We start from the raw sequence: 55,449 nt of genomic DNA, 5'->3' as shown, positions 1-55,449 counted from the left end.
TTCTTGCCGCATCCCACTTGCCGAGGCGATACCCGCCGGGGGTAAGGTGCCGGGCATGGTGACCAACGGACGGAGCGCGTGGGGCGGACGGCTGCTGCTGTTCGCCGCGCTCCTGTTCGGCATCTTCACGATGCACACGCTGGGACACCCCGCCGAGGAGCACGGAACCGGTCACGGGGACACCGGGACGGCCGTGAGCGCCCCCGCCGTGGCAGGCACGGCAGGCACGGCAGGCATGACGGGCGTGGCGGACATGACGGACGTGCCGGACACGGCAGGTACCGCCCACGCGATGACGGCGGCCCCGTCGCCCGAGCACGGCACGGCCGGAACTGCCGCCTCCGCACCCCAGGACCCCTCGCACGGCATGGACCCCATGTCCGTCTGCCTCGCCGTGCTCGGCGCCTGGGGCGTCGCCCTGCTCGGGGCGTGGCTGGTGGTCCGTCGCGCGGCCGCCCGGGACCTCGCGCGGTTCCTGCGCGGGGCCCTGCTGCGGGCCCTGTGGCCCCAGCCCCCGCCGCCCAGAACGGTTCTCGCCCGGCTGTCGGTACTGCGGATCTAGGAGCGGAGTCCCCTCAAGGGACGCCTTCTCGCTCCGGCGCGCGCGCACGCGTGCCCGCACTCGCCTTCACCGACACCACCACACGAGGACTTCTCCCATGGGTACCTACACCACGCGCCGCACCCTGCTCGGCGCCGCCGTCGCCGCCGCAGGCACCGGATTCCTGGCAGCCTGCTCGTCCGGTTCCTCCGGATCGGGCATGGACGGAATGGAAGGCATGGACCACTCCGGCGCCAGGCCCGGAGCCGGCACCGGCAGCGGCGGCCCCGCCCCGCAGGGCTTCATCGCGCCGTACGACAAGGAGGTCGCCGCCGCCGAGAAGGCCCGCGGCGCCACCGGACCGGTCCGCGACGTGAAGCTGACCGCGACCCCCGCCACCCTGGACCTCGGCGGCGGTACGACCGTCAAGTCCTGGGCGTACGGGGACGCGCTGCCCGGCAAGGAGGTACGGGTGACGGCGGGCGACACCCTCGCCCTGACCCTCGCCAACCACCTTCCCGCCGCGACCTCCCTGCACTGGCACGGTCTGGCCCTGCGCAACGACATGGACGGCGTGCCCGGTCTGACGCAGCAGGAGATCAAGCCGGGTGCGGAGTTCGCCTACCGGTTCGCGGTGCCGCACCCCGGTACGTACTGGTTCCACCCGCACTCGGGCGTGCAGCAGGACCGGGGGCTGTACGCGCCGCTGATCGTGGAGGACCCCAAGGAGCCGCTGAAGTACGACAAGGAGTGGGTCGTCGTCCTGGACGACTGGGTCGACGGCGTCGACGGGTCCACCCCGGAGGCGGTGCTGGCCGAACTCAGCAAGGGCATGGGCGGCATGGACCACGGCGGCGGCGACATGGGCGGGATGGACCACGGCGGCGACACGGGCTCCGGCGCCGCGGGCGGAAGCGGTGGCCACGAGGGCCACTCGATGCCCGCACCCGCACAGTCCTCCGCCAAGCCCGCCCCCAAACCCTCCGGGCCCTCGCGCATGATGATGGGCACCAAGAGCGACATCCTGGGCCCCGACACGGGCGACGTCGCCTACCCGCATTACCTCGTCAACGGCCGCACCCCCGAGGCCCCTTCGACGTACAGCGCCAAGCCCGGCGACCGGATCCGCATCCGGATCATCAACGCGGGCGGCGACACCGCCTTCCGCGTCGCGCTCGGCGGCCACCGCATGACGGTCACCCACACGGACGGCTTCCCGGTCCGGCACGCCACGACGGACGCGCTGCTGCTGGGCATGGGCGAGCGGTACGACGTCCTGGTCACCGCCAAGGACGGGGTCTTTCCGCTGACCGCGCTCGCCGAGGGCAAGAAGGCGGCGGCCATGGCGCTGCTGCGCACCGGTGGCGGTGCCGCGCCCGCCGCCTCCGTACGGCCGAAGGAACTGACCGGGAAGGTGCTGACGGCGGACAGGCTGTCGGCGGACGAGTCCGTCGCACTGCCGGCCCGCGAGCCGGACCGGACGGTGAGGATCCGGCTGACCGGCGGGATGGCGAAGTACGACTGGGCCTTCGACAGGAAGCCGTACTCGGCCGGCCAGCGGCACCCGGTGAAGGCGGGCGAGCGGGTCAGGCTCGACTTCACCAACGCGACGACGATGTGGCACCCGCTGCATCTGCACGGCCATACCTTCGCCCTGGCCAACAGCAAGAACGGCCCCCGCAAGGACACCGCGGTCATCCTGCCCAACGGGCGCCTGACGGTGGACTTCGACGCCGACAACCCGGGGCTGTGGATGATCCACTGCCACAACGTCTACCACTCGGAGGCCGGGATGATGACGGTGCTGGGCTACCGCCGCTGAGCCGACCGACAAGGTGGGTACGGGAGTTGCCGCCGCGCGGCGCTCCCGCACCCTCGGCGCACGGCGTGGGGAATTCGTGATCTTCCGGTAAAGGGCCTGTTAGTGTCGTCGAACTTGGATTCGATCACGCTCCGAGCGCCCCACCCCAGAACCCCGCCCGAGGATTCCGCATGTCCGCACCCACCCCTCCCGCAGACCAGAACCACTCCCCCGGCCAGGGGAAGAACCCGTGGGCCGCCCCGCCCCAGGAGGGGCACCAGGTCCCGGAACCGCCGACCGCGCCCATGGGCCCGCCCGATATGGGCCCGCCCACCATGGGCCCGCCGCCCGGCTACGGCTATCCCTACGGGTACGCGCCCCCACTGGGCCCGCTGGACCAGCCGCCCCGCAACGGCATGGGCATCGCCTCCCTGACCCTCGGCATCCTCGGCGTACTGCTGGGCGCGCTGGTCTTCCTCTTCTGGCTGACCTGGCTCCCGTCGCTGCTGGCCGTGGTCTTCGGCTTCGTCGCCCTCGGGCACGTCAAGAAGGGCACTGCCAGCAACCGGGTCATGGCCCTGTTCGGAATGGCCCTGGGCGGGCTCGGCATCATGATCGCGATAGGCACCGGCATCTTCGCCGTCACCGCGATCAAGGAAGGCGTCAAGGAGCTCGACCGCCAGGTGCAGGAGGCGGAGGCGTCCGAGAGCCGTTCGGCCGAGGCCAGGGACAAGGAGCTCTCGGCCGTGGACGAGGAGCGTGCGCGGGCCGAGGCGTCCGCGTCCGCCGAGGCGGCCGCCGAGGCCGAAGCCGCGAAGCCCAAGGCCTTCGGCACCACCTTCACCTACCCGGACGGCGTCTCGATCAAGATCGGGAAGCCGGTGCCGTACACCGCGAGTGACACCGCCGCGGGGCACACCGAGGGCTACCGGTCGTACACGGTGGAGATCACGCTGACGAACGGCTCCAAGGAGAAGTTCGACTCCCTGTACGCGATCCCGCACTTCAAGGACGCCGACGGCGCGGAGGTCGAGAAGGTCTTCGACGGGCGCGTGCCCACCTCGTTCCGAGGGGCCCTGCACCCGGGGAAGAGCAAGACCGGCACCTACGCCTTCGACCTGCCGCCGGAGGCCGCGGGGGCGGCGTCGGTGGAGATGTCCCCGGCCGTCGGCTACGACGACGCCGTCTGGTCCGGCCCGACCAAGTAACCCCCGGACCCCGGCCAGGAAGCCTCCGGACACCGGGGCGCGGCACGCCCGCCAGGACATCGCGTCAAGTAGACGATTAGAGTGGCGGGCGTGCCTCAACTACGTCTCGCTCTGAACCAGATCGACTCGACCGTCGGCGATCTCGCGGGCAACGCCCGGAGAATCGTCCACTGGACCCGGCACGCCGCCGAGCAGGGCGCGCATCTGATCGCGTTCCCCGAGATGGCGCTGACCGGGTACCCCGTGGAGGACCTGGCCCTGCGGTCGTCCTTCGTCGAGGCCTCCCGCGAAGCCGTGCGCGCGCTGGCGGCGCAGCTCGACGAGGAGGGCTTCGGGGACATCCCGGTCGTGGTCGGCTACCTCGACCGGGCCGCCGAGGCGCAACCGCGCTACGGCCAGCCTGCCGGGGCCCCGCAGGACGCCGCCGCCGTACTGCACCGGGGCAGGGTGGCGCTGTCCTTCGCCAAGCACCACCTCCCCAACTACGGCGTCTTCGACGAGTTCCGGTACTTCGTGCCGGGCGACTCGATGCCGGTGGTCCGGGTGCACGGGGTGGACGTCGCCCTCGCCATCTGCGAGGACCTCTGGCAGGACGGCGGCCGGGTGCCCGCAGCCCGCACCGCGCACGCCGGGCTGCTGCTCTCCATCAACGCCTCGCCGTACGAGGTCCACAAGGACGACAGCCGCCTCGACCTGGTGCGCAGGCGCGCGCGGGAGGCCGGCTGCACCACCGCGTACGTGGCGATGATCGGCGGCCAGGACGAGCTGGTCTACGACGGCGACTCGATCGTCTGCGACAAGGACGGCGAAGTGATCGCCCGCGCCCCGCAGTTCTCCGAGGGCAGCATGCTGCTCGACCTGGACCTGCCCGCCGCGAGCGACGACCCGGTGACCGGGACCGTCGACGACGGCCTGCACATCGACCGGGTGGTGCTGAGCGCCGACCCGCTGCCCGCGTACGACGCCGAACTGGCCGGGGGTTACTCGGAGCGGCTGGAGGACACCGAGGAGGTGTACACGGCGCTGGTGGTCGGGCTGCGCGCGTACCTCGCGAAGAACGGTTTCACCTCCGTACTGATCGGGCTGTCCGGCGGCATCGACTCCGCACTGGTCGCCGCCGTCGCCTGCGACGCGGTCGGCGCGCAGAACGTGTACGGCGTGTCCATGCCGTCGAAGTACAGCTCGGAGCACTCCAAGGACGACGCCGCCGAACTGGCCCGCCGTACCGGACTGAACTACCGCACCGTCGCCATCGGCCCGATGTTCGACGCGTACATGGACTCCCTGGCCCTGACCGGTCTCGCCGAGGAGAACCTCCAGTCCCGGCTGCGCGGCACCACCCTGATGGCGCTCTCCAACCAGGAGGGCCACCTGGTCCTCGCCCCGGGCAACAAGTCCGAGCTGGCGGTGGGCTATTCGACCCTCTACGGCGACTCGGTCGGCGCGTACGGTCCCATCAAGGACGTCTACAAGTCGTGGATCTTCGAGCTGGCCCGCTGGCGCAACAAGGCGGCCGAGGAGCGCGGGCAGACCCCGCCGATCCCGGAGAACTCGATCTCCAAGCCGCCCAGCGCCGAACTGCGCCCCGGCCAGGTCGACACGGACTCGCTGCCCGACTACGACGTCCTCGACAAGATCCTGGAGAGGTACGTCGACCGGGACCAGGGCCTGGAAGCGATCGTGGCGGCGGGCTTCGAGCGCGAGCTGGTGGCGAGGACGCTGCGGATGGTGGACACGGCGGAGTACAAGCGCCGCCAGTACCCGCCGGGCACGAAGATCTCCCCGAAGGGGTTCGGCAAGGACCGCAGGCTGCCGATCACCAACCGGTGGCGGGAGTCGGGCTGAGGTGCCCGGCCCCCGCCGGGGTGAGAACTTCACGCGTGCGCCAGGGCCAGGACTTCAGGCGTGCGCCGGACCTAGAACTTCACGCGTGCCGCGATCGGCAGGTGGTCGCTGGCCGTCTCCGGCAGGGTCCACGAGGACATCGGCTCGACGCCCTTGACCATGATCTGGTCGATGCGGGCCATCGGGAACGCGGCGGGCCAGCTGAAGCCGAAACCGTCGCCCGCGGCGCCCTGGGTGGAGCGCATCTGGGCGGTGATGCCGTTGAGGGCGCGGTCGTTCATGGTGCCGTTGAGGTCGCCGAGCAGCACGATGCGGCGCAGCGGTTCGCGGGCGATGGCCTCGCCCAGGGCGTCGGCGCTGGCATCGCGCTGACCTGCGGTGAAGCCCGACTTGAGCTTGACCCGGACGGACGGCATATGGGCCACGTAGACGGCCACCTCGCCCTTGGGGGTGGTCACCGTGGAGCGCATGGCGCGGGCCCAGCCGAGCTGGATGTCGACCTGGTGGCTGTCCGTCATCGGGTACTTGCTCCACAGGCCGACGGTGCCCTCGATGGCGTGGTACTTGTACGTCTTGCCCATGGCCTGCTGGTACGCGCCCACCCGGTCGCCCCTGATCTCCTCCAGGGCCACCACGTCGGCGCCGGAGTCCGCGAGGACGCGGACGGTGCCCTCGGGGTCGTTGTTCTCGGCGTTGACGTTGTGGGTGGCGACGGTGAGGTCGCCGCCGGGGGCCGACTTGTCGGAGTAGAGCCCGGCGAAGAGGTTGAGCCAGACGGCGGCCGGGAGGATCAGCGCGACCAGGGCGAGGGCCGAGCGGCGCAGCAGGGCGAGCACCAGCAGCAGCGGGATCGCCAGGCCGAACCAGGGCAGGAACGTCTCGGTGAGGCTGCCGAGGTTGCCGATGGTGTTGGGGATCTGGGCGTGGAAGATCATCACCAGCGCGACCAGCACGGCGATGACGGCGAGGAAGATGCCGCGCCGCCAGATCCGGGGGTCGCCGCGCCAGCCGGCCGTCATCCGGCCGAGACGCGATCCGGAACCCGAACCCGAACCCGGACCTGAACGCGAACCGGAGCCTGAACCTGAACCCCAACCGGAGCCTGCGGCGGTCGCGCCCGTGGCTCCGGGGCCGGTCCTGGAGGGTTCCGCCTCCGGGCCGTCGTTCCCGGTGTCCGGCCTGTACGCCTGCGCCATACCGCTGTCCTCACTTGCCTTGCTCGCTCACCGCCCGCCCCGCCCCTTGACCCTAGGCGATGACCGGTGTCCATCTCCGCCGCCATCCACAACGGCCGTACGGGGGTGAGGACGGCCGTGCCCGGTGGCGGGTTCCTGGTCAGCCCCCTGCCCCGCCCTCTGTGACGAAACGCGCACAAAAGGGCAGGTGGGGAGGGTGTCGTGTCGTCCCACTACCGGACTGGCGCCGGGGATGCCACCATGGATGCGGTCCGGAGACGCCGTAAGGGCGCTTCGAGATGACGAAGGAGCCGTTTCAGCCATGACGCTTCAGGCTGCCCAGAACGCTGCCCAGAACCCGGATTCCGCCGGGTCACCCACTGCCGCCCCGGTCGCGGCACCCACCGCTTCGGCACCCGCCACGCCGGCACCCGCCGCTCCGGCGCCCGCCGCCGGGAGCCGGGACCCGAAGTCACTCTACGGGGGTACCGGCACCCGCCGGATCACCGTTCACCAGATCGCCGCCGCCAAGGAGCGCGGCGAGAAGTGGCCTATGCTCACCGCGTACGACGCGATGACGGCCTCCGTGTTCGACGAGGCCGGGGTTCCGGTGCTGCTCGTCGGGGACTCCATGGGCAACTGCCACCTCGGCTACGAGACCACCGTGCCGGTCACCATGGACGAGATGGCCGTGCTGTCGGCCGCCGTCGTCCGAGGGACCCAGCGCGCCATGGTCGTCGCGGACCTGCCGTTCGGCTCGTACCAGGAGGGCCCCGTACAGGCCCTGCGCAACGCCACCCGGCTGATCAAGGAGTCGGGCGTCGGCGCGGTCAAGCTGGAGGGCGGCGAGCGCTCGCTGCCGCAGACCGAACTGCTGGTCTCCTCCGGCATCCCCGTGATGTCGCACCTGGGGCTGACCCCGCAGTCGGTGAACACGCTCGGCTACCGGGTGCAGGGGCGCGGCGACGAGGCCGCGCACCAGCTGCTGCGGGACGCCAAGGCCGCCGAGAACGCGGGCGCCTTCGCAGTGGTCCTGGAGCTGGTCCCGGCGGAGCTGGCGGCCGAGGTCACCCGCAGCCTGTCCATCCCGACCATCGGCATCGGCGCGGGCCCCGACACGGACGCGCAGGTCCTCGTCTACACCGACATGGTGGGGCTGACCGGCGGCAAGGTGCCGCGCTTCACCAAGCAGTACGCGAACCTGCGGCAGACCCTCGGGGACGCGGCGCGGGCGTTCGCGGACGAGGTCTCGGGCGGAACGTTCCCGCGCGAGGAGCACACCTTCCACTAGAGCCACTGCCCGCACGAAACGACGGCCCGCCGGCCTCCCCCACCGGCGGGCCGTCGTTGCTCTGTCATCGGTGCTCGTCATCGGCGGTCTGTCGGTGATCTGTCGGTGGGCCGCCGTCGCTGGATCCGCGCTGTAGGCGGATTGTCAGTGGCGGCTGCTCCAATGGTGGACATGACGCGACACGACAAGAAACCGGGCGGCTCCGGTACCCCCGCCATCCAGGTACGAGGCCTGGTCAAGCACTACGGAGAGACCAAGGCGCTGGACGGCGTGGACCTGGACGTCCGCGAGGGCACGGTCCTCGGCGTCCTGGGGCCCAACGGCGCGGGCAAGACCACGCTGGTGCGCTGCCTCTCCACCCTGATCCAGCCGGACTCCGGCACGGCGACCGTCGCCGGATACGACGTGGTCCGCCAGCCGAGGCAGCTGCGCCGCACGATAGGCCTGACCGGGCAGTACGCCTCGGTCGACGAGAAGCTCTCCGGCTGGGAGAACCTCTACATGATCGGGCGGCTGCTCGATCTGCCCCGCAAGGACGCCCGCAAGCGCGCGGACGACCTCCTGGAGCGGTTCTCGCTGACCGAGGCGGCGAAGAAGGCCGCCGCGACGTACTCCGGCGGCATGCGGCGCCGGCTCGACCTGGCGGCGTCCATGATCGGGCAGCCCGCCGTGCTCTACCTGGACGAGCCGACGACCGGCCTCGACCCGCGCACCCGCAACGAGGTGTGGGCGGAGGTGCAGCGGATGGTCGGCGAGGGCGTCACCGTGCTGCTCACCACGCAGTACATGGAGGAGGCCGAGCAGCTGGCCAGCGAGCTGACCGTGATCGACCGGGGCAAGGTCGTCGCGGAGGGCAAGGTCGACGAGCTCAAGGCCAAGGTCGGCGGGCGCACCCTGCAGATCCGCCCCTCCGACCCGGCCCAGCTGAACGCGATGGCGGGCACCCTGGCCGAGGCGGGCCTGGACGGCATCGCGGGCGCGCAGACCCGCGTCGACGAGGGCCTGCTGTACGTACCGATCCTCAGCGACGAGCAACTGACGGCCGTGATCGGCCTGTTGGGCTCGCGCGGGTTCGCCATCGCCGACATCGGCACCCATCTGCCCAGCCTGGACGAGGTGTTCCTGGCGATCACGGGCGAGAAGAGCAGCGAGGCGGACAACGCTCCCCCGCCGCAGGAGCAGATCCAGGACGAGGTCCGGGACCAGGTCCAGGACAAGGAAGAGGTAGCGGCATGAGTACGGCCACCCTGACCAAGCCGGAACCGGACCAGCGGCAGGTCCGCCCGGCGGCCGTCACCGACGAGGGCCGCATCGGCCTGCGCGCCAATCTGCGTCACATCAGCGCGCTCGCCCGGCGCAACGCGCTGCAGATCAAGCGGGACCCGGAGTCGTTGTTCGACGTCCTGTTCATGCCGATCATCTTCACCCTGCTGTTCACGTTCGTCTTCGGCGGTGCGATCTCCGGCCAGGGCAACCAGGACCAGTACGTCAGTTATCTGGTGCCCGGCCTGATGGCCATGATGGGCATGAACGTGTCGATGGCGGTCGGCACCGGTGTCAACGAGGACTTCCAGAAGGGAGTCATGGACCGGTTCCGGACGATGCCCATCGCCCGGTCCTCGGTGCTCATCGCGAAGATAGTCGTCGAGATCGGCCGGATGATGATCGCCTTCGCGATCCTGCTGACCGTCGGTCTCATCCTGGGCATGTCCATCACCACGTCGCCGCTGCACGTCCTCGCGGCGGTCGGTCTGTCGCTGTTCTTCGGCGCCGCACTGATGTGGATCTTCATCCTGATCGGTCTGACCGTCAAGACGGCACAGGCGGTGCAGGGCATGGCGATGATCGTGCTGATGCCGCTCCAGTTCGGCTCCTCGATCTTCACGCCGACGAAGACGATGCCGGGCTGGCTGCAGACCTTCACCGACTACAACCCGCTGTCCAACCTGGCGGACGCGGTGCGCGGGCTGTTCCTGGGCGGCCCGATCGCACAGGACGTGTGGATGGTGCTGGCCTGGTCCGTGGTGATCACCCTGGTGACGGCGCCGCTGGCGATCTCCAAGTTCCGCAGGAAGACCTGACCGGCGCTCAGGGGTGTTCCGCCCCGACGTCACCGTCGTCATCACTCCGGTACTGACCGCGTCGCGTCCGCACGAGGGCGGTGGCCTCCTCCAAGGAGAGGCCACCGCCTTCCGCGTACGCCGCCTCGTAGGCGGTGTCGCCCAGTGTTTCGCGGGCCAGACCGGCCGCGAAGTCCCGGCTCTCGGCCTCCTGGTCATTGACGAAGTAACCCGCGGGGAGGTGTTCGTGGTAGGTCCCGAGCAGCCGGGCCGCGTCCGCCGCCAGGGAGTCGTCCGTCGCGGCACCGGCCGTGGCGAGCCCTGCCAGCGAACCCGCCACGGTCATCAGATGCACGGCCGTCATCTGCGGGGCGATCATCCTGGACAGCGTGTCCTCGGCCAGGGCCAGGGCGCGGGCGCCCGTGGAGAGCCCCTCCTCGTACGCGCCCTCCAGGTTGGCCACCCAGGCGAGCAGGCCGAGCGAGATCCCCTCGAAGATCCTCAGGTTGCCGTTGTCGAAGCCCTCGCGCAGCAGCCTGAACTGCTCACGGGCCTCGGCCGGCCGGCCGGAGCGGGCCAGCCGGATACCGAGGAACAGCCGGGTGGGCGGCCCGGCTTCGGAGCCCAGGTGATCGGGGTCCGCCAGGCCCGCCCGCAGCAGGGCCTCGCCCTCGTCGCCCCGCCCTGCCTCGATGAGCGCACCGGCGAGCCGGGTCCGCAGCAACAGGACGTGCGGCTTCGCGTCGAGTGCCTCCGCGTGGGTGATCGCCTCCTCGTAAGCCTCGATGGCCCGGGCGAAGTCCCCGAACCGCTCGTGCGCCTCGCCCAGCGACGACAGGGCCTCGGCCGCTCCCCAGGCGTCGCCGATCCGCAGGAAGATCTCCAGGCTCTCCTCGCCGTCCCGGCGGGCGTCGCCGGCCCAGGCGGTGCGGTTGGCGAAGATCTTGGCCCGCATCTCCAGCGCGCAGGCCAGGTCCCACTCGTACCCGAAACCGCGGCAGGCGTCGACGCTCCGGTTGATCACCTCGCGCAGTTCCTCGTCGTCCTCGCCGGTCATCAGCAGTGCCAGGATCCAGAACGAGCCGGGGGCGCGGCAGGCCTGCGGCAGCTCGGGGCTGTAGGTGGCAACGACCCGGCGCAGCCAGTCCTTGGCCTCCGGGGTGTACCAGGCGTCCTTGTGGTGGTCCATGGTGACCACGTGCAGGATCCGGATGCCGCGCCTGGCTTCCTGGAGCACCTCGGGGCGCATCGGCGGGGGTGCGTCGGTGCAGCCCTCGAAGACGGCGGGGGCGCGCTCGACGGGGTCGACGAGGAACGGGTCCTCGCTCAGTTCCATGGTGACGGAGGTCCAGTGCCTGGCCTCGGTGAGCCGGTCGCGGACCTGCCAGTACCAGGCGAGGGAGTGCACCAGGCAGAGCGCCTCGTGCTCGTCCTTGGCGGCGACGGCGCGGCGCAGGGCGGCCCGCAGGTTCTCGTACTCGCGCTGGAAGCGGCCGACCCAGTGGAGCTGTGCCGGGCTGTGCAGCAACGGGTGCCCGGTGCGGGCGAGTTCGCGGAAGTGGACGAGGTGGCGGCGCTCCGCCTCGGTGCGGGCGCCGGACTCGGCGAGGCGTTCGGCCGCGTACTCCGAGACGGTTTCCAGCAGGTGGTAGCGCATCTCGCCGCCGCCGCCCGCGGCGTCTTCGGCGGGTGCGGCGACGACCAGGGACTTGTCGACGAGCGAGCCGAGCAGGTCGAGGGCGGCGGGTCCGCAGACGGCTTCGGCGGCGGCCAGGTCGCAGCCGCCCTGGAAGACGGAGAGTGCGGCCAGGGCCTGCCGTTCGTCCTGCTCCAGCAGTTCCCACGACCAGTCGACGACCGCGCGGAGCGTCTGCTGTCGGGGCAGTACGGTCCTGGCGCCCGCGGTCAGCAGCTTGAACCGGTCGTCCAGCCGGTCGGCGATCTGCCGGGGGGTGAGCATCCGCAGCCGGGCGGCGGCGAGTTCGATGGCGAGCGGCAGTCCGTCGAGGCGGCGGCAGATCTCGGCGGCGGCGGCCGGGTCGTCGTCGGTACGGAAGCCCGGCCGGGCGGCGGCGCCGCGCTCGGCGAACAGCCGCAGCGCGACGGGCGGCGGCAGCGGTTCCACCGGGCGCACCAACTCCCCCGGTACGCCCAGGGGTTCGCGGCTGGTGGCGAGGATCGTCAGCCCGGGGCAGTGCGCGAGGAGGTGCTCGGCGAGGTGGGCGGCGGCGGCCACCAGGTGCTCGCAGTTGTCGAGCAGGATCAGTACGCGGCGGCGGGCCAGGTACTCGGTGAGGCGGGCGAGGGGGTCGCCCGCGGTCCGGTCGGCGGCGCGCAGTTCCTCCGCGCCCGCGCCGCGCAGGAAGGTCTCCTGGGCGCCGAGTGCGGTGAGGACCGCCTCGGGGACGGTCTCCGGGTCGTCCACCGGGGCGAGTTCCACCATCCAGATGCCGTCGGCCCACGGCCCGGGGCCGACGCCCGCCGTCGTGGTGCCCGCCGTCCTGGTGCCCGCAGTCCTGGTGCCCGCCGTCCTGGCGGCCTCGGCGGCCTCCTGCGAGAGCCGCGTCTTGCCCGCGCCGCCGGGCCCGAGCAGCGTCACGAGCCTGGCCTGTGCGAGGTCGCCGCCGATGACGCCGATGTCCGTCTCGCGGCCGACGAAGGAGGTGAGCCGGGCGCGGAGGTTGCCGGTGGGCGGGGCGGGCGGGGCCGACGCGGGTGCGGCCGGTGGCGTCGGGGCTGCGTCCGGGGTCAGCAACTGGGCGTACAGGGCGCGGAGTTCGGCGGAGGGGTCGGTGCCGAGGCGGTCGGAGAGCTCGGTGCGCACCGTCTCGTACGCGGCCAGGGCCTCGGCGGTGCGGCCGGTGGCGTGCAGGGCGCGCAGCCGCAGTGCCTGGAGGGGTTCGTCCAGGGGGTGCTCGGCGCAGAGCGCGGTCAGTTCCGGCAGTGCCTCGGCGGCGGCGCCGAGGGCGAGCGAGGCGCTCAGCCGGGCGCGGCGCGCGTCGAGCAGGCGGGCGTCCCAGCGGGCCGAGTCGGCGGTGCGGGACGGCAGGTCGGCCAGGGCAGGACCGCCGCCGGCCCGCCAGAGGGCGAGTGCGTCGTCGAGCAGGGCCACGGCCTTGGTCGGATCGCCCTCGGCGGCGGCACGCAGGCCCTCGGTGGTGAGGGACTCGAAGCGGTGCAGGTCGATGTCGTCGGGGTCCGCGTCCAGTACGTAGCCGCCCGCAGCGGAGGTGACGGTGTCGCGGCCGATGCTCCTGCGCAGCCGGGCGATGAGCGCCTGGACGGCGCCGGGGGTGTCGGCGGGGGCGGTGTCGGAGTCGCCCCACAGGTCGTCGGCGAGCACCGCGACGGAGACGGGCCTGCCGGGGCGCAGGGCGAGCGCGGTCAGGAGTGCGCGCAGGCGGGGGCCGCCGAGGGGGACGGGGGTGCCGTCGTCGCGGAGGGCTCGGGCGGGGCCGAGGATCTGGTAGCGCACCGGGCCATTGTCCCTGGCCCGCCGGAAAGGGCACGAACGCCCCGGCCCGCCCCGGGAAGGGGCCCGCGGCCGGGGCCGGGGAACCTCACGGGTGGGGTCGGGCGTTGGGTGGGGTGTCGGGGGGTACGGTCGGCTGCGCGGCCGGGCCCGGCAGCATGTGTCACACCGTCCCAGGAGTCGCCCCCATGACCACCGCCATCAGCCGCCGGGACCGCCGCATCAGCCCGGTCTTCCTCGGCATCGTCGCCGTCATGGCGGTCACGGGCTGGGCCGTCTGGACGGACTTCGCCGCCTCCCCGGGGATCGCGGTCTTCCTCTTCGTGACCGCGGCCTGGGTGGTGTCCCTCTGCCTGCACGAGTACGCGCACGCCCGCACCGCCCTGCACAGCGGCGACATCAGCATCGGGGCCAAGGGCTATCTGACGCTCAATCCGCTCAAGTACACGCACGCGCTGCTCAGCATCGTGCTGCCGATCATCTTCGTGATCATGGGCGGCATCGGTCTTCCCGGCGGCGCCGTCTTCATCGAGCGGGGCCGCATCCAGGGGCGCTGGAAGCACAGCCTGATCTCGGCGGCCGGACCGCTCACCAACGTGGCGTTCGCGGTCATCTGCACCGCACCGTTCTGGCTGGACGCGCTGGACGGCGTCCCGCCCGCCTTCCGGTACGCGCTGGCGTTCCTGGCGCTGCTCCAGGTGTCGGCGGCGATCCTGAACTTCCTGCCCGTGCCCGGCCTCGACGGCTACGGGGTGATCGAGCCCTGGCTCTCGTACGGGATCCGCAGGCAGATCGAGCCGTACGCGCCCTTCGGGCTGCTGTTCGTGTTCGCCCTGCTGTGGGTGCCGAGCGTGAACCGGGTGTTCTTCGACGTGATCTACGCGATCACCGGCGGGCTCGGGGTGGACGAGCTGGAGAGCTACTGCGGGCGCAACCTGTTCCAGTTCTGGCAGGAGACGACGCCGCTCTGCGAGGCGGCCCGCTAGGGCGCGGCCCGGGGAATGGGCCCGCGCCGCTAGGCGGTCTGTGCTGCCGCCGCCTTCTCGGCCTTCGCCTTGCGCAGGTAGAACCAGGCCATGTTCGACGAGACACCGCCCAGCAGGATCCACACGATCCCCAGCAGGTTGCCCGCGACGAAGGAGACCACCGCCGCGGCGACCGACAGGGCGCAGACGACCAGGGCGTAGAGAGCGAGGCGGGGCATGGGGGACGGCTCCTGTCCGAGTGATCCGAGTGAGTGGGGACCTGCCCGTCCAGTGTCCCCCATGCCCGGATCGCCTTATACGTCGGTCACGCGCAGACCCGCGTGCGCCTTGTAGCGGCGGTTCACCGAGATCAGGTTGGCGACGAGGGACTCCACCTGGTGGGCGTTGCGCAGCCGGCCCGCGAAGACGCCGCGCATGCCGGGGATGCGGGCGGCCAGCGCCTGTACGAGGTCGGTGTCCGCACGCACCTCGCCGAGCACCATCACATCGGTGTCGATCTCCTCGACCGCCGGGTCCTGGAGAGTGACGGCGGAGAGGTGGTGGAAGGCGGCGGTGACGCGCGAGTCCGGGAGGAGCGCCTCGGCCTGCTGGGCGGCGCTGCCCTCCTCCGGCTTCAGGGCGTACGCGCCCTTCTTGTCGAAGCCGAGCGGGTTCACGCAGTCGATGACGAGCTTGCCCGCGAGCTCCTCGCGGAGCGATTCGAGGGTCTTGGCGTGGCCCTCCCACGGCACGGCGACGATGACGATGTCGCTGCGGCGCGCGCACTCGGCGTTGTCCGCGCCCTCGACGCCGAGGCCGAGCTCCTCGGCGGCCGTCTGCGCGCGCTCGGCGGCGCGCGAGCCGATGATCACCTTCTGGCCTGCCCTGGCCAGCCGGTACGCGAGGCCGCGGCCCTGGTCGCCCGTACCGCCGAGGACGCCGACGACGAGGCCCGAGACGTCGGGCAGGTCCCAGGGGTCCTTGGCGGGCTTGGCGGCCGGCTTGGGGGCGGAACTGTTGTCTGTGGTGGAAGTCATGGGCCGACCCTACTTCCCGGTAGTCCCCTCGTCCGGGTGAGCCCGGGGCCGTCCCGGGGACGCGGCGGGCCCGCGCCCGGCAGGCTTTCGCCCCATGGATGCCGTGAGAGTCGCACTGCTGCGGGAGGTCCTGGCCGGTACGGAGTGGCTGGGCGCGACGCGCAGGTTCGCCGGGGTGCTGCGAGCGTCGGTGGTGCCGCAGGGCAGCGGGCTGCTGCTGGTGGGGACGCGGCGGTACGAGCCGTGGCACCTGGCGGCGCACCTGATGGACGAGGCGGCCTGGTCGGGACTGCCCGCCCTGGCGCCGACGCTGGTGCGGCACGAGGTGCGCGGGGACGATCCGGCACATCTGTCGGTGGGGCTCGGGCGGCTGGCGGCGGCCGGGCGCGGGGAGACGCTGCTGGTGGTGGCGCCGGGCGAGGGGGACGCGGATGAGGGGCTGCTGGAGCGGGTGAGCGACGTACGGCGGGCCGGGGCCACGGTGCTGGCGCTGTCCGGGGACGCGGACGGGCGGGGCGAACTGGGCTCGCTGGCGCATGAGTTGCTGACGGCGCCGGAGGGCGGGGCGGTGGACCTGGACACGGTCCAGCACCTGGTGAGTGCGGCGGCCGGGGAGAACGTGCTGCCGGGGCCGCGCGGCGGGCGCCGGTTCCGGGACCGGCTGTCCCGGCTGGCGGACCGGCTGACGGCGCCGCCGCCGGAGCGGTGGTAGGGGAGGCAGTAGGGGCGGCTAGGGCCGGGGACGGCTGTCGCTGCTGGTGAGGCTGGCGAGGCTGGTTCCGGCGGCTTCGGCGATAACAAGTTGCACAGCCCACCCAGTCCCCCGCAGCATGACCCTTCGTGCCCCCCAAATCCGCCGGATTCTCCCTGGCATCCGTACTCCCCGATCTCTCCCCCTGGCGCTCATCGGCCGATTTCCGGCTGCTCTGGGTGCAGGGTCTCGTCGCGTTCTTCGGCAGCTCGATGGCGCTCATCGCGCTGCCGCTGCAGATCGCCAAGCTCACCGACTCGCCTCTCGCCGTCGGGGCGATCGGGGCCGTCGAGCTGGTTCCGCTGATCGTCTTCGGGCTGTACGGCGGGGCGCTCGCCGACTCGGCGGACCGCAAGCGGATCATCCTGCTCACCGAGGCGGGGCTCGGCGTGCTCGCCGTCGTACTGCTGGTGAACTCGCTCCTGCCGCAGCCCCTGCTGTGGCCGTTGTACGTGGTCGCCGCCGGGGTCGCCGCCCTCGCGGGGCTCCAGCGTCCGGCGCTGGACTCGCTGATGGCGCGGATCGTTCCGCACGACCAGCTCACCGCTGCCGCCGCGCTGAACGCCTTGCGCTGGCAGGTCGGCGCGATCGCGGGGCCCGCCCTCGCCGGTCTGGTCGTCGCGACGGCGGGCGCGGCGACGGCGTACACGGTCACCGTTCTCGGCTTCGCCGCCTCCGTGGTGATGTGTACGCGGCTCTCTCCCGCGCCGCCCTCGCACGACGCCCAGAAGCCGTCGCTGCGCGGCATAGCGGAGGGGGCGCGGTACGCGTGGAGCAAGCCGGTGCTGCTCGGGACGTACGCGATCGACCTGGCCGCGATGTTCCTGGCGTTCCCGAACGCGGTCTTCCCCTTCCTGGCGACGGCGCTGCACGCAGAGTGGGCGCTCGGGCTGATGTACGCGGCGATGCCGTTGGGGGCCTGTGTCATCGGGCTGACCAGCGGGTGGACGTCGAAGGTGCGCAGGCACGGCCGGATGGTGGTGTTCGGTGCGGCCGGCTGGGGGCTCGCGATGGCGGCCGTCGGCCTCACCACCAACATCTGGCTGGTGCTCCTGTGCATCACGCTCGCCGGGGCGGGCGACATGCTCAGTGGGCTCGGGCGTTCCACCATCTGGAACCAGACGATTCCCGAGGAGCTGCGGGGGCGGCTCGCGGGGATCGAGATCCTGTCGTACAGCTGCGGGCCGCAGCTGGGGCAGGTCAGGTCCGGGGCGGTCGCCGGGTGGACGGGGGTCCGGGGGGCCGTGTGGAGCGGGGGTGCGGCGTGTGTGGTCGCGGTGGGGCTTTTGGCGGTGGTGCTGCCGAAGCTGCTCTCGTACGACTCGGAGACGGATGAGGATGCGGTGCGGAGGCGGTCGCAGAAGGAGGTTGAGCGGGAGCAGGGGGTTGTGGGGTAGCCACTCCCTGGGGGCGGAGGTGGGGCGGGGGCGGAGGGTTCGGCTCCGCCGGGGGCCGCCCCCTTGCCCGCCCGTTCCGCCCCCGGGGGGCGGCCCCGCCGCCCAAGGAGGCGGGCGGCGTAGCGGCCCCGCCGCCCAAGGGGCGGGGCAGCGTGGGCGGCCGCGCCGGCCGAGGGGGGCAGGGGAGGTCAGGCGTCAGGATTTGAGGTCTGGTTTTTTTCGTGCCATTTGGGGTCGTTTTCCCATTGGAGGTTCTTTTCGCGGGCGGTTTCCATGGCGTGTTCCGCCTCCGTCCGGGTGGCGTAGGGGCCGAAGCGGTCCTTGGAGGGGCACTGGGGGCCCTCCTCGACCGTCTTGTGCTCCAGGCAGTAGAACCACTCGCCGGGCTTGCCGGTGGTGCGTCGTTTGAACAGGGCCATGACCGTGTCTCCTCGCGTCGTTCGTGCCGCCATAGTGCCCCCGTAGCGCTGACTACACTCGTCGGCATGTCTGGCCAGTCGCTGCTCGTACCAGGGGAGCTCTCTCCCATCCGTTCCGTCCCCGGCAACATCCGGCGCCCCGAGTACGTCGGGAAACCCGCGCCGACGCCGTACACAGGGCCCGAGGTCCAGGACTCCGACACCATCGAGCGGATGCGCATCGCGGGCCGCATCGCCGCGCAGGCGATGGAGGAGGCCGCCAAGCACATCGCGCCCGGCGTGACCACCGACGAGCTCGACCGGGTCGCGCACGAGTTCATGGTGGACCACGGGGCCTACCCCTCGACCCTGGGTTACAAGGGTTACCCGAAGTCGCTGTGCAGCTCGGTCAACGAGGTCATCTGCCACGGCATCCCCGACTCGACCGTGCTGCGCGACGGCGACATCGTGAACCTCGACGTCACCGCGTACCTCAACGGCGTGCACGGCGACAACAACGCCACGTACCTCTGCGGCAACGTGGACGAGGAGTCCAAGCTGCTGGTGGAGCGGACCCGGGAGGCCCTCAACCGGGCCATCAAGGCGGTCAAGCCCGGCCGCCAGATCAACATCATCGGCCGTGTCATCGAGTCGTACGCCAAGCGCTTCGGCTACGGCGTGGTCCGTGACTTCACCGGCCACGGCATCAACACGTCCTTCCACTCCGGCCTGATCGTGCCGCACTACGACAGCCCGCACGCGACGACCGTGATCCGGCCCGGCATGACGTTCACCATCGAGCCGATGCTGACGCTGGGCACGCACGAGTACGACATGTGGGAGGACGGCTGGACGGTCGTCACCAAGGACCGCAGGCGGACCGCCCAGTTCGAGCACACGCTGGTGGTGACGGAGACCGGGGCGGACATCCTCACGCTGCCGTAGCGGGGCGGGCGGGGCCGCCCGTCGGGAACCGGGAGTTTTTACCGACAGGTCGTCGGGAACAGGTTGACTTAGGTAAGCCTAAGCAACGAAGATCGGTGGTGGCAGGTGTCAGCGCTGTCACCACCGCTCTCTTTCCCGGTCCCTTCTGTCCCCGGAGGTCCGCTTTGGACACCACTTTCTCCACCCAGATCCGTGTGGCCTCGCACGAGCAGCACACGGAGGCGGAGACCTCGACGTTCATGAGCGATCTCCTCGGCGGCAAGCTGGGCGTGGACGCGTACACGCGCTACACCGAGCAGCTGTGGTTCGTCTACAAGGCCCTTGAGGACGCCGCCGATTCGCTGCGCGAGGACCCGGTCGCGGGCCCCTTCATACAGCCGGAGCTGATGCGCACCGCAGAGCTGGAGCGCGACCTGGCGCACCTGCGCGGCGAGAACTGGCGCGAGGGCCTGGTCGCCCTCCCCGCCACCCGGGCGTACGCGGACCGGGTCACCGAGTGTGCGGTGACCTGGCCCGGCGGGTACGTGGCGCACCACTACACCCGTTACCTGGGCGACCTGTCCGGCGGCCAGATCATCCGCGACAAGGCTGAGAAGACCTGGGGCTTCGCGCGCAAGGGCGACGGCGTGCGCTTCTACGTCTTCGAGCAGGTCTCCAACCCGGCCGCGTTCAAGCGGGGTTACCGGGAGCTGCTGGACGGCATCGCGGCGGACGAGCTGGAGAAGAAGCGCATCATCGACGAGTGCAAGCGGGCGTTCGACTTCAACGGGGCGGTCTTCCGCGAGCTGGGCGGGGAGTTCCCGCTCAGCGCCTAGTCCTTCGGCGGGGGTTCAGGGAGTTCAGGGGGTTCACGCCGGGTCGGCGTGGGCCCCCTGCGGCGTGTTCGCGGGTACGTGGGCGGGGACGTACGCGGGTACGTGGGCGGCGAACTCGTGCGCGGTGAAACGGACTCGGCCGCCGATCTCGATGAGGCCGTCCGGGCCGGGGGCGGTGAGGAGCTGGGAGCCCTTCCCCTGGGTGATGTTGAGGGCGCGGCCGAGCCGGGCGGTGAGCAGGAGTGCGGCGGCGCCGGTCGCCTCGTCCTCGTCGATGCCGTCGTCGCGCCGGGGGAACGCCCGGGCACGGACGCGGCCCGCCGCCTCGTCCTCCCACGCCCAGGCGTACAGCCAGCCCTCGCCCGGCGGCGGCGCGGGGAGGGCGTCGACCTCGGCCGGGGTCGCGTACTGCTGGAGCTCGCGCGGGGGTGCCCATTCGGCGCGGGCGGTGATCCAGGTGAACTCGCCGTCCTGGCGGGCGATCACCTCGCCGACGGCCAGTTCCAGCACCTCGATGTCGAGGAGCCAGGCGGTGCCGACGAGGGGGTGTCCGGCGAAGGGGAGGCGGGTGGTGGGCGTGTAGATGTCGACCGTTCCGCGCTCGGGGTCGTCGACGAACACGGTCTCGCTGTAGCCGAGTTGGCGTGCGTAGGCCTGTCGGACGGCGGGGGTGGGGTGCGTCCGGGGCGCGTCGCGGACCACGGCGAGGGTGTTGCCGCAGGAGCCGTCGGGGGCGCAGAAGACTTGGAGGAGGTCCACTTCGTTCACGGGCGGCATTGAAGCACGGGGCGGGGAACGGGGCGAAGCTGCCCCGTTCCTCGCCCCGTTGCCCGAGCTGGTGCGGTCGCGCACCAGCTGCCGGTCAGGCCCGGCTGCCCTTGCGACGGCGGGCCGCGAAGACCACCGCGCCGCCAGCGACCGCCAGGGCCCCGGCCGCGCCGAGGAGTGCGCCCGACGGCGCCGAGGAGCCGGTCGCCGCGAGGTTGCCGCCCACCGAGCCGCCGCCCACGGAGGAGCCGGCGCCGCCGACCGTGCCGCCGGTGGTGTCCGTACCGCCGGTGCTGGAGCCGCCCGTGGTGCCCGTGCCGCCCGTGGTGCCCGCCGTGCCCGCCGTGCCGCCGTCCGGCAGCTGTGCGTCCTTGTCGACCGAGACCGCGACGGTCAGGGCGTCCATGGCCTGGCCGGCCTCGTACATCCCGCCGAAGGCCTTGGACCCGCCCGCGGTGAGCTTCGCGGGGACGCCCGACAGCTTCACGACGCCGTCCACGACGGACAGTTCACCGTTCGGGGTGAGCGACGCGATGTCGAGCGCCTTGTAGGTCGCGACCTTCTTCGTACCGCGGTCCTTCGTCGAGACGTCGGCGATCAGGGTGCCCTTGCCGCCCTTGACCTCGACCTTGAGTGCGGAGAAGTTCAGGTCGAGGGTGTACGCCCCGTTCTCCTGGTGGCCGACGAAGCGGACCTTGCCGTCGAAGGAGGCGGAGAGGTTCTGCTTCTCGGCGTCGAAGTCGCCCTTGCCCTTCGGGAAGCGGAAGCCGTCGCCGGAGTTGGTCGCGCCGCCGGAGAGCTCGATCTTGCCGTGGGCGATCGGGCCCGTGACGTACTTGCGGAAGCGGTCCAGCACGCCCCAGTCGAGGTTGCCGTCGACGATCGCGCCCTGCTCGACACCGGTGGGCGGGGTCGTCGGCGCGGTGGTGGGCGGGGTGGTCGGCGGGGTGGTCGGCGGCTTCGTCGGGTCGACCGGGGGCTTGGTCGGGTCGACGGGGGGCTTCGTCGGGTCGACCGGCGGCTTGGTCGGGTCGACCGGCGGCTTCGTCGGCTTGCCGCCGCCCGCCGGCTTGACCGACAGGCTGGCCGCGTCCAGCTTGTCGCCCTCCTTGTACTGGCCGTTGAAGGCCGCTGAACCCGCCTTCGTCAGCGTGGCCGGGATGTCCTTGAAGAGCATCGCGCCGCCCACACCCTGGCCGGGCTTCACGGCGGACAGGTCCAGGGCCGCGAGCTGGACGTCGTCCTGTGTGACGAAGTCCTTGCCGCCCTGCGGCTTGGACTTGATGTCGGCGGTGATCGCACCGGTCTTGCCGGCCGTCGAGATCTTCAGGTCCGACAAGGTGATGTCGAGGACACCGTCGTGGGCGGTGAAGTGCACGCTGCCCTTGAAGGCGGTCTGCGTGCCGTGCGTCTTCATGTCGTACGTGCCGACACCGTCGACGAACGTGAACACGCCGTTGTTCGCGGCCTGCTTGGCGCCGCCCGCGACGGTGATCTTGCCGCCGGAGAACGGCGAGCCGAGGTACTTGCGGAAGGACTCCTTGAAGCCCCAGTCCAGCGTGCCGTCCTTCAGCTCGATGTTCGGACCGGCGGGAGCCGCCGGGACTGCGGCGGCCCCGGTGCCTTCGTCGGCCGCAACGGCAGGCAGGGCAAAGGCGGTGATCCCGACAGCAGCGGCCGTGGCTACGGCGGCGGCAAGGGCTATCGGTCGGCGGGTGACGGCCATGTTCAGGGGTCTCCTAGTACGGGAGGGGCGGGGGAGGTGGGTGAGGTGGAGGTGGGGCGGGAGTGCCTGGCGGGGCCCGGGGGGGAGGGTGGTCGGTGACCGGGGTGACCGGTTGACGGGGGCGACCGGTTGGCCACCCGACTGGTGGCCAACCGGGGTGACGGTTGGCCGCCCTACCGGTGGCCGAGTGGGCGGGGTGGGCCCGTTGGGCGGGGGGTCAGGCGGTGTTGTTGGTGGAGTCGGTGGGTTCGGTCGTGGTGCGCCTGCGGATCAGCAGGAAGGTGGCTGCGGCGATCGCCAGGGCTCCTGCGCCCACCGCCGCGTACAGCACGGTGTGGGAGGAGGAGGACGACGAAGCGGTGTTCGTCGTCTTCGGGGTCTCGGGCTTCTTCTTGTCCGGGTCCGCCGCCGGGGTCCTGGTGTCGCTGCCCAGGTCCGGCAGTGCGGGCAGCTTCGCCTTCGCGTCCACGGCGACCGCGAGGGACACCGGGTCCATCTCGGTGCCCGCCTTGTACATCGAGCCGAACGCCTTCGCGCCCTGTTCGGTCAGCGTCGCCGGGGCCTCGGTGAGGGCGGCCAGGCCGTCCTTGGCGGTGAGGGTCTTGGCCTCGAAGGTGACCAGCGGCACCCCGGCCGACCTGGTGGGCTTCTTCGTCCTGAGGTCCTGGCTCGCGACGTCCGCGAACAGGGTGCCCTTGCCGTCGGCGACCTTCACTCCCACCTTGGAGAGCGTCAGGTCGAGGTGGGCGCCGGAGAAGCGGACGCTGCCCGCGAAGGCGGCGTCCAGGGTCTTCTTCCCGCCGTCGTACGTGCCCTTCCCCTGCGGGAAGCGGAACAGTGCGCCACCGTCCAGCGCGCCTTCGGCCAGCTCCCACTTGCCCTTGGAGATGGGCCCGGTGACGTACTCGCGGAAGGTGCGGCGCACCCCCCAGTCGACGGCCCCGTCGGTGAAGGCGCCGGATGCCTTGGCGTCGTCCTTGGGTTCGTCCTTGGCGTCGCCCTTGGCCGCGTCCTCGTCCTTCGGGGCCGACGGCTTGGGCTCCGGGGGCTTGGCGCCCGCCGCCACGTCCGCCGACAGGCTGACCGGGTCGAGTGCCGTGCCCGCCGTGTAGTACCCGGCGAAGGCGCCGGCACCCTGCGAGGTCAGTGTCGCGGGGATGTTGTTGAGGGCGACCGGGCTGCCGCCGCCCTTCATGTTGATGCCGCCGACGGCCAGCGAGGCCAGCGGGATCTGGCTGCTCACGGTCACCTTGCCGGTGGCCTTGCTCTTGCTGGTGACGTCCGCGAACAGGGTGCCGCTGCCGCCGGAGATCCGCACGGTGGGGCGGCTGATGGTGAGGTCGAGCTCGTTCGTGCCGTCCGGCTTCTTGTGGCCGGTGAAGCGGATCCCGCCGGAGAAACCGGAGTTCAGGGCGCCGGTGTCCGGGTCGTAGGAGCCGCTCGCCGAGTGGAAGCGGAACTGGCTTCCGCCGACGGTCGCGGCACCGCTCAGCAGGGTGAAGCCGCCCTTGGCTATCGGGCCCGTGACGTAGCTCTGGAAGGAGGATTTGATCCCCCAGTCGAGCCTGCCGCCCTGTACGGTGCGCGCTGCCGCACTGGCTGCGGCGGCCGGGAGCAGCGCTCCCAGCACGGCCGCGATGAGCGCGACGGCGAACGCGCGGGCCGGTCTGGACGACAACATCAGGGTCCCTCCGAGGTCTAGCGAGCGAGGTAAGGCTAACCTAAGCTATGCCCGACCTGGTCCGGAACCCTTCCGGACCATTCATAAGCACCCCGAACCCCCCGGACCAGGGACGAACGTCCCCAACCGACAGAACACTTCGGCCCTTTCGGCCGGTCGTCACAGAACAGGACGGTGCACCCCGTGCGAACGCCAGCCGCGTCCCGGCGCCCCTCACGCCTGGCAGGTGCACTGATATCCGTGCTCGCCCTCGCCGCCGTCGCCACCGGCTGCGGCAGCGGTACGACGACGGCGGGTGCGCCCGCCGTGGAACCGAAGAAGGAGTCCGCCCCCGACCGGGTCGAGCCGCTGGCCGCCGCAGCGAAGCCGCAGCTTCCGGTCACCGTCGCGTCCGCCGACGGGAAGCAGGTGAAGGTCGCTTCGACCGACCGGATCGTGCCGCTGACCGGCAGTCTGAACGAGATCGTCTTCACACTCGGGCTCGGCGGGAACGTCGTCGCCAGGGACATCACCGCCACCTTCGAGCAGGCCAAGTCCCTCCCCGTGGTGACACGTGCGCACGACGTCTCCGCCGAGAGCGTCCTCTCGCTGAAGCCGACCGTCGTCCTCGCGGACACCACCACCGGCCCCGTCGAGGCCGTCCAGCAGATCCGCGACGCGGGCATTCCGCTGGTCGTGGTGAAGCCCGCGAAGGAGCTCGCCGACGTGGACCGGCGGATCGACGCGGTGGCCGGGGCGCTCGGGGTGAAGCCGGCCGGGGACGAGCTCAAGAAGCGCACCCAGGAGCGGATCGCCGCCGTACAGAAGGACATTCCGCAGCCCTCGGACGGCAAGAAGCCGCGCGTGACCTTCCTCTACCTGCGCGGTTCGGCGTCGGTCTATCTGCTGGGCGGGCGTGATTCCGGGGCGAGTTCGCTGCTGGAGGCGGCCGGGGCCGTCGACGCGGGCAAGGACTCCGGGCTGGCGAAGGACTTCACCGCGATCACCAGCGAGGCCCTGGTGAAGGCGGCGCCGGACGCGATCCTGGTGATGGGCAAGGGACTCGACTCGGTCAACGGCGTCGACGGCCTGCTCAAGGTGCCGGGCGTCGCCGAGACCCCGGCCGGGGTGGACCGCCGGATCGTCTCCGTCGACGACGGCGTGCTGCTGAACTACGGCCCGCGCACCGACCAGGTGCTGAAGTCCCTGGTCGATCAGCTCTACGGGACGGCGAAGAAGAAGTGAGCAGCGACCCTGTGACCGCCACCCCGAAGGCCCGCACGAAGACCCGCGCGGAACCCCGCACACAGCCCCGACACCCCACCGGGACAACGGACTTGCCGACCCCCCCGGACACCCCCGCCGCCCCGAAGGGGAAGCGGCGCGGCACCACCTTCACCCTCACCGTCGGCCTGTCCGCCGCCCTCCTCGTGCTCGCCCTGGTGTCCGCCGGGCTCGGCACGTACCACATCTCCCCCGGCGACGTACTGGCCTCCGTACAGCACCGGATCGGTCTCGGCGGCGCCTCCCTCGACCGGGTCGGCGAGAGCGTGCTGTGGAACATCCGGCTGCCCCGGGTCGTCCTCGCGCTCCTCGTCGGCGCCTCGCTCGGCTGCGCGGGCGCCCTGATGCAGGGCGTCTTCGGCAATCCGCTCGCCGAGCCCGGTGTCATCGGCATCTCGGCCGGTGCGGCGGTCGGCGCGGTCGCCTCGATCGCGCTGGGGCTGAGCTTCTTCGGCAACTGGACGGTGACGTTCTGCGCGTTCGTCGCCGGACTGATCACCGTGCTGCTGGTGTACGTGCTGTCCCGCTCGGGCGGCCGTACGGAGGTGGTCACGCTGATCCTCACCGGCATCGCGGTGAACGCCTTCGCGGGCGCCCTGATCGGCCTGTTCATATTCTTCGCGGACAACGCGCAGATCACCCAGATCACCTTCTGGCAGCTCGGCTCGCTCGCCCAGGCCACCTGGCCCAAGGTCCTCGCCGTCCTGCCGTGCGCACTGCTCGGTCTGCTGCTCGCCCCGTTCTACGCCCGCAAGCTGGACCTGCTCGCACTCGGCGAACGCCCGGCCAGGCACCTGGGGGTGGACGTCGAGAAGATGCGCATGGTGCTGGTGCTCGTGGTGGCGCTGCTGACCGCGGCCGCCGTCGCCGTGGCGGGCATCATCACCTTCGTCGGACTGCTCGTCCCGCACCTGCTGCGGATGGCGAACGGGCCCGGGCACCGCTTCCTGGTCCCCGGCAGCGCACTGGGCGGCGCGCTCGTGCTGCTCGCCGGTGACCTCGCGGCGCGCACCGTGGCCAGTCCGGCGGAGCTGCCGCTCGGTGTGCTGACCGCGCTGTTCGGCAGTCCGTTCTTCTTCTGGCTGCTGCGCCGGACCCGTCGCAAGCAGGGTGGTTGGGCATGAGCTCCTGGAAGTCCCTCTTCTCCCCGGCGGGCCGCCGCCGCGAGCTGCCCGCTCCGGTCGAACGGGGCACCGCCGCCGTCGAGGTGACCGGGCTGCACGTCAGGCTCGGGCAGCGCGAGGTGCTCTCCGGCATCGACCTGGCCGCCCGCGCGGGCGAGGTGCTGGCCCTGGTGGGGCCCAACGGGGCCGGGAAGTCGACCCTGCTGGCCGCCGTGGCCGCCGATCTGCCCGCAGCCGCCGGGACGGTACGGATCGACGGCCGTACGGTCGCCGACTGGAGCGCCCCCGACCTGGCGCTGCGCCGGGCCGTGCTGCCGCAGTCGGCGGCGCTGTCCTTCCCGTTCCCGGTCGAGGACGTCGTACGGATGGGACGCGCGCCCTGGGCCGGCACCGCGCACGAGGACCAGGACGACGCGGCGGTCGCCGAGGCGATGGCCGCGACGGAGGTCACCGGGTTCGGGCCGCGCCCCTTCTCCGCGCTGTCCGGCGGCGAGCGGGCCCGGGTCGCCCTGGCCCGCGTGCTGGCGCAGCGCGCCCCCGTACTGCTGCTGGACGAGCCGACGGCGGCGCTCGACCTGCGCCACCAGGAACTGGTGCTGCGGATCTGCCGCGCGCGGGCGGCGGCCGGTGACGCGGTCGTCGTCGTCCTGCACGACCTCGGGCTCGCCGCCGCGTACGCGGACCGGGCGGCCGTACTGCACGACGGGCGGATCGCCGCGTGCGGGCCGCCGGCCGAGGTGTTCGGCGAGGAGCTGCTGAGCCGGGTGTACCGGCAGCCGGTCGAGGTGCTGCCGCATCCGCGCACCGGGGCTCCGCTCGTCCTCCCGAAGCGCGAGCCGGTCTGATTTGACCTGGTCTTTACCGGACTACGAGGCGGTCATGGGGCTCCCGTGACCGCCTCGTACTCTTGCGGTCGAGGTGAGAGCGGAATCACTGCACGGGGGGGCTATGTCCGGAGTAAGGGGCGCTTAACTTAGGTAAGCCTCAGTAGACCCTGTGGGCCTCGTAGACCTTTCACCCCGTGTGGAGTCCCCTTATGCGTCCCCTCCGTCTCTCCGTCCTCACCGCCGTCGCCGCCGCGACCGCACTCACCGCCGTGACCGGCTGCGCCGAGAAGAGCGATCCCGGGGCGGCCGCCGACGGTGCCGTCCAGGTCGTGGCCACGGACGACTCCTGCGCGGTGTCGAAGAAGAGCTTCCCGGCGGGCAAGGTCGAGCTGGCGGTGGAGAACAAGGGCACCAAGGTCACCGAGGTCTACGTCCTCTTCCCCGACGGCCGCATCCTCACCGAGCGCGAGAACATCGGCCCGGGCACCAAGGCCGACCTCACCGCCGAGATCAAGGCGGGGGCGTACGAGATCGCCTGCAAGCCCGGCATGAAGGGTGACGGCATCCGCCAGAAGGTCGTCGCGTCCGGCAACGACAAGCCGGTGGCCCGCAACCCGGAGAAGGACGCCGCGGTCGCCGCGTACCGCACCTACGTCCAGCAGCAGGCGGAGGAGACGCTGCCCAAGGCGCAGGTCTTCGCCGACGCCGTGAAGGCGGGCGACCTCGAAGCCGCGAAGAAGGCGTACGCGCCCTCGCGGATCGGCTGGGAGCGCACCGAGCCGGTCGCCGAGTCGTTCGGCGACATCGACCCGATGGTCGACCTGCGCGAGGACGGCGTCGAGGAGACCGGCAAGCCGTGGACCGGCTGGCACCGCCTGGAGAAGGCGCTGTGGCAGGACAAGAAGATCGGGGCGGAGGAGAAGAAGCTCGCCGACACCCTGATGAAGGACCTGGGCGTCTGGGTGAAGAAGGTCGGCACCGCCGAGATCACCCCCTCCTCGATGGCCAACGGCGCCAAGGAGCTCCTCGACGAGGTCGCCACCGGCAAGGTCACCGGTGAGGAGGAGCGCTACAGCCACACCGACCTCGTCGACTTCAAGGCGAACGTCGAGGGCGCGGAGAAGGCGTACACCCTGCTCAAGCCGGTCGCCGCGAAGAACGACCCGAAGCTCTCCGGCGAGCTGGACAAGCAGTTCGCGGCGCTGAACAAGCTGCTCGACAAGCACCGCCCGGACACGTCCTCGTACGACTTCGTGTCGTACGACAAGGTCGGCAAGGACGACCGCAAGGCGCTGTCCGACGGGGTGAACGCGCTCGCGGAGCCGCTGTCGAAGCTGGCCGCCGCGGTCACCAAGTAGGCGCCCCGGTCCCGCGGAAGGAGCGACCCATGTCAGCTGACCCCCACTCCCCTGCTCCGTCCCGTCGTTCGGTGATCGGCTGGGGTGGCGCCGGGCTCGCGCTCGGAGCCGCCGCGGCGGGTGGTGCGGCGCTCGCGCTGAACCGTGACGAGGAGCCGTCCGCGCCCGCCGCGTCCGGCGGTGCGGCCGTCCCCTTCTACGGGGAGCACCAGGCCGGGATCGCGACCGCGGTCCCGGACCGGCTGCACTTCGCCGCGTTCGACGTGACGACGAAGGACCGGGCGGAGCTCGTCCAGCTCCTGAAGGACTGGACGGCCGCCGCCGCCCGGATGACGGCCGGGCACGCGGTCGGCGAGGGCGCGTTCGGCGGACTGCCCGAGGCGCCGCCGGACGACACGGGCGAGGCGCTCGGCCTCAAGCCGTCCCGGCTCACCCTGACGATCGGCTTCGGCCCCTCCCTCTTCGACGGCCGCTTCGGGCTGAAGGACAGGCGGCCGGCCGCCCTGGTCGACCTGCCGAAGTTCCCCGGCGACAACCTCGACAGGGCGCGCAGCGGCGGCGATCTGTGCGTCCAGGCGTGTGCGGACGACCCGCAGGTGGCGGTGCACGCCGTCCGCAACCTCGCCCGCATCGGCTTCGGCAAGGTCGCGGTGCGCTGGTCGCAGCTCGGCTTCGGCAAGACCTCGTCGACCACTCCCGACGCACAGACGCCCCGTAACCTCTTCGGTTTCAAGGACGGCACCCGCAACATCGCGGGCACCGACACCGGCACGCTCGACAAGCACGTGTGGGCGACGGAGAAGGACGGGGCCGCCTGGATGGCCGGGGGCTCCTACCTGGTCGCCCGCCGCATCCGGATGAACATCGAGACCTGGGACCGCACCCCGCTGGCCGAGCAGGAGGACATCTTCGGCCGCGACAAGGGCGAGGGCGCGGCCGTCGGCAGGTCCAAGGAGCACGACGAGCCGAACCTCAAGGCCATGCTGCCCACTTCGCACGTCAGGCTGGCCCACCCGGACAGCAACGCCGGGGCCCGGATGCTGCGGCGCGGCTACTCCTTCACCGACGGCACGGACGGGCTCGGCAGGCTCGACGCCGGGCTGTTCTTCCTGGCGTACCAGCGCGACGCCCGCGACGCGTTCATCCCCGTCCAGCGGAACCTGGCGCGCTCCGACGCGCTCAACGAGTACATCCAGCACGTGGGTTCGGCGCACTTCGCCGTTCCGCCGGGCGTCCGTGACAAGGGCGACTGGTGGGGCCGGGCGCTGTTCTCGTAACCCTGTTCTCGTAACCCTCACATGATCCTGAAAGGGCGGGGACCGACGTGTTCGCCAACTATCTGACCGGCCTGCGCGAAGGCCTCGAAGCCAGCCTGGTCGTCTGCATCCTGATCGCCTACCTGGTGAAGACCGGACGGCGGGACGCCCTGGTCCCGGTGTGGATCGGCATCGGGGTCGCGGTGCTGATCGCGCTCGGCTTCGGTGCCGGACTGACCTTCGGCTCCCAGGAGTTGACCTTCGAGGCGCAGGAGGCGCTGGGCGGCACGCTGTCGATCCTGGCGGTGGGCCTGGTCACCTGGATGGTGTTCTGGATGCGGCGCACCGCCCGGCACCTGAAGGCGGAGCTGCACGGAAAGCTGGACGCGGCACTCCAGTTGGGGACGGGGGCGCTGGTGGCGACCGCGTTCCTGGCGGTGGGGCGCGAAGGGCTGGAGACGGCGCTGTTCGTGTGGGCCTCGGTACGGGCCTCCGGCGACGGTACGCACGCGCCGCTGATCGGCGTGATCCTCGGGCTCGCGACGGCGCTGCTGCTGGGCTGGCTGTTCTACCGGGGTGCGGTGCGCATCAACCTGGCGAAGTTCTTCACCTGGACCGGCGGCATGCTGCTGGTCGTCGCGGCCGGGGTGCTGGCGTACGGCGTCCACGACCTTCAGGAGGCCCGCTTCCTGGGCGGTCTCGCCGACAAGGCCTTCGACATCAGCGAGCAGATCCCGCCGGACAGTTGGTACGGGACCCTGCTGAAGGGCGTCTTCAACTTCCAGCCGGACCCGACCGTCCTCCAGGTCACGGTGTGGGCGCTGTATCTGATCCCGATGCTGGTGCTCTTCTTCGCCCCGGTAGGGTTCCGGTCGTCGGCGACCGTGACACAGAAGGCGACCCATGGGCAGGCTGAGCACGAGACCCGCGCCGGGTCACAAGCGGCGAGCAGCGGCACTGGCGACAGCAGGGCTGCTGGCACTGACGGCGAGCGGGTGCGTGACGGTGCACGGCGAGACGGCGATCGTCCCGTCGGCGACCAGGGCTGAGGCCGCCCAGGCACTCAAGGACTTCACGGCCGCCTACAACAAGGCGGACAAGGCGTACGACCCGGCGCTCGCGGCGGGCCGGGTCACCGGCGCGCTGGGCGCGATCAACCAGGCAGGGCTGAAGGCCCGCCAGAAGCAGAGCCCCGGCGGCAACCCCGGCCACCAGGAACTCACGCTCTCCGACACCGAGTTCCTGATACCGAAGAAGGCGGGCTGGCCGCGCTGGTTCGTCGCGGACGCCGACAGCAACCGGGACACCGAGGGCGGCCGGGCCGACTCCCGCTGGCTGATCGTCTTCGTACGGGGCGGGGCCGACCAGCTCTGGGAGGCCTCGCACCTGCTGACGGTCTCCCCCGGCGAGGTGCCTGACTTCGACCTCGACGCGGACGGCCTCGCGAAGCCGGCCCCGGCGGACGGGTCGGGGCTCGCGGCCTCCCCTGCCGAACTGAGCGGGGCCTACGCCTCGTACCTCCAGAACAAGGGGCAGGGAGGTACCGGTTCCGGTTCCGTGTCCTTCGCGCCCGGCCGGGACACCACTCTGTGGCTGGACGCGCGCAAGCGGGCCTCGCAGCGCATCGGGCGTTCCATGCAGTACCTGGACCAGCCGCTGACCACGGGTGCCTTCGCCCCGGTGGCGCTGGCCACGAAGGACGGCGGCGCGTTCGTCTTCTTCGCCACCCGCCACTTCGAGAAGCAGACGGCCGCGCGCGGGGTGCCGCTGCTGGACCTCAACGCGGACGTACAGGCCCTGATGACCGGCACTCCCAAGTCGTCGCTGACCAAGGAGCGGGTGTCGAGTCAGGCGGCGCTGGTGCCGAAGAAGGGCGCGGCGCCGGGTGCGGTGGAGCTGGAGTCCCGGGTGCAGGGGCTGGTCGCGGCCTCGGGGTCGTAACTCCCGGCCGGGACCGGCGGGTTCAGCGGCCGACGGGGACCGGCGAGGACCGGTTGCCGGTTCAGCGGCCGACCGGCCAGGCCACCGCGTGCGGGTCGTGGTCGGCGTCGGTGTCCTCGTCGGCGGCGTACCTGGCGCAGGCGTCGGTGAGTGTTTCGAGGAGGGTCAGCGGGTCGGGCAGCTGGTGCTCCAGGCCGCGCACCCAGTGCACGTCGAGGTCACCGGCGAGCCGGGCGGGCGGTACGAGGACGTAGCTGCCCCGGCAGTGCCAGCGCAGTCCGGGGTGTTCGTCCATGGTCTCGGGGTGGCAGTCCAGCTCGCACGGCCACCACTCGTCCTCGTCCTCGGGGGTGCCCCGGGTCGCGGTGAAGAACAGCATGCGGGCCTCGGCCCCCGCCGCCCCTTCGGCGAACACGGCCACCGGGCCGACCTCGATCTCCGCGTCGAGCAGCCGCTGCAACGCACTGCGACCGGCCTCCAGCGGAACGTCCAGGACGTCGTGGACCATGCCGGTCGCGGTGATGAAGTTGGCCTGCGGCTGGGTGTTCGCCCAGCGGTCGATCTGTCCGCGGTCGGTGGTCGACTGCGTCTGCCAGGCGAAGGACACCGGATGGCGGGCGGGCGTCGGACAGCCGACGCGCTCGCAGGAACATCGATATCCGGCCGGATACGCGGCGGGGGCGAGCGGCAGTCCCGCGCCGGCGGCGGCGCGCAGCAGCGTCAGACGATCAGCGCCCGCGTCGGGCACGGGTTTGCCCCCGGCACGACGGCGCAACCACTGTGCGATGCGCCCCGACGATTTGGCCGTTCCCGACTCGAACCCCGCGCCCATCTGGCTCCTCACCCTCAACCTTGGCCCCCGGCGGACCTCACCATGCTCGCACCATCCTGCGCCCCGGGGGGCCGGTGTCCGTATCCGGGGTTGGTGAGATACCTCGCTCGGGATACGGGGAATGCGGCGGGGCACGGTGGCCGCAGGGCGCCGGGGGTCTGCCGGGGGGCCGGGCTCAGCGCGGGGCGAGGCCGTTCAGCGCGTAGTCGACGAGGCGGTCGGCGTACTCGTGGGTGAGAGGGCCTGTGCGCAGCATCCAGCGGCCGGAGAGGGGGCCGGTGAACAGTTCCACGGCGATGTCCAGGTCCAGCTCGGGGCGCAGGTCGCCCTGTGCGCGGGCGGCGGAGAGCCGGTCGACGTACAGCTGGAGGGAGGGGCGCAGCAGCTTCTCGACGTAGCTCGCGCAGAGTTCGGCGTCGACGATGCCCTCGGCGGCCAGCGCGCGGGTGGGCAGGTCGTACTTGGGATCGACGAGTTCGTCGACGGTCGCGCGCAGGACGAGCCGGAGGTCGGCGGCGAGGTCGCCGGTGTCGGGGAACGTCTGCGCGCCGCCCGCCGCCTCGGCGGCCTGCTCGCCGAGGTCGACGAAGGCCTCCAGGAGGACCGCACCCTTGGAGGGCCACCACCGGTAGATGGTCTGCTTGCCGACTCCGGCGCGGGCGGCAATGCCCTCGATGGTGGTCTTGGCGTACCCGGCCTCGACGACGAGGGCGAGCGCGGCATCGTAGATCGCACGCCGGGAGCGCTCGCTGCGCCGTGCGGAATCGGGGGTCCTGGTCTCTGGCATTCCCGTAATCTACCAGTCGCGAGACGTTTCGTCTCGCCTGGGTGTGCGCGGAGCGTGAACCACCCTTTCGGTGCACAGCGCAAAGCCCGCCGCAGCACCGACCATGGGCTCCACGGCAAGGCCTTTGCCACTCCCTCCTCCCGAAGGAGCCCTCATTGAGCCGACACGTTCGTGACGCAGCGCCCCGTCGCTACCTGATGTGCCCCCCGGAGCACTTCAGGGTCACGTACTCCATCAATCCCTGGATGGACCCCAGCAAGCCGGTCGAGCTGCCGCTCGCCCTCGCGCAGTGGGAAGACCTGCGCGACCGCTACCTCTCCCTCGGTCACACCGTCGAACTGCTCGACCCCCGCCCCGGACTGCCCGACATGGTGTTCGCCGCGAACGGCGCCACCGTCGTCGAAGGACGCGTCCTGGGGGCCCGGTTCGCCTACGCGGAGCGGACGCCGGAGGCCGAGGCGCACCGCGAGTGGTTCGCGGCGCACGGCTTCACCGACGTCCGCGAGCCGGAACACGTCAACGAGGGCGAGGGCGACTTCGCCGTCACCGCCTCGTGGGTGCTGGCCGGGCGCGGCTTCCGCTCGACGTCCGCCGCGCACGACGAGGCACAGGAGTTCTTCGGCCGCCCGGTGATCGGCCTGGACCTCGTCGACCCCCGCTACTACCACCTCGACACGGCACTCGCCGTCCTGGACGACCGTCACGACGAGGTCATGTACTACCCGGGCGCCTTCTCCCCCGGCAGCCGCGCCGTCCTCGCCCGGCTCTTCCCCGACGCGCTGATCGCCGAGGAGGCGGACGCCGCGGCGCTCGGCCTCAACGCGGTCAGCGACGGCCGCCACGTCCTGCTGCCGCAGGCGGCGACCGGCCTCTACGATCCGCTGCGCGAGCGGGGCTTCGAGCCGATCGGCATGGACCTGGGCGAGCTGCTCAAAGGCGGCGGCAGCGTGAAGTGCTGCACCCAGGAACTGCGCCCCTAGCCGACGGAGCTCCCCGGCGGAGGCGGCCACTCGTCGCCCCAGTCGGTGTCCCGGGCGGACCGGTACAGGTCGCCGTGTCGCTTCTTCGACACGTTCTCCCCGACCTGCTCACCGTCCGCCCGGCACAGCTCCAGCATCACGAGGCCCTTGCGGATCTGGGGCTTGCGCACGACGCGGGCGGCGGCCGGTACCGCCCCCGCCGCCGGCTCCCGTACGGCGGCGACGTAGGCGAACTTCTCGTCCTCGTACGGCAGTGAACCGCCCTTGACCTTGCGGTGCAGCGAGGAGCGGCTGACCCGGGCGGAGAAGTGGCACCAGTCCGTGCCGGCCGGGTCCAGCGGGCAGGCGGCGCTGTGCGGGCAGGGGGCGGCGATCCGCAGTCCGGCGGCGATCAGCCGGTCGCGGGCGGCGAGGATCCGCCGGTAGCCGTCGGGGGTGCCGGGCTCGACGATGACGACGGCGCCGGTCGCGGCGCGGGCGGCCTCGTCGACGAGGGTGTCGCGGTCCGTCTCGGTGAGTTCCTTGAGGACGTAGGAGACCGTGACGAGATCAGTGCTCTCGATGCTGAGCGCCGTTCCGATACGAGAGCGCTGCCACACCACGTTCCGCAGTGCGGGCACCCCCGACGCCTCCGCCAGCTCCCGCCCGAGCTCCAGCGCGGGCTCCGCCCAGTCCAGCACGGTGCTGCGCTGCGTCCCCCACGCCTGGGACACCGCCCAGCTCGCGGCCCCGGTCCCGCCCCCGACATCGGTGTGCGTCGCCGGCACCCAGTGCGGCGCGGCCTGCCGCAGTGCCCCGAGCGCGGACCGTACGGCCTCGAAGGTCGCGGGCATCCGGTACGCCGCGTAGGCGGCCACGTCCGAGCGGTCGCGCAGCACCGGGGCGTCGGTCGGGGTGGTCCCCCGGTAGTTGGCGATCAGCCGGTCGACGGCCTGGGTCGCCTGCTTGGGCGGCAGCCCGTCGAGCAGCCCGGCGAGCGCCGCGCGCAGCACGTCCGAGGTGGCTTCCGGGGCTGCTGCCGAGGTGGGGAAGGTGGAGTTCACCGAAAAAGTGTAGGGGGCAAAAAGGGGCATCGGTGAACTGCTGCGCATCCAGGGGCAGTTGCATACCCTGACAGCCGTTGACCATTTCCGGGGGCAATGCGTCGGGGGGAGAAGAGTGGGACAGCGGTTCATGCGCATCGCGCTGGTGGCAGGAGGGGCCGTGCTCGCCCTGCTCCTCCTGCTGGCCACCTGCGGCGGCGGCAAGGGCGAAGGCGACGGCGGCAAGGCCGGCACGGGCAAGGACGGCAAGCAGCCCGTGAAGGCCGCCACCCCGGCGCCGCCCGCCGTCCCGCGCCTGCCCGCCCCGGCCGCGTACGACAACGCCAGGGGCTGGCGGATCACCGGCGGCTCCACCGAGTACGCGCTCTCGCAGGAACCCGCGCTGGTCGGGCACGTGGAGCGGTCCGGCGCGGAGCGCTTCGTGCTCCGTACCTACGACGCCCGCAGCGGGAAGGCCGTCTGGACGGGCAAGCCGTGGCGCTCGCTGTCGGACCCGGCGTACTTCCCCAAGCTGCTCTCCGTCACCAAGGGCGACCGCCGTTTCTTCGTCACCTGGTCGTACGGGAAGGTCAGCGGCGCGGACGCGCTGTCGACCGGGGACTCGGTGATCGCGCTGGACATGTACGACGCCCGCGACGGCAGCCAGCTCCATGCCGAGCTGCCCTGGACCGGCGTCCCGGTGGTCTCCGGCACCGGCCCCGGCATCCTGATCACCGACGGCGCGGCGACCGCGACCGTGGTGGATCCGGTGACCGGGCGGACCACCCCGTACACCCAGAAGACCCTGGGCGCGCCCAAGGGCTGCAAGAACTGCGGGGTGCGCACCGAGGTGCGGGGCCTGACCGCGAAGGGGCCGCTGGTGAGCGGGCGCACCGAGTTCTGGGTGAAGGGCGGCTGGTACAGCAGGTCGGTGGCGCCGGGCGGCAGCGACCCGGCGTCCGGACAGCCCACCTCGGTGACCGCCACCGGGCAGATCCTGGCGAAGTGGCAGAAGAAGAAGCCGGACGGCTGGGACCGGTGGGCGGTGCACGACGCGGACACCGGCAAGGTCCTGGCGACGGTGGACTGCCGCAAGCCCGCCATAGAGCCGGGCGAGTACCCGAAGGCGGTGACCGCGCCCGGCGGCCACTACCTGGTCGCGGGCAACCTCGCCTTCGACCTGCGCACCCCCGCCCCCAAGGGCGCCAAGACCGGCCACTGCCTCCAGGAGAAGGAGGGCAGCAAGCCGGTCACCCTCACCTCGGTCACCGACGACGGCATCGCGTACGGCACCACCAGCCCCACCTCGGCGGCCGGCACCCCGGTCGAGGTCCCGCTCGCCACCGTCACGCCCGCCGCGCTCACGGACACCGCGCGGCTGCCGGAGGCGGAGCTGGCGGGGACGGGCCTGTTCCGCTGGACGGACCGGCAGGACCGCCCGTACCTGATCGGCTACCCGCGCCGCTGACCCGGCCGGGCGGTACGGACAACCGCTCTTGCGTTCTCCCTGGCGTACGGGCGTGAACTCGGCCACTCTGAGCGGATGTTGCTGCCCAGTGCACACGCGCAGACCGAGCTGGTCGAAGTCGTCCGCATCACCCCGGACGCCAACGACCCGCTGCCGAGAACCATGGCGGGCGAGGACGTGGCGATCTGGGACGCCGACCAGGCCCGGGAAGTGTTCGCCCTGGTCAAGGAGCTGCCCGGCAGCCAGCCCGGCCAGACGTTCCTGCCGGGCTGGGGGGTACGGGTGCACGGCGAGCGCGGGATGCTCTTCGAGATCGCCTTCTCCTACGACTGCCACGCCGCCCGGGTCTGGGGCCCGTCCGTCCCGCACAAGCAGGAGGGCATCTACAGCTTCGACCCGGACAGCGCTCCGGCCGTCGAACTGCTGCGCCGGTTCAGGGAGAGCGGATAGGGGCTACGCCTCCGAGGTCCGCTGCCACGGACGGCACAGCGCCACGAAGCACAGAATCGCGAGCACCGCGCACACCAGCTGCACGACCGCCATCGGCACCGCCGTGGCCTCGCCCGCGATGCCCACCAGCGGCGAGGCGACGGCGCCCACCAGGAACGAGGACGTACCGAGCAGCGCGGAGGCGGAACCGGCCGCGTGCGGGGTGCGCATCAGGGCCTGGGTGTTGGTGCTCGGCATGATCAGGCCCATCGCCGACATCAGCACGAAGAGCCCGCCCGCGACCGGCCACAGTCCGACCTCGCCGAAGACGCCACTGGTCATCAGCAGCAGTGCGGTGGCGGCGAGCGTGATGACGGCCAGGCCGAAGGCGAGCACCTTGTCGAGCCGGACCCGGCCGACCAGGACCTTGCCGTTGATCTGGCCGACGACGATCAGTCCGATCGAGTTCACGCCGAAGAGCAGGCTGAAGGTCTGCGGGGACGCCCCGTAGATCTCCTGGACGACGAACGGCGAGGCCGAGATGTACGCGAAGAGGACGGCGAAGGCGAGTCCGCCGGTGAGCATGTAGCCGGTGAAGACGCGGTCGGCGAGCAGGCCCTTCATGGTGCGCAGGGCCGCGCCGACGCCGCCGGTGTGCCGCCGCTCGGGGGGCAGCGTCTCGTGCAGCCACTTCCACACGACGAGGGTGAGGACCACCCCGACACCGGTCAGTACGTAGAAGACGCCGCGCCAGTCGGTGATGCGCAGCACCTGGCCGCCGATGACGGGGGCGATGACCGGTGCCACTCCGGAGATCAGCATCAGGGTGGCGAAGAAGCGCGCCATCTCCACGCCGTCGTACATGTCGCGGACCACCGCCCGGGCGATGACGATTCCGGCGGCGCCCGCCAGGCCCTGCAACAGGCGGAAGGCGATGAGGAGTTCGGCGTTCGGGGCCAGTGCGCAGATGGCGGTGGCCAGGACGTAGACGACCATGCCGACGAGCAGCGGGCGGCGGCGGCCGAGCTTGTCGCTGAGCGGTCCCACGACGAGCTGGCCGAGCGCCATGCCGGCCAGGCAGGCGGTCAGGGTGAGCTGGACGGTCGCGGCCGGGGACCGCAGCGCTTGGGTGACCTCCGGGAGGGCCGGGAGGTACATGTCCATGGAGAGCGGCGGGAGTGCGGTGAGGCCGCCGAGGACGAGGGTGACGAGAAGGCTGGTGCGGCGGACGGCTGCGGCGGGCTTGGCCGTGGCCGTTGCGGTGGCGGCGGGCGTGGTGGTTCCGGCCGTTGCGGTGGCGGCGGGGGTGGTTCCGGCGGTCGCGGTGGCGGCGGGCGTGGTGGTTCCGGCCGTCGCGGCGGTCGCGGACTCCGCCGCCGCCATGGCCTCCGCGCCCGCCTGGGGTATGTGGTCCTGCCCCGCCGTTCCCGCTGACTTCTGGCCGCTCTCCGGCATCATCGCTCCCATTTCGTTGAATACCGACCTATGCTCTCAGCTCTTCGGGAGCGTTCGAAACAGGCTTTCGGCCCGGAGGGGGAGCGCGGCAGGAGCACGGCAGGAGCACTGCGTGAACGGCGGGACCCGACCGGTGTGCGTTACACCTGCTTCAGCCCGGGATTCCCGGCCTCGGTGACGTACGAGGCGGCGGTGGTGACGGGTGCCCCGGGCGTGCTGACCGCCGCGACGGTCCTGAAGTCGGCCCTGGCCTGCTGCGTGCCGAGCGTGACCAGCGTGTAGCCGCGCCGCCCGTTGTAGAACTTCATGTGCGGGTTGGCGCCGGTGAGGGCGTCCCAGTTGGCGGGCTTGTCGGCGCCGTCCTTGCCGCTGCTGATCGAGGTGGTGACGATCTCGGTGCCGACGGTCCTGGACGCCGGGTCCCGGAAGTCCCGCTTGATGTCGAGCCCGTACGACACGTGGACGTCGCCGGTGAGCACCAGCAGGTTCCGCACGCCCGCGGACTCGGCCCCGGCGAGGATCCGCTCGCGGGAGGCGGGGTAGCCGTCCCAGGAGTCCATGCTGAGCTTGTGGCCCGGGGTGGCCCGGTCGCGCCGCTCGGCGAAGGTGACCTGCTGCGGGACGACGTTCCAGACGGGCCGCGCGCCCTGCCGCCATCCGTCGATCAGCCAGCGCTCCTGGGTGGCGCCGGTCATGGTCCGCGCCGGGTCCTCCGACTCGGGCCCCGGGACCTGCCAGCCGTCGCCGTACGCCTGGTCGGAGCGGTACTGGCGGGTGTCGAGGATGTCGAACTGGGCGAGCCGCCCGAACCTGAGGCGCCGGTAGAGCCGCATGTCGGCGCCGGTGGGGCGCTGCGGGACGCGCAGCGGCTGGTTCTCCCAGTACGCGCGGTAGGCGGCGGCGCGGCGCAGCAGGAACTCCTCGGGCGGTACGTCGTTCTCGGGGGTGCCGCCCGCGTAGTTGTTCTCGGTCTCGTGGTCGTCCCAGGTCACCACGAAGGGGTGTGCGGCGTGCGCGGCGCGCAGCTGGGGGTCGGACTTGTAGAGGGCGTACCGCAGCCGGTAGTCCTCCAGGGTCACGGTCTCGCGGTTGAAGTGGGCGGGCAGCCGCCGGTCGGTGTACTGGCGTGCGCCGCCGGTGGCGTTGACGGCGTACTCGTAGAGGTAGTCGCCGAGGTGGAAAACGGCGTCGACGTCCTCGCGGGCGAGGTGCTCGTAGGCGGTGTAGTACCCGTCGTGGTACGCCTGGCAGGAGACCACCCCGAGCCGCAGCTCGCTGTTGCGCGCGCCGCGCGCGGGGGCGGTGCGGGTGCGCCCGGTCGCGCTGACCCAGTTGCCCGCCCGGAAGCGGTAGTGGAAGACCCGGTCGCTGCCGAGCCCGTCGACCTCCACGTGCACGCTGTGGTGGAACTCCGGATGCGCGGTGACGCTGCCGCGCCGCACCACCCGCCGGAACCGCTCGTCGTGCGCGACCTCCCACTGCACCCGTACGCGGCTCTTGGGCAGACCGCTGTCCGTTTCGTACGGTCTGGGGGCGAGCCGGGTCCACAGGAGCACGGACTCCGGCAGCGGGTCGCCGGAGGCCACGCCCAGCGTGAACGGGTCCTCGGAGATCCGTCTCGCGTCGAAGTCACCGACGGACGCGGCGTGCGCCTCGGCGCCGCCCGTGCCGGGGAGGTTGGTGGCGAAGGCGAGTGCCGCGGCGGCGCCGGTGAGGGTCAGGAAGCGGCGCCGGCCCTGCGTCAAGTGACGGGCGGCGGCTCGGAGTTCGGGGGCGTGCTGGGCTGGTCCGGTGGCTGTCATGCGCGCAGTCCAGCCCTCGGGGACGGCACCACGTTGTCGCGTACACGTCCACCACATGACGGACAGATGATCTCCTGCCCGGCCGGGGTGACTACTCTCCCGGCCATGAGCACTCATGAGCAGGTCGCGGTGGTGACGGGAGCGGGCTCCGGCATCGGCCGGGCGGTGGCGGTGGAACTGGCCTCGGCGGGCTGGACGGTGGCCCTGGCGGGCCGCCGCGCACAGCCCCTGGCGGAAACGGCGGAGCTGGCGAGGGCCGCGGGCGGCGCCGCCCTTCCCGTCGTCACGGACGTGTCGTCCCCCGCCGAGGTGGACGCCCTCTTCGCGGCGGTCCGCGAGACCTACGGCCGCCTCGACCTGCTCTTCAACAACGCGGGCACCTTCGGCCCCGGCGGCGTCCGCACCGAGGAACTCACCTACGAGGACTGGCAGTCGGTGGTCCAGGTGAACGTCACCGGCGCCTTCCTCTGCGCCCAGGGCGCCTACCGCCAGATGAAGGACCAGACCCCCAGGGGCGGCCGCATCATCAACAACGGCTCCCTCTCCGCCCACACCCCACGCCCGCACTCGGTCGCCTACACCACCACCAAGCACGCGATGACGGGCCTGACCAAGTCACTGTCCCTGGACGGTCGCGCGCACGACATCGCGGTCGGACAGATCGACATCGGCAACGCGGCCACGGACATGACGCAACGCATGCAGACCGGCATCCTCCAGGCGAACGGTGAGCTGGCGGTGGAGCCGGTGATGGACGCACAGGAAGTCGCCCGCACTGTCCGCCACATGGCGGCCCTACCGCTGAACGCCAACATCCAGTTCGCCACAGTAATGGCCACAACCATGCCCTACGTAGGCCGCGGCTAACCCCACCAAGCCCCCCGGGACGGCACGACCGCGTGCCAAGGCCCCCCTCGGGCGGCCCGACCGCCCACCCCCTCGGGCGGCGAAGCCGCCCCTACTCCCTAGCCCCCTCCGGCAGCGCGGCCGCCCCGACCCCCGAGCCCCCTTGGGCGGCGGGGCCGCCCCCCGGGGGCGGAACGGGCGGGCAAGGGGGCGGCCCCCGGCGGAGCCGAACAACCCGCCCCCGCCCCACCTCCGCCATGGCCCCCACCCCCACCCCACCGGCCCTACGCCTGCCCCGTCTCGAACCGACTCACCTTCCCGTCCGCCACCACGAACTTCCACGCCGTCCGCATCGAACCCCACGTGTCGTTCCGGTAGTTGACGACCAGCTCCCGCCCGCCGTCCGCCTCGGACTCGACGTCCATGTGTCCGCCGTCCGAGAAGATCTCCTTGTTCACCCACTCCCCCAGATCCCGGTCGCTCCCGTCGTCCGACATGGTCGCGCCCGGCGCGAGCAGTGCGTCGAAGGCGACGCGGTCCCCCGCGTTCACCGCGGTGACGAAGTCCCGTACAACGGGATCACTGAGCTGATCAGCAGGTACACCCATTACCGGCTCTCTCTCACTGAGCTGGGCCCCGAGCCCTCCCACCATCCCCCGCCCCACCGACACCCGCACCTCGGCGCCCACACCAGCACGGGCCGCCCCTACCGCCCCAGGTCAGCGGAAACGTACGAGAACCACCCCTCGGCCTCCTCCCTCCCCAGCACCCGTTCGAGCTCCAGAGCGCCGCTCATGCCGGGGAAGTACCGGCCGGCCGGCCAGCTGCGGGCGTACGGTTCGGGGTCGAGCACCAGGACCCGGGTGCCGCGCACCACCGGAATGTCGGCGGGGTCGCCCTCGTTCCAGATCCAGGCTCCGTCGGCGCCGACGAGGTTGAACGAACCCTGGGTCAGCACCTGCCCCTCGACGTCCCGGCAGACGGCCACCGCTTCGGCCGAGGGCGCCTGTCCCGCAAGGTGACCGCCGCCCACCAGCGCGTCGGCGAGCAGGGTGTGCAGCTGGAAGTTGTCCCCGATGCCACCGATGCGTACGAGGAATCCGGCCCGGCTCTCGCGGTGGAGCACCACCAGCGGCTCCCCGTCGAGCACCCGGAGCGCGTACCGAAGCCCCTTGAGGGACGGTCCGCCGTTCTCCTCGCACGCCCACTCGATACGGGCGAGCAGAGCCAGCAGCTCCCGACGGCAGGAGACCTGCCGCCGCCCCGCCTCCTCGTTCAGCAGGGCGAAGCCGGCCATCTGCCACTGCGGGAGCGTCCACCAGGCAAGCGCGGGACCGAATCCGGTCCGCTCCCCCACCTCGTCGCCGGGCCCCTGCCCCTGCTCCTCCGGATCTGGGAGCTTCCCGCCCCCGCTCTCCTCCCACCGCGCACAGAATTCCGCGATCTCCTCGAAGGTGTCCCGCATTCCGGCGAACACCCCGGGCGCACACAGCCCCGGGTCCGCCCCGCGTTCCACGCACGCCCCGACGATCACCGCGATCACCGCACGTATCCCGTCGGGCACGGAGGTCAGCAGACCGGCCAGCCGAGGCCCGCACTCCCGGATCTCCTCCGGACCGGCGGCCCCGAAACTCCCCCGTATCGCGTCGAAACCGCGCCCCGTCAGCTCCGGGTCACGCGCGGCCACCCCTGCCTCGAACTCGGCGACAGCGCCGAGCAGTTCCCCACCCGTACCACTTGATCCAAAACCCATCCGTGCACCCTACCCACGGGGAGAAGAACAGCAGATGAGCCGACCTGTACGCCGGGTTCTGTCACTCGGCGACCTCGCGGTCGCCGAGGAGACGGTCATCCATCTAGGACCGGCGTTGCCGCCGGCCTCGTGCGGTCTACCCGCGAACTCGGGCGAGCAGCCCTCGAACGTTCGCGCAGGACCCTCTTTCGACGGTCCCTCTTGACCTTGCTCCGGGTGGGGTTTACCTAGCCGCCTGAGTCACCTCAGGCGCTGGTGGTCTCTTACACCACCGTTTCACCCTTACCTGGGACCGAAGTCCCGGGCGGTCTGTTTTCTGTGGCACTGTCCCGCGGGTCACCCCGGGTGGCTGTTGGCCACCACCCTGCTCTGTGGAGCCCGGACGTTCCTCGGGGAGCTCCCGGAGGAGTTCCACGCGACCGCCCAGTCGCCTCATCTGCTGTGCCGACCATGCTACCCGGCCGGGCGATCACGCTTGACCTTGTCGCAGCGTCAACGTTTCTACTGGGTGCATGCGGATCGGAGAGATCGCCGCACTCGTCGGGATCACCACGCGTGCGGTGCGGCACTACCACCACGTCGGGCTGCTGCCCGAGCCCGCGCGGAAGCCCAACGGGTACCGCGAGTACACCCTGCGCGATGCCGTCGTGCTCGCCCGGATCAGGCGGCTTACCGAGCTGGGGCTCGGGCTCGACGAGGTGCGGGACGTGGTCCGGGACGACGCGGGGCGCGAGCTGGCCGTCGTACTGGAGGAACTGGACGCGGACCTGGCCCGGCAGGAGGCGGAGATCCGGGGGCGCAGGCAGCGGATCGGGACGCTGCTCGCGCAGGCCAGGGTCGGGGAGCTGACGGCGGAGGGGCCGATCTCGCCCGAGCTCGGCGAGCTGCTGCGCGGGCTGCCCGCGCGCGGGGCGATGGCGGCGAAGGACCGCGAGCTGCTGGCACTCCTGGAGACCACCGCCCCGGAGGTCGCACGGGGGCCGATGGTGAACGCGCTCCGCGAGGCGGCGGCCCTGCCCGGGGCCTCGGAGCGGGCCCAGCACGCGTACGACCTGCTCGACGCGCTGGCCGACGCGGAGGCCGACGACCCGCGCGTGCTGACGGCCGCCAGGGCGCTCGCCTCGTGCATTCCTGACGGGATGTGGGACGGCGAGGCAGTGCCGGACGAGGACGACGCGTTCCTGCGCGCCTTCTTCGCGGACTTCGCACCGGCCCAGGCGGAAGCGGTACGGCAGTCCATCCGGATGGTGACGGAACGGGGAGGGGAAGGGCCGTGAAGGCGATGAAGGAGATGAAGCGGACAAAGGGCAAGAAAGTGCTCAGGGGGGTTGCTTATGCGGTGCTTCCCGCCGAAGTGACGCTCGTCGTCTGCCTGTTGGCGGGGGTGCGGGTGCCGGGTGCGGTGCTGCTGGCCGCCGAGGTGGTCGTGCTGGCGGTCGTCACCGCCGAGGTGTTCGCCTTCGTACGGCTGCGGCGGCAGGGGCTCAGCAGCCGGGAGGCCGTCGCCGAGCTGGTGCCGGAGGCCGTGCTGCGGCTGCTCGGCCACGAGCTGCGGGTCATGGTCTCGGTGGTGCGGTGGGCGGGACGGCGGCGGCACGGGGTGGGACCCGGCGACCGGGCGTTCGCGCACGCGGGGGCGCAGTCGGTGCTGCTGCTCGGCTTCGGGTTCGTGTGCGTCGTGGAGACGGTGGGACTGCACTTCCTGCTGGCCGGGGTGCCCGTGGTGCAGATGGTCTTCCTGGTGCTGGACGTGTACACGGTGGTGCTGATCCTGGGGCTGCACGCCGCTGCCGTGACCCGGCCCCATGTCGTACGGGCGGACGGCGGGCTGCGGGTGCGGTCCGGGGCGCATGTGGACCTGCTGCTGCCGGCCGAGCGGATCGTCTCCGTACGGTACGAACTGCGGCTGAATCCGGGGAAGGGCGAGGACGGTCTGCTGGAGCTGGCGGTGGCGTCGCAGACCAATGTGACCGTCCTGCTGGCCGAGCCGGTGGAGGCGGTGTCGCTGCTCGGGAAGCGGCGGCCGGTGACGAAGGTCTGCTTCCACGCGGACGATGCACGGGGGCTGGTGGGGGCGGTGCGGGCCGTGGGGGCTGGGGGCGACCTGGGCGACGTGCGGGTCGAGACGGTCCCGGCCGGGCCCGAGCCCATGCTCCAGCCCGCGCTCCAGCCCCTGCTCACGCCGGGGCGAACTGCACCTTCGCCGTCCCCGGGTCCGCGTGGGTCAGCCGCACCCTGATCCGTTCGCCGAGGGGGAGGCTGCCGCCGCCCGCCACCCGGGCGATGACCGCGAGGTCGCCGTCCAGCTGGACGGTGCCGACGGTCGGTTCGCGGTCCTTGACGTCGACGACGTGGGCGTCGAAGAGTTCGCCGATGCGGTCCTTGAGGAGGGCGGCCTCGACGATGTCGACGGACTCGCGTTCGACGGTGTTCTGGCGGCGGGTGCCCTCGGCCATCTCCCCGGGGAGTTCGGGGAGGGCCGCCATGACCCAGTCGGGCGGGTCCTGCCCCGCCACCGCCGCCACGCACAGCTCCCCCGCGTACCGGTCGACGAGGCGGCGCAGCGGGGCCGTGCAGTGGGTGTACGGGGCCGCCACCGCCGCGTGGACGGCCGGGTCGGGGACGCGGCCTTCGGTGAAGACGGTGTAGCCCGCCCCGCGCAGGAGGGTCGTGCACTCCTGGAGGAAGGCGGCGTGTGCCGGGTCCGCCGGGTCGAGGCTGCGGACGATCTCCGCGTACGAGGTGTGGTGCGGCCAGTCGATGTGCAGGGCTCGGGCGCTGCGGCGCAGCCGGGCCACCGCGCCGTCGGGGGCGGCGGGCAGGGTGCGCAGGATGCCGGTGCCGGAGGCGGTCATGAGGTCGGCGGCGGCCATTCCGGTCAGCAGGGAGATCTGCGCGTTCCAGCCGTCGGCGGGCAGCGGGGTGCGGCAGGTGAGGTGGTAGGCGCCGTCGCGGAGTTCGATCTCCTGCTCGGGGACGTTGAGGGAGATGCCGCCCCGGTCGCGTTCCCGCGCCTCGCGCAGGAGGCCGATGTCGCGGAGGAGGGCGAGGGGTGCCTCGGCGGTGCCCGCGTCGATCTGCGCCTGTACGCCCTCGTAGTCCAGCTTGGCGCGGCTGCGGACCATCGCGCGCCGTACGTCGGTGGCGACCGTCGCCCCGTCCGCGTCGAGGTCGATCCGCCAGAGCAGGGCCGGGCAGGTCTGGTCGGGCAGCAGGCTCGCGGCGCCTTCCGAGAGCAGCTGCGGGTGCAGCGGAACCTTCTCGTCCGGGAAGTAGAGGGTGGTCACGCGGCGGTGCGCCTCGGCGTCGAGCGCACCGCCGGGCGCGACGAAGGCGGCCACGTCGGCGATCGCGTAGTGCACCCGGAACCCGCCGCCCTCGCGCCGCGCCAGGTGCATGGCCTGGTCGAGGTCGGTGGAGGTGGGCGGGTCGATGGTGAAGAGGGCGAGGCCGGTGGCGTCGAACGGGTCGGCCGGGAGCAGCGGGTGCGCCGCCCGCTCCCGTGCCTCGGCCGTCACCTCGGGCGGGAAGGCGTCGTGGCCTGCCGGGTCGGCGGGCAGGTCGAGCGTCGTCCGCAGCTCGCGCAGGGCCTCCCGCAGGGGAGCGGCCTCGGCGGCGCCGGTCACGTGGATCTGGCGGCGGGGCATGGGTCGAGCGTAGGGCGGCAGGGGGGAAGTGGCACGGCGGAAGGGGTGGTTCTGGCGGGGATCGCGGCGGATTACCGTGGCCTGGTTCATCTCGTACGTACGAAGGAGTCACCCCGTGCTCGTGCTCTTGCCGCCGTCCGAAGGAAAGGCCGCTTCGGGGCGCGGCGCCCCGCTGAAGCCGGAGTCCCTGTCGCTGCCGGGGCTCGCCGACGCGCGGGCGGCCGTGCTGGCCGAGTTGGTCGAGCTGTGCCGGGGTGACGAGGAGAAGGCCCGTGAGGTGCTCGGGCTGAGCGAGGGGCTGCGCGGCGAGGTCGGCAAGAACGCGGAGCTGCTGACCGCCGGGACCCGTCCTGCCGGGGAGATCTACACGGGTGTGCTGTACGACGCCCTGGACCTGGCCTCGCTCGACGCGGCGGCCCGCAAGCGGGCGCGGCAGTGGCTGCTGGTGTTCTCGGGGCTGTGGGGGGCGGTGGGAGTCGGCGACCGGATCCCCTCCTACCGCTGCTCGATGGGGGTGAAGCTGCCGGGACTCGGGGCGCTGGGCGCGTACTGGCGGCCGGCGATGGCGCAGGTGCTGCCGGAGGCGGCGGGCGACGGGCTGGTGCTGGACCTGCGCTCCGCCGCGTACGCCTCGGCGTGGAAGCCGAAGGGCGAGGTCGCGGGGCGGACGGCGACGGTACGGGTCCTGCACGCGCAGACGGTGAACGGCGTGGAGAAGCGTTCGGTGGTCAGCCACTTCAACAAGGCGACGAAGGGCCGGATCGTACGGGACCTGCTGGTCGCGGGCGCGGCACCGCGCGACCCCGCCGAGCTGGTGGTGGCGCTGCGGGACCTGGGGCACGTGGTGGAGGCCGCGGAGCCGGCGGGGGCGGGGAAGGCGTGGGGGCTGGACGTGGTGGTGCGGCAGATCCACTGAGGGGTCCTCGGGCGTGCGGGGCACGGGGTTTATGCGCGTAGAGTGGAAAGGTTGTTTTTCCGACTTCTCGGTCTGCACCCTTCAATCCAGAGGAACTCCGTGCCCAGCTCTTTGTGCGACATATTGACCTCGGTGGCGCAGGGCCAGTACCCGCCACCGGACGGTCGCACGCTCGTCCTTCCGCAGCCGAGCCCCCGGGACGCCGGTGTGGTGGCCTTCACCGCGCACTCGGTGATCTTCTCGGACGAGGACCCGGAGTGGATCAGGACGCAGCTCGAAGCGGCCTGCCCCGACCCCTTCTCGGCGTCGCTGCACCCGGTGTTCCTGGCCGCGCTGATGACGCGGACGGGGCGGCGCATGGACACGGTGGGCTCGCTCACCCTGGCCCCGGCGCTGGACGGCCCGCCGCCGCTGGAACTGACTCCGCTGGAGGACCCGGAGCACCCCCGGGTGGCACGGGCGCGCAAGTACCGCGACGACGTACGGGTGTGGTCGTCGGAGGGCGGCGGGATCCTGGTCATCGGCCGCGGGCTGGCCGGCCGCTGGGAGACCGCGATCGAGGTCGACGAGGAGTCGCGGCACCGGGGACTGGGGCGGGCACTGGCGGAGTCGGCACGGCACATGATCCCGGCGGGCGAGGTGATCTGGTCCCAGCAGGCCCCGGGAAACGCGAGGAGCGTACGGGCGTTTCAGGCGGCGGGCTACCGGGCGGTAGGCGCGGAGGCCCTCCTCATCGCAGCGTAAGCGAACCTTCCCGCCCCGCCCCCTTGGGCGGCGGGGCCGCCCCACACCCCTACCCCCTAGCCCCCTTGGGCGGCGGGGCCGCCCCCCGGGGGCGGAACGGGCGGGCAAGGGGGCGGCCCCCGGCGGAGCCGAACCCTCCGGGCCCGCCCCGCCCCCGCCATGGCCCCCCACCCCCACCTATTGCACAGCACGCAACGCCCGTTGTGCAGAATGCTCACCCCAGGGCAGGATGGCGATATGCCCTCCCTCTTCGCCCTCGCCCCCGTGATCCCCGTCGTCGTGATCGAGGACCCCGAGCACGCCGTCCCGCTCGCCCGAGCCCTCGTCGCAGGCGGCCTGCCCGCCATCGAGGTGACCCTGCGGACACCGGCCGCCCTGGACGCGATCCGGGCCGTCGCCGCCGAGGTGCCGAAGGCGGTCGTCGGTGCCGGGACCGTGATCTCCCCCGCCGGGGTGGCCGATTCCGTGGCGGCCGGGGCGCAGTTCCTGGTCAGCCCGGGCTGGACGGACTCCCTGCTCGACGCGATGCGCGGCTCCGGGGTGCCGTTCCTGCCGGGGGTGTCGACCACCTCCGAGGTGGTCGCGCTCCTGGAGCGCGGCGTCACCGACATGAAGTTCTTCCCGGCCGAGGCCGCCGGTGGCACCGCGTACCTCAAGTCGCTCTCCGGCCCGCTCCCCCAGGCCCGGTTCTGCCCGACCGGAGGCATCTCCCTCGCCTCCGCCCCGTCCTACCTCTCGCTGCCCAACGTCGGCTGCGTGGGCGGCACTTGGATGCTCCCGGCGGACGCGCTCGCCGCGCGCGACTGGGACCGGGTGGAGAAGCTGGCCCGGGAGGCGGCAGGGCTGCGGTAACCCTCACGGACAAAGCCCCGGCCCCCACCCTGGACAAGGGAAAGGGGGCCGGGGCTTCACCGTGCCGGGGGGCGGACGCTCAGCGCAGGTGCGAGGTGTCGTTCAGCAGCCGCACCGAGGCGTTGCCGTCCGCGTAGTACGCGACCGCCGACAGCGACGCCGCCGACAGTTCCATCCGGAACAGCGCCTGAGGCGGCGCCCCGAGAGCGAGTCGCACCAGCGTCTTGACCGGGGTGACGTGCGTGACGACCAGCACCGTCCTGCCCGCATACTTTTCGGTCAGCCGGTCCCTGGCCGCCGCGACCCGCGTCGCCACCTCGGCGAAGCTCTCGCCGCCGCCGGTCGGGGCCGCGTCCGGGGACTCCAGCCAGTCGTCCAGGTCCTCGGCGTAGCGCTCCTTGACCTCGCCGAACGTCAGCCCCTCCCAGGCGCCGAAGTCCGTCTCCCGCAGGTCCTCCTCGACCTGTACGGGCAGACCGAGGCGGCGGGCCACCGCGTCCGCCGTCTCGCGGCAGCGCAGCAGCGGGGAGCTGACGATCGCCTGGACGGTGCCGCGCGCGGCGAGCGAGGCGGCGACGGCCTCGGCCTGCTTGCGGCCGACCGCGGAGAGCATGGGGTCGGAGCCGCCGCTGCCGGAGAAGCGCTTCTCCGGGGTGAGCAGGGTCTCGCCGTGCCGCAGCAGCACGAGGGTGGCGGGCTCGCCGAGGTCGGCGGCAACTCCCCATCCCACAGTGGGGGCTGACGAAGCCTCAGGAACCGCGACGGGCTCCTCGTCCAGCGCGAAAAGACCCTCGGCGGCGGGCGCCGCGGTCCGTGCGCCCGCCAGTGCCGCCCGCGCCTTCGCCGCACCGGCCGCCGCGTCCCCGACCACCCGGGGCGCCTCGACGACGGCGGCGGCAGCCGCGGCACGCACCGAAGCACCGGCAGCCGAAGCACCGGCGAAGGAACCCGAGGGCTCCCACTGCTTGCCCTTCTTGCCCGCGTCCATCGCCTCGTTCGCGAGCCGGTCCGCGTGCTTGTTCTTCTCGCGCGGAATCCACTCGTAGCGGACCTGGGCGCGCGGCAGGATCGTCGCCGCCTCGGCCGCGAGGGGCTTCATGTCGGGGTGCTTGATCTTCCAGCGGCCCGACATCTGCTCGACGACCAGCTTGGAGTCCATCCGCACGTGCACCCGGGCGTCCGGGAAGAGGTCGCGGGCCGCCTTCAGCCCGGCGATCAGCCCCTTGTACTCGGCGACGTTGTTCGTGGCGACACCGATGTACTCGGCGGCCTCGGCCAGCGTCTCCCCGGTCTGCGGGTCGAGGACGACCGCGCCGTAACCGGCGGGCCCCGGGTTGCCCCGGGAGCCCCCGTCGGCCTCGACGACGAGGCTGCGTACGGTCTGAGCCGTCGTCATCGCGGCCTACAGCCCCGACTCGGACGTACGGACCAGGATGCGGCGGCAGTTCTCGCAGCGCAGCACCGTGTCCGGGGCGGCGGCGCGGACCTCCATCACCTCGGTGATGTTGAGCTCCAGCTGGCAGCCCTCGCAGCGGCGCTGGTAGAGGCGGGCGGCGCCGACGCCACCGGACTGCGTGCGCAGCTTCTCGTACAGCTTGACCAGGTCGGCGGGGACCGAGGCCACCACGACCTCGCGCTCCTTGGCGACCTTCGCGGCCTCCTGGTCGAGCTCGGCGGTGGCGGCGTCGCGGCGCGCGGTGGCGTCGTCGGCCTTGGCCTGTACGGAGTCGACGCGCGCGGTCAGTTCGGCGGCGCGCTCCTGGGCGGACTCGCGGCGCTCCATGACCTCCAGGACGACGTCCTCCAGGTCACCCTGGCGCTTGGCCAGCGAGACGATCTCCTTCTGGAGGTTCTCCAGGTCCTTCGGGGAGGTGATGGCCCCGGAGTCGAGCCGCTGCTGGTTGCGGGTGGCGCGCTGACGGACCTGGTCGACGTCCTGCTCGGCCTTGGTCTGCTCGCGGGCGGTGTCGGACTCCTCGGTGGTCGCGGCGACCAGGAGGTCGCGCAGCTGGGTGAGGTCCTTGGTCAGCGACTCGATCTCGGCGTGTTCGGGCAGCGACTGGCGCTTGTGGGCGAGCTGGGACAGCCGTACGTCGAGGGCCTGGACGTCGAGAAGTCGGATCTGGTCGGCGGGCGCGGCGTTCAGTTGGGGGCTCCAGGAGAAGAGAAGGGGGCAGCGAAGTCGGTGGCGGACCCGGTGGCGGGCCCGGAGGCCAGCTGGGAGGTCCAGGGGTCGGTGACCGTCCGCGAGACATGGACCCGAAGGTTCCACCCCGCACGGTCGGAGATCGTTTCGAGCTGTCCGGCGGCCTGTTCGCACCAGGGCCACTCGGTGGCCCAGTGCGCGGCGTCGACCAGCGCGGGGGCCGGGGCGGTCTCACGGGCCTCGGAGACCGGGTGGTGCCGCAGGTCGGCGGTCAGGAAGGCGTCCACGCCCGCCGCCCTGACCTGCTCGAAGAGGCTGTCGCCTGATCCGCCGCTGACGGCGACGGTACGTACGGTGGCGTCCGGGTCGCCCGCGAAACGGATCCCCTGCGCGGTCCCCGGCAGCCGCTGGGCCGCACGCTCGGCGAACTCGCGCACGCTCTCGGGGTGGTCGAGCTCACAGATCCGGCCGAGCCCGCGCCGGCCGTGCGGATCGGACGCGTCCGGCACCAGCGGCCCCACGACGCGGAGGTCGAGGGCGGCGGCGAGGGCGTCCGAGACGCCGGGGTCGGCGGTGTCGGCGTTGGTGTGCGCGACGTGCAGGGCGATGTCGTTCTTGATGAGCGTGTGCACGACGCGGCCCTTGAAGTGGGTGGCCGCGACCGTCGTCGTACCGCGCAGATAGAGCGGGTGGTGGGTGACGATCAGATCGGCGCCCAGCTCGACGGCCTCGTCGGCGATCTCCTGAACGGGGTCGACGGCGAACAGCACCCGGCACACCTCGGTGTCCGGATCGCCACAGACCGTACCGACGGCGTCCCAGCTCTCGGCCCGCTCGGGGGGCCAGAGGGCGTCGAGGGCGGCGATGACTTCAGACAGACGGGGCACGGATGCAAGGCTACCTGCCGTCCGTACCCCGTATGCCTGACCGCCCGCCACTGACCACCGGCGGCCGCCTGTCCGCCCGCTCGGTTCGCTTGGCGGCTACTTGATCAGGAAGCCGCGGAGGTCCTTCAGGACCTCGTCCGCGGCGGCGGTGCCCAGGCCCAGGTACCAGGTTTCGTCCGGGACGTCCTTGGCCTGGCCCTTCTTGACCGCATCCAGCTTGTTCCACAGGGGGTTGGCCTCGGCCTTGTCGCGCTTGGTGGCCTTGGCGTCGCCGTACACGCCGGTGAAGATCCAGTCGGCGGCCGCCTCGTCGATCTTCTCCGGGCTGACCTCCGCCGCGAGGTCGTTGACCTGCTGGTTCTTCGGGCGGGGCAGGCCGGCGTCGTCGAGGATGGTGCCGATGAAGGAGGCCTTCGCGTACAGCCGGGTCTTCTCCGGCATGTAGCGCAGCATGGTGATCGTCGGCTTCTTGCCGCCGTTCGCGGCGGCCACGTCGGTGCCGAGCTGCTTGGCCTTCTTCTCGTACGCGGCGAGCTGGGCGTCGGCCTCGGCGCTCTTGTCCAGGGCGGCGGCGTTCAGCTTCAGGTTCTCCTTCCAAGTGAAGCCGGGGCGGATGGAGAAGACCGTCGGGGCGATCTGGGAGAGCAGCTTGTACTGCTTCTCCGCGCGCAGCTGGCTGCCCAGGATGAGGTCGGGCTTGAGTGCGTCGATCGCCTCCAGGTTGAGGCTGTTGATGGTGCCGACGTTCTTGGGGCTTCCCGCGCCCTTCTTCAGGTACGCGGGCAGCTCCTGCGAGCCCTCGGAGGGGGCCCAGCCGACCGGCTGCATGCCCAGCGACACGACGTTGTCCAGCTCGCCGACGTCGAGCACCACGACCCGCTTGGGCGCGGCCTTGAGCTCGGTCTTGCCCATGGCGTGGGTGACGGTGCGCGGGAACTGGCCGGGCTTGGCGTCCGTGCCGAGTGCGGCGGTCTTCGCCGCGGCGTCCCCGAAGTCCTTGCCGCCCTGGGCGACGGACTTCCCGCCGTCGGACTTCTTCTCGCCCTTGGCGTCGGCGTCGCCGCCCCCGCAGGCGGACAGGGCGAGCGCGGCGGTGACCGCCAGGGTGACTGCGGCGGTGGTGCGGCGGCGTATGGACGACGACATGGGAGGACTCGCTTCCGGGCAACGAACGGGGGCTTGCGACGAGGCCCGCGCGGACCGCCGCACGCGCCCCTCAAACACTTAGGCGAACCTAACCTTACGTCTCCCTGTGGACTCCCCCGAGCACACCCGTCCCGCCCTTATCGCTGGAACGACCGGACGGCCACCCTTATGTGTGAAGTGACGTGACTCGTGTTGTCCGGCGGGAAAGCCGAAAACTAGCGTCGCGGGCGGAGGTGACGGATCAATGACTGCCTGTGCCATCGAGACCGCCCCGGAGGGCGGTGCGGTGCGGCGCCCCGGGTGCACGATCGCCGCGGACGGTTCGTACGCGGCGCGCCTGGCCGGGAGCGGTGAGGCGTGGTTCCCGGAGCGGTGGACCCTGGACGGCCCCGAGCCGTACGCGGTGCCGCTCCCCGCCGACCAGCCCGAGGAGCCCGGCACCGAGCTGCTGCCGCTGGCCGACGGACGGGTGCTGATCCACCGCGAGGTGATGGGCAGGCACCTCTTCTCCCTCCTCTACCCCACGGGCCCCGCCACGGGTGAACTCCCGCTGGGCGCGATCGAGTTCGGCGCGGGCCCGCTCACCCTGCTCCCTCCCGCCCCGGGCGGCAGCGCGGCGTACGCGCTGGCCGTCGGCGCGCACTCGACCGCCCTGTGGCTGGTCGCGGGCGGCGCCTTCGGCCCGGAGCACGTGGCCGAGGTACCGGGCCGCTGCACGGGCGGGGTGTGGCTGGACCGTACGGGGCGGATGCTCGCGCTGGACCGGGAGACCCCGGGGCCGGGCGGCCCGGTGGTCAAGTCCGTCGCCGTGGACCTGGAGCGCGGCGGCGAGGCGACCCCGCTGCTGCAGATCGCGGAGCACAGCAACGACCGGCTGCTGCTCGCCGACCCGGACAGCGGGCTGCTGGTGATCCGCTCGGACGCACCCGGCGAGGACCGCCTCGGCTGGGGCGTGCTGGGCAGCACCCGCCCGGTCCGCTTCCCGGAGTCCCTGCGGGTGGGCGCTTGTACGGTGACGCCCTTCGCCGCGCAGCCCGGGCAGGTGCTGATGCCGGAGTCGTGTGCGGTGGCGGTACGGATCGACCGGGCGGACCGGTCCGCCACCCCGGCCGCGAGCTGGGTCGGACTGTGGCGCCCCACGGACGGCAGGCTCCACCAACTGGCGGCGCCCGTCGGCTGGTTGGCGGGCGCGGGGCTGTGGACACGGGAGGGCGTGCTGCGGCTGCCGTTCTCTACGGACGAGGTGCCGTGCGGGGTCGCGGAGGTGTGCTCGCCGTCGGCGGAGGAGGAAGCGGAGGCAGAAGCGGAGACCGGTGCGGCAGGGCAGGGGGCGGCGGAGGGTGCGCCCGACAGGAACGGTGCGGACCGGGAGACTTCGGCCGCCTGGAGGCCCGTACCTCTTCAACAGGCAACGCTGACGGGGCGGCTGCACCGGATCGGGACCCGGCCCAGGACGCCGGTAGCGACGGAGGCGGAGGGTCCGGCCCCGGCGCCCGTCCCGGCTGCGGCCCCAGCCGCCCCCGCGCCGCCCGCGCCGACCGCGCCCCGCACCCCGCCCGCCGTCTCCCTCGCCGTACCGGCGTCGGGTTCTCCGTCGGCGCACGCGGCTGCTCCGGAGATGGTGCGGATGACCGTTCCGGTGCGGATTCCGGTGCCCGTGCCGACCCTGCCGGCCGAGGGGACAACCCCCATGACCGAGCCGAGGACGGGCGATTAGACTCGCGGGCCCGGGGGCAGGCGGACCTGGGCGTACGTATGTAAGCGATTTGTTGACGGGGTGAATTTCCCAGATGTCCGAAACCCTCACCGACCCCACCCAGGTGCGACCGCAGACCACGGTTCCCGCGCAGGGCGGGCCGGTCGGTCCAGGCAAGCACCGGGGCGAATCCGCCCCGAAGGAGGAGCCGACGGCTCCGGCACACGGACGCCACAGGCGCGACGCCTAGGCATCCGAGCACGAGCGTGTGTGACGGCGGGGGGGGGGGGGGGGGGGGGGGGGGGGGGCGGGGGAGGGGGGGGTTGGGGGGGGGGGGGGGGGGGAGCCAAGCAGGAGCAGGCGGGGCCGGACGGCGGCGCCGCGGTGGGCGGCGAG

Annotated in this window: 50 protein-coding genes and 1 other RNA gene; 30 read left to right on the top strand and 21 right to left on the bottom strand. The window is 72.2% G+C overall.

Annotated features, from left to right (window positions below; all coding sequences use genetic code 11):
• The first annotated feature begins 55 nt into the window (after nt 1-55).
• From ACZ5PB_RS14640 to ACZ5PB_RS14625, 4 genes are all read left to right on the top strand, one after another.
• The gene (locus ACZ5PB_RS14640) at nt 56-562 is read left to right on the top strand and encodes a hypothetical protein (protein WP_468691073.1); all 507 of its coding nucleotides are present in this window, start codon (nt 56-58) and stop codon (nt 560-562) included.
• A 97-nt stretch (nt 563-659) separates the two neighbouring features.
• On the top strand, nt 660-2,363 hold the full coding sequence (locus ACZ5PB_RS14635; protein WP_468691071.1) for a multicopper oxidase family protein: 1,704 nt from the start codon (nt 660-662) through the stop codon (nt 2,361-2,363).
• 170 nt (nt 2,364-2,533) lie between these two features.
• Entirely contained in the window at nt 2,534-3,550 is a 1,017-nt protein-coding gene (locus tag ACZ5PB_RS14630) for a DUF4190 domain-containing protein (protein WP_468691069.1), read from the top strand.
• Nucleotides 3,551-3,640: 90 nt separating this feature from the next.
• A complete protein-coding gene (locus ACZ5PB_RS14625) occupies nt 3,641-5,395 on the top strand; it encodes an NAD+ synthase (protein ID WP_468691067.1) in 1,755 nt (584 codons plus the stop codon).
• A gap of 71 nt (nt 5,396-5,466) precedes the next feature.
• Here the strand turns inward: ACZ5PB_RS14625 and ACZ5PB_RS14620 are convergent, their stop codons facing one another.
• Nucleotides 5,467-6,414: an endonuclease/exonuclease/phosphatase family protein gene (locus ACZ5PB_RS14620; protein WP_468691065.1), complete on the bottom strand. Its 948-nt coding sequence runs from the start codon at nt 6,412-6,414 to the stop codon at nt 5,467-5,469.
• Nucleotides 6,415-6,892: 478 nt separating this feature from the next.
• Between ACZ5PB_RS14620 and panB the strand changes: the two genes are divergently transcribed.
• The 3 genes from panB (at nt 6,893) to ACZ5PB_RS14605 (ending at nt 9,942) form a co-directional block, all read left to right on the top strand.
• Entirely contained in the window at nt 6,893-7,861 is a 969-nt protein-coding gene (panB, locus tag ACZ5PB_RS14615; RefSeq protein WP_468691063.1) for a 3-methyl-2-oxobutanoate hydroxymethyltransferase, read from the top strand.
• 162 nt (nt 7,862-8,023) lie between these two features.
• Nucleotides 8,024-9,097 carry an ATP-binding cassette domain-containing protein gene (locus tag ACZ5PB_RS14610; RefSeq protein WP_468691060.1) on the top strand — a complete coding sequence of 358 codons (1,074 nt, stop codon included), beginning with the start codon at nt 8,024-8,026 and terminating at the stop codon, nt 9,095-9,097.
• Nucleotides 9,094-9,942, top strand: coding sequence for an ABC transporter permease (locus ACZ5PB_RS14605; protein ID WP_468691058.1), 849 nt, complete (start codon nt 9,094-9,096; stop codon nt 9,940-9,942). Before ACZ5PB_RS14610 ends, ACZ5PB_RS14605 begins: the two co-directional genes overlap by 4 nt.
• A 7-nt stretch (nt 9,943-9,949) precedes the next feature.
• On the opposite strand, the gene ACZ5PB_RS14600 is transcribed toward ACZ5PB_RS14605, so the two are convergent.
• Complete coding sequence (locus ACZ5PB_RS14600; protein ID WP_468691056.1) at nt 9,950-13,396, bottom strand: ATP-binding protein; 3,447 nt, start codon at nt 13,394-13,396, stop codon at nt 9,950-9,952.
• Nucleotides 13,397-13,581: 185 nt separating this feature from the next.
• Here ACZ5PB_RS14600 and ACZ5PB_RS14595 point away from each other — a divergent pair, with 185 nt between their 5' ends.
• Nucleotides 13,582-14,379, top strand: coding sequence for a site-2 protease family protein (locus ACZ5PB_RS14595; protein ID WP_468691054.1), 798 nt, complete (start codon nt 13,582-13,584; stop codon nt 14,377-14,379).
• Between the two features lie 29 nt (nt 14,380-14,408).
• On the opposite strand, the gene ACZ5PB_RS14590 is transcribed toward ACZ5PB_RS14595, so the two are convergent.
• Nucleotides 14,409-14,660, bottom strand: a complete 252-nt coding sequence (locus tag ACZ5PB_RS14590) for a hypothetical protein (protein WP_468691052.1) — start codon at nt 14,658-14,660, stop codon at nt 14,409-14,411.
• A gap of 12 nt (nt 14,661-14,672) precedes the next feature.
• A complete protein-coding gene (gene npdG / locus ACZ5PB_RS14585) occupies nt 14,673-15,395 on the bottom strand; it encodes an NADPH-dependent F420 reductase (protein ID WP_468691050.1) in 723 nt (240 codons plus the stop codon).
• 94 nt (nt 15,396-15,489) lie between these two features.
• On the opposite strand from npdG, the gene ACZ5PB_RS14580 reads away from it, so the two are divergent.
• Together ACZ5PB_RS14580 and ACZ5PB_RS14575 are read left to right on the top strand one after the other, a co-directional pair.
• Nucleotides 15,490-16,107, top strand: a complete 618-nt coding sequence (locus ACZ5PB_RS14580) for a hypothetical protein (protein ID WP_468691048.1) — start codon at nt 15,490-15,492, stop codon at nt 16,105-16,107.
• A 128-nt stretch (nt 16,108-16,235) separates the two neighbouring features.
• The gene (locus tag ACZ5PB_RS14575) at nt 16,236-17,543 is read left to right on the top strand and encodes an MFS transporter (protein WP_468691046.1); all 1,308 of its coding nucleotides are present in this window, start codon (nt 16,236-16,238) and stop codon (nt 17,541-17,543) included.
• A gap of 188 nt (nt 17,544-17,731) precedes the next feature.
• Here ACZ5PB_RS14575 and ACZ5PB_RS14570 read toward each other — a convergent pair whose 3' ends face one another.
• On the bottom strand, nt 17,732-17,962 hold the full coding sequence (locus ACZ5PB_RS14570) for a hypothetical protein (RefSeq protein ID WP_468691043.1): 231 nt from the start codon (nt 17,960-17,962) through the stop codon (nt 17,732-17,734).
• 66 nt (nt 17,963-18,028) lie between these two features.
• Between ACZ5PB_RS14570 and map the strand changes: the two genes are divergently transcribed.
• Nucleotides 18,029-18,886 (top strand): type I methionyl aminopeptidase, encoded by an 858-nt coding sequence (gene map / locus ACZ5PB_RS14565; protein ID WP_468691041.1) that lies wholly within the window; start codon nt 18,029-18,031, stop codon nt 18,884-18,886.
• Between the two features lie 164 nt (nt 18,887-19,050).
• A complete protein-coding gene (locus ACZ5PB_RS14560; RefSeq protein ID WP_468691039.1) occupies nt 19,051-19,701 on the top strand; it encodes a biliverdin-producing heme oxygenase in 651 nt (216 codons plus the stop codon).
• Nucleotides 19,702-19,734: 33 nt separating this feature from the next.
• Here ACZ5PB_RS14560 and ACZ5PB_RS14555 read toward each other — a convergent pair whose 3' ends face one another.
• From ACZ5PB_RS14555 to ACZ5PB_RS14545, 3 genes are all read right to left on the bottom strand, one after another.
• On the bottom strand, nt 19,735-20,478 hold the full coding sequence (locus ACZ5PB_RS14555; RefSeq protein ID WP_468691038.1) for a PhzF family phenazine biosynthesis protein: 744 nt from the start codon (nt 20,476-20,478) through the stop codon (nt 19,735-19,737).
• Between the two features lie 85 nt (nt 20,479-20,563).
• The gene (locus ACZ5PB_RS14550) at nt 20,564-22,195 is read right to left on the bottom strand and encodes an HtaA domain-containing protein (RefSeq protein ID WP_468691036.1); all 1,632 of its coding nucleotides are present in this window, start codon (nt 22,193-22,195) and stop codon (nt 20,564-20,566) included.
• A gap of 217 nt (nt 22,196-22,412) precedes the next feature.
• The gene (locus tag ACZ5PB_RS14545) at nt 22,413-23,876 is read right to left on the bottom strand and encodes an HtaA domain-containing protein (RefSeq protein WP_468691034.1); all 1,464 of its coding nucleotides are present in this window, start codon (nt 23,874-23,876) and stop codon (nt 22,413-22,415) included.
• A 174-nt stretch (nt 23,877-24,050) separates the two neighbouring features.
• Here ACZ5PB_RS14545 and ACZ5PB_RS14540 point away from each other — a divergent pair, with 174 nt between their 5' ends.
• The 7 genes from ACZ5PB_RS14540 (at nt 24,051) to ACZ5PB_RS14510 (ending at nt 31,645) form a co-directional block, all read left to right on the top strand.
• Nucleotides 24,051-25,100 (top strand): heme/hemin ABC transporter substrate-binding protein, encoded by a 1,050-nt coding sequence (locus tag ACZ5PB_RS14540; protein WP_468691032.1) that lies wholly within the window; start codon nt 24,051-24,053, stop codon nt 25,098-25,100.
• A gap of 92 nt (nt 25,101-25,192) precedes the next feature.
• Nucleotides 25,193-26,263, top strand: a complete 1,071-nt coding sequence (locus ACZ5PB_RS14535; protein WP_468691030.1) for a FecCD family ABC transporter permease — start codon at nt 25,193-25,195, stop codon at nt 26,261-26,263.
• The gene (locus tag ACZ5PB_RS14530) at nt 26,260-27,108 is read left to right on the top strand and encodes a heme ABC transporter ATP-binding protein (protein ID WP_468691028.1); all 849 of its coding nucleotides are present in this window, start codon (nt 26,260-26,262) and stop codon (nt 27,106-27,108) included. Before ACZ5PB_RS14535 ends, ACZ5PB_RS14530 begins: the two co-directional genes overlap by 4 nt.
• A 191-nt stretch (nt 27,109-27,299) precedes the next feature.
• On the top strand, nt 27,300-28,448 hold the full coding sequence (gene efeO, locus ACZ5PB_RS14525; protein ID WP_468691027.1) for an iron uptake system protein EfeO: 1,149 nt from the start codon (nt 27,300-27,302) through the stop codon (nt 28,446-28,448).
• 29 nt (nt 28,449-28,477) lie between these two features.
• The gene (gene efeB / locus ACZ5PB_RS14520; RefSeq protein WP_468691025.1) at nt 28,478-29,725 is read left to right on the top strand and encodes an iron uptake transporter deferrochelatase/peroxidase subunit; all 1,248 of its coding nucleotides are present in this window, start codon (nt 28,478-28,480) and stop codon (nt 29,723-29,725) included.
• A 47-nt stretch (nt 29,726-29,772) separates the two neighbouring features.
• Complete coding sequence (efeU, locus tag ACZ5PB_RS14515) at nt 29,773-30,753, top strand: iron uptake transporter permease EfeU (RefSeq protein WP_468691024.1); 981 nt, start codon at nt 29,773-29,775, stop codon at nt 30,751-30,753.
• Entirely contained in the window at nt 30,710-31,645 is a 936-nt protein-coding gene (locus tag ACZ5PB_RS14510) for an SCO2278 family lipoprotein (RefSeq protein ID WP_468691023.1), read from the top strand. The genes efeU and ACZ5PB_RS14510 overlap by 44 nt, the downstream gene beginning before the upstream one ends.
• Before the next feature lie 61 nt (nt 31,646-31,706).
• Here the strand turns inward: ACZ5PB_RS14510 and ACZ5PB_RS14505 are convergent, their stop codons facing one another.
• The gene (locus ACZ5PB_RS14505; protein WP_468691021.1) at nt 31,707-32,477 is read right to left on the bottom strand and encodes a bifunctional DNA primase/polymerase; all 771 of its coding nucleotides are present in this window, start codon (nt 32,475-32,477) and stop codon (nt 31,707-31,709) included.
• Between the two features lie 175 nt (nt 32,478-32,652).
• Complete coding sequence (locus tag ACZ5PB_RS14500) at nt 32,653-33,264, bottom strand: TetR/AcrR family transcriptional regulator (protein WP_468691020.1); 612 nt, start codon at nt 33,262-33,264, stop codon at nt 32,653-32,655.
• Nucleotides 33,265-33,419: 155 nt separating this feature from the next.
• Between ACZ5PB_RS14500 and ddaH the strand changes: the two genes are divergently transcribed.
• Nucleotides 33,420-34,244 carry a dimethylargininase gene (ddaH, locus tag ACZ5PB_RS14495; protein ID WP_468691019.1) on the top strand — a complete coding sequence of 275 codons (825 nt, stop codon included), beginning with the start codon at nt 33,420-33,422 and terminating at the stop codon, nt 34,242-34,244.
• On the opposite strand, the gene ACZ5PB_RS14490 is transcribed toward ddaH, so the two are convergent.
• A complete protein-coding gene (locus ACZ5PB_RS14490; protein ID WP_468691017.1) occupies nt 34,241-35,287 on the bottom strand; it encodes a small ribosomal subunit Rsm22 family protein in 1,047 nt (348 codons plus the stop codon). The two genes, ddaH and ACZ5PB_RS14490, sit on opposite strands and share 4 nt — an antisense overlap.
• A gap of 115 nt (nt 35,288-35,402) precedes the next feature.
• On the opposite strand from ACZ5PB_RS14490, the gene ACZ5PB_RS14485 reads away from it, so the two are divergent.
• The gene (locus ACZ5PB_RS14485) at nt 35,403-36,734 is read left to right on the top strand and encodes a hypothetical protein (protein WP_468691015.1); all 1,332 of its coding nucleotides are present in this window, start codon (nt 35,403-35,405) and stop codon (nt 36,732-36,734) included.
• Between the two features lie 75 nt (nt 36,735-36,809).
• The gene (locus ACZ5PB_RS14480; RefSeq protein ID WP_468691014.1) at nt 36,810-37,184 is read left to right on the top strand and encodes a hypothetical protein; all 375 of its coding nucleotides are present in this window, start codon (nt 36,810-36,812) and stop codon (nt 37,182-37,184) included.
• Nucleotides 37,185-37,187: 3 nt separating this feature from the next.
• Here the strand turns inward: ACZ5PB_RS14480 and ACZ5PB_RS14475 are convergent, their stop codons facing one another.
• Both ACZ5PB_RS14475 and ACZ5PB_RS14470 read right to left on the bottom strand, forming a co-directional pair.
• Entirely contained in the window at nt 37,188-38,630 is a 1,443-nt protein-coding gene (locus ACZ5PB_RS14475; protein WP_468691012.1) for a Bcr/CflA family multidrug efflux MFS transporter, read from the bottom strand.
• Nucleotides 38,631-38,758: 128 nt separating this feature from the next.
• Nucleotides 38,759-40,420, bottom strand: coding sequence for an alkaline phosphatase D family protein (locus ACZ5PB_RS14470; RefSeq protein WP_468691011.1), 1,662 nt, complete (start codon nt 40,418-40,420; stop codon nt 38,759-38,761).
• Nucleotides 40,421-40,525: 105 nt separating this feature from the next.
• Between ACZ5PB_RS14470 and ACZ5PB_RS14465 the strand changes: the two genes are divergently transcribed.
• Nucleotides 40,526-41,287 carry an SDR family oxidoreductase gene (locus ACZ5PB_RS14465; RefSeq protein WP_468691010.1) on the top strand — a complete coding sequence of 254 codons (762 nt, stop codon included), beginning with the start codon at nt 40,526-40,528 and terminating at the stop codon, nt 41,285-41,287.
• 263 nt (nt 41,288-41,550) lie between these two features.
• Here the strand turns inward: ACZ5PB_RS14465 and ACZ5PB_RS14460 are convergent, their stop codons facing one another.
• The 3 genes from ACZ5PB_RS14460 to rnpB all read right to left on the bottom strand — a co-directional run bounded on the left by ACZ5PB_RS14460 (nt 41,551) and on the right by rnpB (nt 43,454).
• Nucleotides 41,551-41,874 (bottom strand): nuclear transport factor 2-like protein, encoded by a 324-nt coding sequence (locus ACZ5PB_RS14460; protein ID WP_468691009.1) that lies wholly within the window; start codon nt 41,872-41,874, stop codon nt 41,551-41,553.
• 98 nt (nt 41,875-41,972) lie between these two features.
• Nucleotides 41,973-43,019 (bottom strand): hypothetical protein, encoded by a 1,047-nt coding sequence (locus ACZ5PB_RS14455; protein WP_468691008.1) that lies wholly within the window; start codon nt 43,017-43,019, stop codon nt 41,973-41,975.
• Between the two features lie 31 nt (nt 43,020-43,050).
• Nucleotides 43,051-43,454, bottom strand: an RNA gene (rnpB, locus tag ACZ5PB_RS14450) — RNase P RNA component class A.
• Nucleotides 43,455-43,531: 77 nt separating this feature from the next.
• Between rnpB and ACZ5PB_RS14445 the strand changes: the two genes are divergently transcribed.
• Both ACZ5PB_RS14445 and ACZ5PB_RS14440 read left to right on the top strand, forming a co-directional pair.
• Entirely contained in the window at nt 43,532-44,296 is a 765-nt protein-coding gene (locus ACZ5PB_RS14445) for a MerR family transcriptional regulator (protein ID WP_468691006.1), read from the top strand.
• A gap of 5 nt (nt 44,297-44,301) precedes the next feature.
• A complete protein-coding gene (locus ACZ5PB_RS14440; RefSeq protein ID WP_468691532.1) occupies nt 44,302-45,258 on the top strand; it encodes a hypothetical protein in 957 nt (318 codons plus the stop codon).
• On the opposite strand, the gene ACZ5PB_RS14435 is transcribed toward ACZ5PB_RS14440, so the two are convergent.
• The gene (locus ACZ5PB_RS14435; RefSeq protein WP_468691004.1) at nt 45,197-46,666 is read right to left on the bottom strand and encodes an RNB domain-containing ribonuclease; all 1,470 of its coding nucleotides are present in this window, start codon (nt 46,664-46,666) and stop codon (nt 45,197-45,199) included. The two genes, ACZ5PB_RS14440 and ACZ5PB_RS14435, sit on opposite strands and share 62 nt — an antisense overlap.
• Before the next feature lie 115 nt (nt 46,667-46,781).
• Between ACZ5PB_RS14435 and yaaA the strand changes: the two genes are divergently transcribed.
• The 3 genes from yaaA to ACZ5PB_RS14420 all read left to right on the top strand — a co-directional run bounded on the left by yaaA (nt 46,782) and on the right by ACZ5PB_RS14420 (nt 49,178).
• Complete coding sequence (gene yaaA, locus ACZ5PB_RS14430; RefSeq protein WP_468691002.1) at nt 46,782-47,582, top strand: peroxide stress protein YaaA; 801 nt, start codon at nt 46,782-46,784, stop codon at nt 47,580-47,582.
• A 99-nt stretch (nt 47,583-47,681) separates the two neighbouring features.
• Nucleotides 47,682-48,326: a GNAT family protein gene (locus ACZ5PB_RS14425; protein WP_468691000.1), complete on the top strand. Its 645-nt coding sequence runs from the start codon at nt 47,682-47,684 to the stop codon at nt 48,324-48,326.
• A gap of 237 nt (nt 48,327-48,563) precedes the next feature.
• Nucleotides 48,564-49,178, top strand: a complete 615-nt coding sequence (locus ACZ5PB_RS14420; RefSeq protein ID WP_468690999.1) for a bifunctional 4-hydroxy-2-oxoglutarate aldolase/2-dehydro-3-deoxy-phosphogluconate aldolase — start codon at nt 48,564-48,566, stop codon at nt 49,176-49,178.
• Nucleotides 49,179-49,257: 79 nt separating this feature from the next.
• Here the strand turns inward: ACZ5PB_RS14420 and ACZ5PB_RS14415 are convergent, their stop codons facing one another.
• From ACZ5PB_RS14415 to ACZ5PB_RS14400, 4 genes are all read right to left on the bottom strand, one after another.
• On the bottom strand, nt 49,258-50,574 hold the full coding sequence (locus ACZ5PB_RS14415; RefSeq protein ID WP_468690995.1) for a bifunctional RNase H/acid phosphatase: 1,317 nt from the start codon (nt 50,572-50,574) through the stop codon (nt 49,258-49,260).
• A 6-nt stretch (nt 50,575-50,580) separates the two neighbouring features.
• Nucleotides 50,581-51,324, bottom strand: a complete 744-nt coding sequence (locus ACZ5PB_RS14410) for a zinc ribbon domain-containing protein (RefSeq protein WP_468691530.1) — start codon at nt 51,322-51,324, stop codon at nt 50,581-50,583.
• A complete protein-coding gene (locus tag ACZ5PB_RS14405; protein ID WP_468690993.1) occupies nt 51,321-52,211 on the bottom strand; it encodes a Nif3-like dinuclear metal center hexameric protein in 891 nt (296 codons plus the stop codon). Before ACZ5PB_RS14405 ends, ACZ5PB_RS14410 begins: the two co-directional genes overlap by 4 nt.
• 96 nt (nt 52,212-52,307) lie before the next feature.
• Nucleotides 52,308-53,357 carry an ABC transporter substrate-binding protein gene (locus ACZ5PB_RS14400; protein ID WP_468690992.1) on the bottom strand — a complete coding sequence of 350 codons (1,050 nt, stop codon included), beginning with the start codon at nt 53,355-53,357 and terminating at the stop codon, nt 52,308-52,310.
• Nucleotides 53,358-53,601: 244 nt separating this feature from the next.
• Here ACZ5PB_RS14400 and ACZ5PB_RS14395 point away from each other — a divergent pair, with 244 nt between their 5' ends.
• A complete protein-coding gene (locus ACZ5PB_RS14395) occupies nt 53,602-55,074 on the top strand; it encodes a hypothetical protein (protein ID WP_468690991.1) in 1,473 nt (490 codons plus the stop codon).
• 73 nt (nt 55,075-55,147) lie between these two features.
• On the top strand, nt 55,148-55,303 hold the full coding sequence (locus ACZ5PB_RS14390; protein WP_468690989.1) for a hypothetical protein: 156 nt from the start codon (nt 55,148-55,150) through the stop codon (nt 55,301-55,303).
• Nucleotides 55,304-55,449 lie beyond the last annotated feature (146 nt).

This window comes from Streptomyces sp. NPDC032721 (assembly GCF_055579625.1).
Note: the sequence above shows the minus strand (reverse complement) of the source record. Positions and strands in the feature narration are given on the sequence as shown.

Bases quoted from the DNA above. Each gene is read 5' to 3' on its own strand.
- ACZ5PB_RS14500 (WP_468691020.1), bottom strand. From the start codon at position 33,264: ATGCCAGAGACCAGGACCCCCGATTCCGCACGGCGCAGCGAGCGCTCC.
- ACZ5PB_RS14580 (WP_468691048.1), top strand. From the start codon at position 15,490: ATGGATGCCGTGAGAGTCGCACTGCTGCGGGAGGTCCTGGCCGGTACG.
- ACZ5PB_RS14620 (WP_468691065.1), bottom strand. From the start codon at position 6,414: ATGACGGCCGGCTGGCGCGGCGACCCCCGGATCTGGCGGCGCGGCATC.
- ACZ5PB_RS14390 (WP_468690989.1), top strand. From the start codon at position 55,148: ATGTCCGAAACCCTCACCGACCCCACCCAGGTGCGACCGCAGACCACG.
- ACZ5PB_RS14630 (WP_468691069.1), top strand. From the start codon at position 2,534: ATGTCCGCACCCACCCCTCCCGCAGACCAGAACCACTCCCCCGGCCAG.
- ACZ5PB_RS14470 (WP_468691011.1), bottom strand. From the start codon at position 40,420: ATGACAGCCACCGGACCAGCCCAGCACGCCCCCGAACTCCGAGCCGCC.
- ACZ5PB_RS14460 (WP_468691009.1), bottom strand. From the start codon at position 41,874: ATGGGTGTACCTGCTGATCAGCTCAGTGATCCCGTTGTACGGGACTTC.
- ACZ5PB_RS14605 (WP_468691058.1), top strand. From the start codon at position 9,094: ATGAGTACGGCCACCCTGACCAAGCCGGAACCGGACCAGCGGCAGGTC.
- ACZ5PB_RS14455 (WP_468691008.1), bottom strand. From the start codon at position 43,019: ATGGGTTTTGGATCAAGTGGTACGGGTGGGGAACTGCTCGGCGCTGTC.
- map (WP_468691041.1), top strand. From the start codon at position 18,029: ATGTCTGGCCAGTCGCTGCTCGTACCAGGGGAGCTCTCTCCCATCCGT.
- ACZ5PB_RS14570 (WP_468691043.1), bottom strand. From the start codon at position 17,962: ATGGCCCTGTTCAAACGACGCACCACCGGCAAGCCCGGCGAGTGGTTC.
- ACZ5PB_RS14550 (WP_468691036.1), bottom strand. From the start codon at position 22,195: ATGGCCGTCACCCGCCGACCGATAGCCCTTGCCGCCGCCGTAGCCACG.
- ACZ5PB_RS14610 (WP_468691060.1), top strand. From the start codon at position 8,024: ATGGTGGACATGACGCGACACGACAAGAAACCGGGCGGCTCCGGTACC.
- ACZ5PB_RS14505 (WP_468691021.1), bottom strand. From the start codon at position 32,477: ATGGGCGCGGGGTTCGAGTCGGGAACGGCCAAATCGTCGGGGCGCATC.
- ACZ5PB_RS14415 (WP_468690995.1), bottom strand. From the start codon at position 50,574: ATGACGACGGCTCAGACCGTACGCAGCCTCGTCGTCGAGGCCGACGGG.
- efeB (WP_468691025.1), top strand. From the start codon at position 28,478: ATGTCAGCTGACCCCCACTCCCCTGCTCCGTCCCGTCGTTCGGTGATC.
- ACZ5PB_RS14400 (WP_468690992.1), bottom strand. From the start codon at position 53,357: ATGTCGTCGTCCATACGCCGCCGCACCACCGCCGCAGTCACCCTGGCG.
- npdG (WP_468691050.1), bottom strand. From the start codon at position 15,395: ATGACTTCCACCACAGACAACAGTTCCGCCCCCAAGCCGGCCGCCAAG.
- ACZ5PB_RS14635 (WP_468691071.1), top strand. From the start codon at position 660: ATGGGTACCTACACCACGCGCCGCACCCTGCTCGGCGCCGCCGTCGCC.
- ACZ5PB_RS14555 (WP_468691038.1), bottom strand. From the start codon at position 20,478: ATGCCGCCCGTGAACGAAGTGGACCTCCTCCAAGTCTTCTGCGCCCCC.
- ACZ5PB_RS14435 (WP_468691004.1), bottom strand. From the start codon at position 46,666: ATGCCCCGCCGCCAGATCCACGTGACCGGCGCCGCCGAGGCCGCTCCC.
- ACZ5PB_RS14590 (WP_468691052.1), bottom strand. From the start codon at position 14,660: ATGGGGGACACTGGACGGGCAGGTCCCCACTCACTCGGATCACTCGGA.
- ACZ5PB_RS14595 (WP_468691054.1), top strand. From the start codon at position 13,582: ATGACCACCGCCATCAGCCGCCGGGACCGCCGCATCAGCCCGGTCTTC.
- ACZ5PB_RS14480 (WP_468691014.1), top strand. From the start codon at position 36,810: ATGTTGCTGCCCAGTGCACACGCGCAGACCGAGCTGGTCGAAGTCGTC.
- ACZ5PB_RS14440 (WP_468691532.1), top strand. From the start codon at position 44,302: ATGAAGGAGATGAAGCGGACAAAGGGCAAGAAAGTGCTCAGGGGGGTT.
- ACZ5PB_RS14445 (WP_468691006.1), top strand. From the start codon at position 43,532: ATGCGGATCGGAGAGATCGCCGCACTCGTCGGGATCACCACGCGTGCG.
- ACZ5PB_RS14465 (WP_468691010.1), top strand. From the start codon at position 40,526: ATGAGCACTCATGAGCAGGTCGCGGTGGTGACGGGAGCGGGCTCCGGC.
- ACZ5PB_RS14545 (WP_468691034.1), bottom strand. From the start codon at position 23,876: ATGTTGTCGTCCAGACCGGCCCGCGCGTTCGCCGTCGCGCTCATCGCG.
- ACZ5PB_RS14395 (WP_468690991.1), top strand. From the start codon at position 53,602: ATGACTGCCTGTGCCATCGAGACCGCCCCGGAGGGCGGTGCGGTGCGG.
- ACZ5PB_RS14420 (WP_468690999.1), top strand. From the start codon at position 48,564: ATGCCCTCCCTCTTCGCCCTCGCCCCCGTGATCCCCGTCGTCGTGATC.
- ACZ5PB_RS14640 (WP_468691073.1), top strand. From the start codon at position 56: ATGGTGACCAACGGACGGAGCGCGTGGGGCGGACGGCTGCTGCTGTTC.
- efeO (WP_468691027.1), top strand. From the start codon at position 27,300: ATGCGTCCCCTCCGTCTCTCCGTCCTCACCGCCGTCGCCGCCGCGACC.
- ACZ5PB_RS14475 (WP_468691012.1), bottom strand. From the start codon at position 38,630: ATGGGAGCGATGATGCCGGAGAGCGGCCAGAAGTCAGCGGGAACGGCG.
- panB (WP_468691063.1), top strand. From the start codon at position 6,893: ATGACGCTTCAGGCTGCCCAGAACGCTGCCCAGAACCCGGATTCCGCC.
- ACZ5PB_RS14530 (WP_468691028.1), top strand. From the start codon at position 26,260: ATGAGCTCCTGGAAGTCCCTCTTCTCCCCGGCGGGCCGCCGCCGCGAG.